Source organism: Pseudomonas cavernicola, assembly GCF_003596405.1.
Taxonomy (GTDB): Bacteria; Pseudomonadota; Gammaproteobacteria; order Pseudomonadales; family Pseudomonadaceae; genus Aquipseudomonas; species Aquipseudomonas cavernicola.
Genome location: NZ_QYUR01000002.1, coordinates 1,254,661 through 1,309,425 on the forward strand (window position 1 = coordinate 1,254,661; position 54,765 = coordinate 1,309,425).

A 54,765-nucleotide genomic window follows, 5' to 3' on the forward strand; every position below is an offset into this window, starting at 1 on the left:
CCAGGGCAACCCGGCGCTGGTGATCTGGTTCCAGGGTCTGACCAAGTACTTGATGCCAAAGAAAAAACCCGCAGAGAAAAAAGCCGCCTGACTCTCGCTCTGCCGCGTTGCCGCTGATTCAGCGCGGCTTGCCAAAAGCGCAGCAGGCCGAGGTGGAACAGGCTTTTGCGGCCGATCTGCTGAGCTTGGAGTTGCCTCAGCGATAGCGACTAAGCTGGATGCCAGCCAGCTCAAGCAGGCCGGACCGCCGCCGAAGTCGAGCCCTTGCGGGTCTCCAGCGCGGAGGCGGTAGAGTCATTCATGCTCTACGCCTACCGGCAGATGCCCAGCGAGCAATTGGCCGATTACCCCGTGCTCTATGAGCAGGCGCCGGTCAGCCTCTTGCTCCAGGCGACGGTACAGGCACTGCCGGAAGTTTTCGCCGCGCGGCGGGCGGCCTTGAAATAGCTAGCTGCATAAACACCCCACGGGGCCTCATTAGGCCCCGTGGGGTGTTTTGCTTGCGCAGAGTCGGTGTCAGTGCAGCGGGTGGTGGAACTGCAGAGCCAATTCACGCAGTGCCACTTCGGCTTCCAGTACCTTGCTTACCGCATCCTCGGCTTTGTCACGCGTCAGCCCCAGGCGCTCGAATAGCGCTTGTGGGATTACGCTTTGCGGTCCAGAGCCGATGCCACGGTTACGCAGCAAACTGACGGCCAGACAGACCAGATTCGGGTAAGCGGCATGCGCGCCCTGGTAGTCCGGGTCGTGCTGGAAGCGCAGCGCGCTGGCCAGTTCTTCCGGCATATCCCAGTAACGCATCAACCAGGCGCCGATCTGTTCCCGGCTAATCCCCAGCAGGTGCTGCTCTATATAGCTGTGGCTGAGGTGCGGATTGACCTCCAGGTGTCGGCAGATCAGCGAGAAGTGCGGCGGGAACACATGCGCCAGTACCAGATAGCCGAAGTTGTGCAGCAAGCCGGCAAGGTAGGTCAGACCGGCTTCCGGGCGTTGTGCGCGCGGTATGGCGCGGGTCAGGCCTTCGATCACCGCCGCGGTGTAGATCGCTTGCTGCCAGTACGGGGTGGCGTGTTGTGGCTGATCCTTCGGCAGGCTCAGGGTTTTACCCAGCGCCAGGCCGAGGGCGAGGTTGATCACCAGATCGAAGCCGAGCACGCGCACGATGGCATCTTCCACCGAGCGAATCTTGCCTGGCGCCGCGTAATAGGGCGAAGCGGCCCAGCTGACGACCTGTGCGGCCAGTGCCGGGTCGGTTTCCACTACGCCGGTGATGTCATCGACGGTGGCGTCCGGATCGACGCGCAGCTTGATGATCTTCTGCGCGGTTTCCGGCAGCGGTGGGATCTCGATGGTTTCCTCGAGACGCTGCTGAATCCGCCGCGCGGTGAAGGCCTGCACCGCCTGGGTGATTTCCGCGCGGTCGTCGTCCGGGCGATCGAGGTTGGGCCGAATGCTGCTCAGCGGCTCGCCGAAACGTGCTGCGCTGGCCTTGCTCAGCAGGCTTTTGAAGGCTTCGCGAGGGATCTCCAGGAGCACGCCGGGCTGGCCGGACTCGATCAGCAGCTGGGGCTCTTGCAGTAGGCGGTCGTCATACAGGCAGGGTGAACTGGTCAGCGGCGGCAGCGCCGGGAACACGCCGAGGTCGTGCTTGGCCAACATGCGCTCCTGACGCTCGGGTTTGACCGCGGCGAGTTTGCGCCCGGTCAGTTCCGCCAGCCGATCGAGGTCGAGCAGTTGGCTCTGCGGGTAGAGCACCAGCAGGGCGCCGATGGCATCGTCGAGCAGCACCGCCTGCACCCGTTGCGCGGGCGCTAGCCCAGACTGCTTGTTGCGCACCTGGTAGGGTATGCCGAGCTTTTCCAGCAGCTGAAGAATCACCGCCGGCGGTTGCGGCGAGGTGTCGGTGGCGAAGGCTACTTCAGTCATGAGCGGGATCCGGCGGAAGAATTTCTGCCCGAGTATAACCAGCGGGCGTGGTGACTGACGGGTCAGCCGACCGGCGCCTGTGCGCTGGGTCACACTTGACCGTATTGTTGGCCGTGCCGTAACCAGCGTTCCAGCAGTGGGCTGACATGCTGCGGCCAGCGCGCCAGTAGGGCTTGTGCGGCATCGCGAACGGCTGGCAACAAGTCCGCATCGCGCATCAGGTCGGCGACCTTGAACTGCAGTAAGCCGGTCTGTCGGGTGCCGAGCATTTCTCCGGGACCGCGTAGCTCCAGGTCTTTCTCGGCGATCAAGAAGCCATCGCAGGTCTCGCGCATGATGCCCAGGCGTTCACGGCCGAGTTGCGACAGTGGTGGATGGTAGAGCAGCACGCAGTGGCTGGCGGCGCTGCCACGGCCAACCCGCCCGCGCAGCTGATGCAGCTGGGCCAGGCCGAGGCGTTCGGGGTTTTCGATGATCATCAGGCTGGCATTCGGCACGTCGACGCCGACTTCGATCACCGTGGTCGCGACCAACAATTGCAACTGGCCCTTTTTGAACTGGGCCATCACGGCGGCCTTTTCCGCCGGCTTCATGCGCCCGTGAATCAGCCCGACATGCAGGCCGCCGAGGGCGGCAGAGAGATCCTCGAAGGTGGTCTCGGCGGCTTGGCAGGTCAACTCCTCGGATTCCTCGATCAGCGTGCAGACCCAATAGGCCTGGCGCCCCTCGTGGCAGGCCGAGCGGACTCGCTCGATCACTTCGAAGCGCCGGCTGTCGGCCACCAGCACGGTGTTGACCGGGGTGCGGCCGGGCGGCAGCTCGTCGAGGATCGAGGTGTCCAGGTCGGCATAGGCGCTCATCGCCAGGGTTCGCGGAATCGGCGTGGCGGTCATGATCAGTTGGTGCGGGCAGAGACGCCCCTCGACGCCCTTCTTGCGCAGGGCCAGGCGCTGCTGCACGCCGAAACGGTGCTGCTCGTCGATCACCACCAGGGCCAGGCGCTTGAACTGCACTTCATCCTGAAACAGTGCGTGGGTGCCGACCACCATCGGCGTGCCATTGGCGATCTGCTCCAGCGCGCTAGCGCGGGCCTTGCCCTTGAGCTTGCCGGCCAGCCAGGCTACGTCGAGACCGAGCGGCGTCAGCCAGCGCTGGAAGTTGATGAAGTGCTGCTCGGCGAGAATCTCGGTCGGCGCCATCAGCGCGACTTGATAGCCGGCCTCCAGCGCTTGCAGGGCGGCGAGGGCGGCGACCACCGTCTTGCCGGCGCCAACGTCGCCTTGCACCAGGCGCAGCATCGGTTCGGGCTGGCTTAGGTCGTAGGCGATTTCGGCGCCGACCCGTTGTTGCGCGCCGGTTGGCTGAAAGCCCAGGTTGGCGAGGAACTGCGTGGGCAGTCGGCGCGCCTTCGGCAGTTGCGGCGCTTCTTGTGCGCGCAGGCTTTCGCGCAGGCGCTGCAGCGACAGTTGGTGAGTCAATAACTCTTCGAAGGCCAGGCGATGCTGGGCCCAATGCCGGCCCTCGGCCAGTTCCTCCAGATTGGCGTCCGCCGGTGGCCGGTGCAGGTAACGGATTGCCTCGTCCAGCGGGCCGAGCTGGTAGTCGCGCGCCAGTTCGGCGGGTAGCCAGTCCGGCAGGCTATGCGGGCCGAGCCGCGCCAGGGCCTGTTCGCTGAGCTGACGCAGGCGCTGTTGCGTCAGCCCCTCGGTGGTCGGGTAGATCGGGGTCAGCGTCTGCTCCACCGGGATCGGTTCATGGCCATTCAGCGAGCGGTATTCCGGGTGATAAATCTCCAGTCCCGAGGCTCCCGGCCGGGCTTCGCCGTAGCAACGCAGCTGGGTGCCGCGCTTGAGGCCGTCTTTCTGCGCCTGGCTGAAGTGGTAGAAGCGCAGGCTCAAGGTGCCGCTGCCGTCTTGCAGGCGCACCAACAGGCTACGGCGCTTGCCCATCAGCACATCGGCGCCGGCCACGACGCCTTCGATCACCGCATCCTGACCAGGGCGCAGGGCGCCGATCGGGATGATGCGGGTGCGATCCTGGTAGCGTAGCGGCAGGTGGAACAGCACATCTTGCAGGGTTTCCAGGCCGACGCGGGCGAGCTTTTCCGCCAAGGCTGCTCCTACGCCCTTCAGAGCGGTAACGGAAACCGCTGCCAGTTCAGTCATAGCGGCTGTGCCTTAAGCTTCTTGGGCCAGCGGCCGTGCGACCGAGCACAGGCGGATCGAGTCGGCCAGCACCTCGATCGCCCGCGGCCGCGGGAAGCTCGCGCGCCAGGCAATGGCCACCGTGCGAAACGGCACTGGCGGGGTTAGCGGGCGCACTTCGAATACGCCGGGGGCGTAGTGATGGCTGTCCACTGCGGAGAACGGCAGGATCGAGATACCCATGCCGGAGGCGACCATGTGCCGAATGGTTTCCAGCGAGCTGGATTCCACCGTGGTGTGCTTGGCGTGCTCTTCGCCGCCCTTGCGCAGGGTCGGGCAGGCTTCCAGCACCTGATCGCGGAAACAATGACCCTCACCCAGCAGCAGCAGGCTCTTGTCGTTGAGCTGTTCGGCGTCGATGGTTTTCTTCGCCGCCCATGCGTGGCCGTTGGGTAGCAGCACATAGAACGGTTCGTCATACAGCACTTTGGTCAGCACGTCGGCTTCCTGGAAGGGCAGCGCGATGATGACCGCGTCCAGTTCGCCGTTGCGCAGTTTGTCGCGCAGCACGTGGGTGAAATTTTCTTCGATATACAGCGGCATCTGTGGCGCGACGCGGTGCAGCTGCGGGATCAGATGGGGAAACAGGTAAGGGCCGACGGTGTAGATGGCGCCGACCTTGAGCGGTGCGGCCAGTTGGTTCTTGCCGGCCTGCGCCAGTTCGCGGATGCCTTGCGCCTGCTCCAGGACTTTTTGCGCCTGGGTGACGATGCCTTCACCGACCGGGGTCAAGCGGACTGCGCTCTTACTGCGCTCGAAGATCAGCACGCCGAGTTCGTCTTCGAGTTTTTTCACCCCGACCGAAAGGGTCGGCTGGCTGACATGGCAACGCTCGGCCGCACGCCCGAAATGCTGCTCTTGAGCCAGGGTGACGATGTAGCGCAGTTCGGTGAGGGTCATAGTGTTTTTCCATTGAAGTGCGCCCAAGCATAGCGGCTGCACTCAATGGAACCAACCAGGCCTGTACTCTTGTGCCGGGCGCAGGTCGGCTTAGCGGCGATCCAGGGAGTAGACGAAGGGCGCCACGACCTCCACGCTGCCGCCGTTCAGCAGTTCCGCCGGCGGTTTTGGCAGGGGTTGGGCACGCCTGATCATCGCCAGGGTGGCGCGATCCAGCGAGGCGCTGCCAGAAGTGCCGGCCAGCGAAACGCTGAGGACCTTGCCTTCGTGATCGACACTGAAGCGGATTCGACTGGTGCCTTCGAAGCCACGCCGGCGGGCGTCGTCGGGATAACGCTTATAGCGGGCTAGATGGCTGAGCAGCTTGCTCTGCCAGGTCACCTTGGCTTCAGAGGGCGCACTCGTGCTGCTCGGCTGCGGGGCTGCTGGAGCAGCGGGGGCGGTTGGCGGCGAGGGGCGCTCCTGCGGCTTAGCCTGTTCGACCGGCTTTTCCTGTGGCTTGGGCGGTTCTACAGGTTTTTGCGGCGGCTTGGGTTTGGGTTTTGGCTTGGGTTTTTCAACCACCAGCTTGGGTTTCGGCGCTTCGATTACCTCGGGCTGCGGTTCCGGCTCCGGCTGCACGATTTGCGCAGGCGCGGGTGGTGGCGGAGCGACTTCCGGCAGCGGCGCCAACTCGAGCAGCATCGCCGGTGGCGGCAATTCGACCGCCACGGCTTCCGCGCGCCAATACAGCGCCCAGACACCCAGGCCGATATGCAGACCAAGGACCAGCAGCAGACTGATGGCCCAACTCGACAGTTTGTGGCGGGTCTGGGTCATTTCTGCCCGACCGCCTCAAGCCCGACCAGGCCGACTTTGAGATAACCGGCCGCGCGCAAGGCGTTCATCACGTCCATCAGGTCGGCGTAATCCACGCCCTTGTCGGCGCGGAAGAAGATGGTGGTGTCTTTCTTCGCCGCGGTTTGCTGATCCAGCGCCTGTGCGAGCTGCTCACGGTTGATCTGCTGATCGCCGAGGAACAGGCTCTGGTCTTCCTTGACCGTCAGGTATACCGGCTTGTCCGGCCGTGGCTGCGGTTCGGCGCTGGAAGCGGGCAAATCGACCTTGATGTCGACGGTGGCCAAAGGCGCCGCGACCATGAAGATGATCAACAGCACCAGCATGACGTCGATAAAAGGCGTTACGTTGATCTCATGCGCTTCGACGAGATCATCACCGCCATCATTCAAATGAAGTCCCATATACAGGCTCTGTTGAGGTTTAATGACAGCCGCGACGGAGCCTGCTGTTGCGCAGGGCAAGGCGCGAGGAGTGTGATTTGGTTGTTCCAAATGAACGACGAGTAACGCAGCCCTGCGCAACAGCAGGCCCGTCCCTTCAGGCGACAACGCGGTTCGTCATTAAATTTCAACAGAGCCTTACCCCACTTTCACCACGTGTGGCTGGCTGCGTTCAGCCGGCAGGTGGTCGAGATCGCGGCTGACCAGCAGCAGGACTTGCGCCGAGGCGTCCGCGACTTGGGCCTTGTAGCCGGCGATCGAGCGGGCAAAGACGTTGTAGATGACCACCGCCGGAATCGCCGCGACCAGGCCCAGCGCGGTGGCCAGTAGGGCTTCGGCGATGCCGGGAGCGACCACTGCGAGGTTGGTGGTTTGCGATTTGGCGATGCCGATAAAGCTGTTCATGATGCCCCAGACGGTGCCGAACAGGCCGACGAACGGTGCGGTCGAACCGATGGTGGCGAGCACCCCGGTGCCTTGGCTCATCTGCCGGCCGCAAGCAGCGACCAGACGTTCCAGGCGGAAGCTGACGCGCTCCTTGATGCCTTCCTTCTCGCGGGTGTTGGCCGACAGGCGCATTTCCTCGAGCGCATCCTGCACCAGCAGGTGCGACAGGCTGCCGGTCTTGCGGACCTGTTCGCCGGCCTCTTGCAGCGAGCGGGTCTGTTTCAGCGTGGTTAGTTCGGTACGCAGGCGACGTTTGGCGCCGAGCAGCTCAAAGCCCTTGGCAATCCAGATGGTCCAGGTGATCACCGAAGCCAGGGCCAGGCCGATCATCACGATCTTCACGATGATATCGGCGTTCTGGTACATGCCCCAGGGCGACAGATCACTCGCCAGAGCCTGTTCCGCCTCTTCGACGGCCTGCTCCGCCGCGAGTGTTTCGACTGCCCCTTCGAGCTTTTCCAGTGCGGCGGCGGCCTCCGGGCTGAGCTCCGGCTTCGCCGCGTTGGCAACTGCCATTGCCGCGCTGGCGGGCGTGTTGGCCTGGGCTGCGGGGCTGGCGGCGGGCTCTTCGGCAAAGGCCACGCTGGGCGCCAGCAACAGGCTGAACAGCAATGCGGCGAGGCTACGCCAGGCGCGTGGCAGGTTGGGAAGGCGGGTTGGCTGCGTGCTGGATGGGATAGGATTCATGCTGGCCGGACCTGAGAGAAAGAAAAAACGGCTTGTCCATGGATGCGCTTGCGGAGGCGTCCAAAATGGGGGCGCATTATTGCAAGTAATTCTTGTTAACAAAAGTGATACCGTCTCTTTCGTGTTTATCTTTCTCGGGCGAAGGCTTTGCCCGTGGCTCTTGCGGCGCTAGGCTGCGAGCTTTTCAGTGGAGCATCCATGATGGCTGATACGCCCTCTGTGTTGATTGCCGGTTGTGGCGATGTGGGCGGCCGTCTCGCCGAGCGACTGCTGGCGAGCGCTTGGACCGTCTATGGTCTGCGTCGCAATGTCGCTGCGTTGCCGGCGGGTGTCCTGCCGGTGGCGGGTGATTTGGAACACAGCGAGTCGCCCGTGGCCTGGCCGACCGGCGGTCTGGATTATCTGGTCTATAGCGCCGCGGCCACCCGGGCCGATGAGGCGGGCTATCGCGTGGCGTATGTCGAGGGTCTGCGACATGTACTGGGCTGGCTGACGCAGCACGGGCAAACGCCGAAGCGCTTGCTGTTTGTCTCCAGTAGCGGTGTGTATGGCCAGCAGCAGGGCGAATGGATCGATGAGAGCTCTCCGGCTGAAGCCATGAGTTTTTCCGGACAGGTGATGCGCGAAGCCGAACAGCTGGCGCTGCACAGCGGGATTGCGGCGAGCCTGGTGCGCTTGACCGGCCTCTATGGGCCGGGCCGCGAGTGGCTGCTGACGCAGGTGCGGCAAGGCTATCGGGTGGCGGTTGAGCCGCCGCTGTATGCCAACCGCATTCATGTCGACGATGCCGCCGGGCTGTTGGCCTTCCTGCTGCAGGCAGATGCCCGCGGTGTGGCGTTGCAGGAGTGTTACCTGGGGGTCGACGACGCTCCGGCAGCGTTGGCGGAAGTGGTGGCCTGGCTGCGTGAGTATCTGGGCGTCACTCAATGGTCTGCAGAGGCGACGGTACGGCGTGCTGGCAGCAAGCGCTGCAGCAATGCCCGTGCCCGCGCGCTGGGATGGGCGCCGCAGTACCCGAGCTATCGCGAAGGTTATGCCGCAGTGTTGGCCGGGCCGAGGCTCTGTTGACGCAGCAACGCGGCGTGCTCGCTTACGTCAACAGAGCCTGAGCATGGATGCCAATCGCCTGCTGGTGCAGCCCTGGTTGTCGGGCGTGGAGCTGTTCCAGGCGGACTTCTCCGGGCAGCCGTTTGGCCGTCACAGCCATGACGCGTTCGCGATCGGTGCGATTTTGCAGGGAGTCGGCGGTTACCAGTGTCAGGGCGCCCGGCATGCGTTGCCGGCCGGCACGCTATCGCTGATGAATCCGCAAGAGCCGCACACTGGGCATGCCGAGTCGCCACGGCTGGTCTACCACATGCTCTATGTCGAGGAGGCGCGGCTGCCGACGTTGCTCGGCCGCAAGCGCTTGCCGCGCGGCTTCCATCAACTCAATCCGGCGGATGACGGCGCTGTGGCGGCGGAACTGGCGCGGCTGGCGGTTGAATTCGAGCGGTCGGACGCATTGGCCTTGGAGAGCCAGTTGCTGACGCTGTTGGAGCTGGTGTTCGTCCGCCACGGAGGTATGCGCCCGCTGCCTACAGCGCCGCGCGATGGTGGTAGCACGGCGCGGCTGCGCGATTACTTGGAAGCGCATTACCGTGAGGCGGTCAACCTGGAGCACTTGGCGACCCTGAGCGAGCGCCACCCACGGCATCTGATCGAGGCCTTTCGCCGCGTCTATGGGGTGCCGCCGCATACCTACCTGCTGCAACGTCGGATCCGTGAGGCCAAGCGCCTGTTGCTGGGTGAGGTCGAGTTGGCCGAGTTGGCGCTGCAGCTGGGTTTCTATGATCAGGCGCATTTCTGCGGCACCTTCAAACGCTTTACCGGCGTGACGCCTGGACGTTTTCGCGCTGCCGCGCGCACCTGAGTTTTCTCCAAGACCGCTGCGCCGATGGCGCGACAGACTGGCCGCCGAGTTCATTGGAGGCGGTCATGGTTGCGCTTTTTCTGCTGGTTGCCAGCACTCACTTCGCGGCGTTGTTATCACCGGGGCCGGATTTTTTTCTGCTGCTGCGCACGGCCTTGCTGCGGGGGCGTCGGCAAGCAGACGGCTGTGCGGCAGGCATCGCCCTGGCCAATCTGTTCAGCATGCTGTTGGTATGGCTGACGCTGAGTCTGCTGCCGGCTGAAGGGGGCTGGGTTTGGCGATTGTTGCAGGGCTGCGGTGGCGCTTACTTCGTCGGGCTTGGCGTGCAGGCGTTTAGCGCGCATCGCCAGTTGGTGTTACCGGAGCACGGGTCGGAGGTGCTCGGTCGCTGGCGCGTCGGTTTGGCTCAAGGCCTGCTGGCCAGCAGCTTGAATCCCAAGTTGCCGATCTTCTATGCGGGGTTGTTCGGTGTGCTGCGTGAAGCGGCCATGCCAGGTTGGGAACTGGCGCTGTGCATGCTGTGGATGGGCGCGGTGGTGCTAGGTTGGGATCTAGCCTTAGTGCGTTTGCTCAGCCAACCGCGCTGGCGAAGCTGGTTGCAGCGGCGGGTAGGGCTGCTGGATCGGCTCTGCGGTGGGTTGTTGCTGATCCTGGGCGTTTACCTGCTGCTCGGCGCGCTATCGCGGTCTTAACGAGCATCTGTAGGCTGGGTAGAGCGCAGCGAAACCCAGCTCATACCCTGCTGGGTTTCGCTGCGCTCTACCCAGCCTACCGTGTCGACAAAGAAGCCGATAGTGGCGCTCGGGTTTGTGCTAATCACGCCCCAGCAACCAACGTGGTTTGCCGGGCGTGTAGTCCGGCATCTCGTCAGCCTGGGCGCGGTTGAGTGCTTCGAAGATTTCCAATTGCTCGCCATCGCGCTTGAAGATCCAGCTGTTGCCCTGCTCGCCGAGTTGCAACCAGAGGCTGTCGTACTCGCCGCTCATGGCTGCGCAGTCGCCGGCCAGGCACAGCGCGTAACGCTCCGCGCCGGGTAAGCCTTCGACTTTGCCGTCCGGGTGGAACAGCACCAAGCCGCCGGTGCCGGTGCCTTGTTTGATCTTCCAGGTGCCGCCAAGGTAGGCGGCGTAGAGGGTTTGTTCGAAGCTGCTGCCGGGCGGGGCACCCACCGCTACCTTGACTGTCGGGCGGTCAAAGCGTTGCTCGGGGCCCGACTCGCTTTCTTCCTGTAGCAGTTGATCGCCTTTCAAGCGCAACTGCTGGTGGTAATCGCCGTAGAAATCCACCCGCCAGCGAGCATCGGGTTCGGCGACCAATTGGCCTTCATCCAACTCGAAACCATTGGTGAAGCTCGCCAATTGGCGTGGGCCGTCGATACGCCATTCCAAATTGGGGCCGTAGGCCTCCAGGGCTTCGCGCAGGCTGCCACCTTGCGCCGCGGCATCGATCGCGGCCTGGTTGATCCAGATCCCACTAGGGTCGCGGTTGGCTTGACTGGTGCAGCCGCTCAGCCAGGTTGCCAGCAGTAACAGGGCGAGCGCATTGCGCATGGCAGATTCCTTTCCTGGGGCGGGAGAACGGGGCGGCTCAGGCTGTGTGAAAACTACTGCGCTCGGTTATACGGCGTTAAAAGCAGGCTCAAAATGCTCATTTACAACACGTAAACTGCGCTTTCTCGCCTGTTTTTGCCTTGCCTAACCTTCGCTCGCTACGTTTTCACACAGCCTGGACGGGCCCCCTTCAGTGGCTTACTCGATGACTAGAATAGCGTCCATTTCCACCTGGGCACCGCGCGGCAGAGCGGCTACGCCGATGGCGGCGCGCGCCGGGTAGGGCTGCTGGAAGTAGCGGCCCATGACCTCGTTGACCTTGGCGAAGTGCGACAGGTCGGTGAGGAAGATGTTCAGCTTGACGATGTCTTTGAACGAACCACCAGCGGCTTCAGCCACGGCTTTAAGGTTCTCGAACACCTGCACGGTCTGCGCTTCAAAGCCTTCCACCAGCTCCATGGTCTTCGGGTCGAGCGGGATCTGCCCGGACATGTAGACGGTGTTACCGGCCTTGATAGCCTGGGAGTAGGTGCCGATAGCGGCCGGGGCCTGCTCGGAAGTGATAACGCTCTTGCTCATGAAAAACTCCTTGCGGTTCTTTTGTTTTAGCTAGGGCGGCCAACGCCATGCGTCAGCTGCCGTGGGATCTGCTCTACGCACGCACGCGGGAGATGTGCACCACCCCTTTCAGGGCGCGCAGCTTTTTGATCACGCGGGCCAAGTGGACGCGGTCGTGCACGCTGACGACCAACTGAACCACGCTAATGCGCCCATCGCGCTCATCCATGCTGATTTTTTCGATGTTGCCGTCGGCGGCGTTGACGCTGCTGGCCAGCAGGGCGATCAAGCCGCGCTGGTGCTCCAGTTCGATGCGCAGCTCGACGTTGAACTCGCCGACCACATCCTTGGCCCAGGACAGTTGAATGCACTTTTCCGGGTTGTGGCGGATTTCGCTGATGTTCTTGCAGTTGTCCAGATGCACCACCATGCCTTTACCTGCGGACAGGTGACCGACGATCGGGTCGCCAGGGATCGGCGTGCAGCACTTGGCGTAGCTCAGCACCAGGCCTTCGGTCCCGCGAATCGCCAGTGGGCCTTCGGCGCTCGGCAGTTGTTCGCCCTCGCTGGCCAACAAACGGCGGGCGACCACATAGGCCATACGGTTACCCAGGCCAATGTCTTCCAGCAGGTCTTCGATAAGCTCCAGGCGATACTCGCCGAGCACTACTCGCACCTGCTCCGTTGGAAGCTTGTCCAGATGGCTGTTGAAGCCGGCCAGGACCTTGTTCAACAGCCGCTCGCCGAGGCTGATCGACTCCGAGCGGCGTTGCAGTTTCAGCGCATGGCGGATATGGGTGCGGGCCTTGCCGGTGACGACAAAATTGAGCCAGGCTGGGTTCGGCCGCGCACCCGGCGCGGTGACGATTTCCACCGTGGCGCCACTTTGCAACGGCTCTGACAAGGGCGCCAGACGCCGATTGATCCGGCAGGCGATGCACGAATTACCGACGTCGGTATGTACGGCATAGGCGAAGTCGACCGCGGTCGAGCCTTTCGGCATCTCCATGATCCGGCCCTTGGGCGTGAAGACGTAGACCTCATCGGGGAACAGGTCGATCTTCACGCTCTCGATGAATTCCAGGGAGTTGCCGGCACGTTGCTGCATTTCCAGCACGCCCTTGACCCACTGGCGGGCGCGGGCGTGAGTGCCTTTGGGCTGGTCTTCTTCACTGGATTTATACAGCCAATGGGCGGCGATGCCGTTGTTGGCCATCTCTTCCATATCGCGGGTGCGGATCTGGATCTCGATGGGCACGCCGTGCATGCCGAACAGGGTGGTGTGCAGCGACTGGTAGCCGTTGGCCTTGGGAATCGCGATGTAATCTTTGAAGCGTCCCGGCAGCGGCTTGTAGAGATTGTGTACGGCGCCGAGTACGCGGTAACAGGTATCGACCTTGTCGACGATGATGCGGAAGGCGTAGACGTCCATGATCTCGTTGAACGCCCGGCGCTTGCCGCGCATCTTCTGGTAGATGCCGTACAGGTGTTTCTCGCGGCCGATCACCTCGCCTTCCATGCCTTCGCGGGCCAGGCAATGGGTTAGCGACTCTTCGATCTTGTTGACGATTTCCTTGCGGTTACCGCGGGCGCGTTTGACCGCCTGGCGGATGCGCTCGGAACGCATCGGGTGCATGGCCTTGAAACCCAGCTCCTCGAATTCCACGCGCATGCTGTGCATGCCTAGCCGGTTAGCGATTGGCGCGTAGATTTCCAGGGTTTCCTTGGCGATGCGTCGGCGTTTTTCGCCAGCCAGCACTTCCAGGGTACGCATGTTGTGCAGGCGGTCGGCCAGTTTGACCAGGATCACGCGGATATCGCGGGCCATGGCCATGGCCATTTTCTGGAAGTTTTCCGCTTGCGCCTCGGCCTTGGTCTCGAAGTTCATCTGGGTCAGTTTGCTGACCCCGTCGACCAGTTCGGCGACGGTTTCGCCGAATTGCGCAGTCAGCGCTTCTTTGGCGATGCCGGTATCTTCGATCACGTCATGCAGCATCGCGGCCATCAGGCTCTGATGATCCATGTGCATGTCTGCGAGGATATTCGCCACAGCCAGGGGATGGGTGACGTAGGCTTCGCCGCTACGGCGGCGTTGGCCGTCGTGGGCTTGTTCGGCGTAGAAATAAGCGCGGCGTACCAGATTGACCTGCTCGGCGCCGAGGTAGGTCGAAAGCCGATCGGCGAGGGCGTCTATGCTCGGCAAGGTTTTACTCCTTGCCGGCTGGGTTCCCGCGCCGTGTGACTTCGACCAGGCATAGGCTTACAGGGCCTCGTTGGCCTCGTCCTCGAAAGAACCGAACAGCGGCTCGTCATCGACGATTTCTTCCTCGGCGATCACGTTGTAATCGATCAGGCCGGCAGCGATTTCGCGCAAGGCGACCACGGTCGGCTTGTCGTTTTCCCAAGCTACCTTGGGTTCTTTGCCACCGGTAGCCAGCTGGCGAGAGCGCTTGGTAGCGAGCATGACCAGCTCGAAGCGGTTATCGACGTTGTCCAGGCAATCTTCAACGGTAACGCGAGCCATGGTATTCCTCGTAGCGACGTATATAAGAGCGAAAAACTGTGCCCAGATGGGCGAGCGGACTGGATAGTCTAAAAAATAACCAGCCTTTAGGGAAGCGCAGATTTTTTCGGCGCTTCGTCCGGGCTAGGCGAGCAACTGGCTGAGCAGATCGCTGAAGCGTTGCTGTTGCTGCAGTTGTTGGAGCTGATTGGCGCGGAAAATCGCCTTCAGATCGTCCAGTGCAGTGGCGAAGTCATCGTTAATCACCAGATAGTCATACTCGACATAGTGGCTCATTTCGCTGACCGCTTCACGCATGCGCTGTTCGATGATCGCATCGCTGTCCTGGCCGCGGTTGTTCAGGCGCTGGCGCAGGGCTTCCTGGCTGGGCGGCAGGATGAAGATCGACTTGGCTTGCGGCATCAGCTTGCGTACTTGCTGCGCGCCCTGCCAGTCGATTTCCAGAATCAGGTCGAAACCTTCGGCGAGGGTCTTTTCCAACCAGCGCTGCGAGGTGCCGTAGAGGTTGCCGAAGACTTCCGCGTGCTCAAGAAACTCGTTGCGCTCGAGCATTTGTAGAAAGCTGTCACGACTGACGAAGTGATAGTTGAGCCCATCCGTTTCACCCGGACGCATGCCGCGGGTGGTGTGCGAAACGGAGACGCGAATCTGCGTCTGGGCGTCGATCAGGGCTTTGACCAGGCTGGTCTTGCCGGCCCCGGAGGGCGCGGAAATGATGTAGAGGGTGCCGGTGGTGGCGTGCATGTCGGGTTCGCCTTACTCGATGTTCTGTACTTGTTCGCGCATTTGTTCGATCAGCACCTTGAGGTTCACCGCCGCCTGCGTACTGCGCGTATCAAAGGCCTTGGAGCCAAGAGTGTTGGCCTCGCGATTGAGTTCCTGCATGAGAAAATCCAGGCGCCGGCCCGCTGCGCCACCGGCTTTCAGCACGCGCCGTACCTCGGTTACGTGGGTGCTCAGGCGATCCAGTTCTTCGGCGACGTCGCTTTTTTGCGCAAGCAGTACCAGTTCTTGCTCCAGGCGCTGCGGATCCAGTTCGGCTTGCATCTCGGCGCAGCGGTCGAGGATTTTTTGCCGCTGTGCGGCGAGCATCTGCGGGATCAGCTCGCGCAGGGCGCTGACTTCGTCGGTGATGTTGTCCAGGCGCTCATTGAGCAGCTTGGCCAATTCGGCGCCTTCGCGCTCGCGGCCATTTTTCAGCTCGCTCAGGGCGTGGGTGAACAGCTCCAGGGCTGCATTATTGAGGGCTTGTGGGTCGGTGGCGTCGGCAACTAGCACGCCTGGCCAGGCCAGGACTTCCAGTGGATTGAGTGGTGCCGGTTGTTTGATCAGGCTGGCCACGCTTTCTGCGGCGGCGACCAACTGAGCCGCGCGCTCGCGATCCACTTGCAGCGGTTTGCCGGCGGTTTCTTCGGCAAAGCGCAGGGTGCATTCCACTTTGCCGCGTGACAGGCCTTGGCGCAGGGCTTCGCGTACCGCGCCTTCAAGGTCGCGGAAGGATTCCGGCAGGCGCAGCTGCGGCTCCAGGTAGCGGTGGTTGACCGAGCGCAGTTCCCAGCTCAGCGTGCCGTTGGCACTGGCCCGTTCGATGCGGGCGAAGGCGGTCATGCTGTGCACCATGGGGTGACCTCGCGAGATTAATACGATACGAAAGGCGCAGGATTGTAGCGCAGTGCGCGGGCAGCTCCCAATTTGGCGTGTCGACCCGGCTGTGCGGCCCTATAATGCCGAGCAGATTTCCGTCCCGAATAGGTATTCCCAAATGAAACGTCCCAGTGGCCGTGCCGCCGACCAGCTGCGCCCGATCCGCATCACCCGTAACTACACCAAACACGCCGAGGGCTCGGTGCTGGTGGAGTTCGGTGACACCAAAGTGATCTGCACGGTCAGCGTCGAGTCGGGAGTACCGCGCTTTCTCAAGGGCCAAGGCCAAGGTTGGTTGACCGCCGAGTACGGCATGTTGCCGCGCGCTACCGGCGAACGTAATCAGCGTGAAGCCAGCCGTGGCAAGCAAGGCGGGCGGACCCTGGAAATCCAGCGCCTGATCGGCCGTTCGCTGCGCGCTGCACTGGATATGTCCAAGCTGGGTGAAAACACCCTGTATGTCGACTGCGACGTGATCCAGGCCGACGGTGGTACGCGTACTGCGTCGATCACCGGCGCCATGGTTGCGCTGGTCGATGCGCTGAAAGTCATCAAGAAACGCGGCGGCTTGAAAGGTGGCGATCCGCTGAAGCAGATGATTGCAGCGGTCTCTGTCGGTATGTATCAGGGCGAACCGGTGCTGGATCTGGATTACCTGGAAGACTCTGCCGCGGAAACCGACTTGAATGTGGTGATGACCAGTGAAGGTGGTTTCATCGAGGTGCAGGGCACTGCGGAAGGCGCACCTTTCCAGCCGGCCGAGCTGAATGCCATGCTGGCTCTGGCGCAGAAAGGCATGGCCGAGTTGTTCGAACTGCAGCGCGCGGCGTTGGCTGACTAATTTCCCGGCTATCCAAGGAGGAACAGCATGAACGAGAACCAGGCTCCAGTGCCGGCACCCAGCCAAGAAGTGCGTCAGTGGGCGATGTTCTGCCACTTCGCGGCTTTTCTCGGGTTGGTGTTTCCCTTCGGCAATCTACTGGGTCCGCTGATCGTCTGGCAGATCAAGAAGGATCTCGATCCTTTTGTCGATGCCCAGGGCAAGGAAGCGCTGAACTTCCAGATCACCGTGGCGCTTGCAGCGGTGGTGTGCATTCTGCTGATGTTGGTGGTGATCGGTTTCGCCTTGCTGGGGTTGCTCGGCATCGGTGCGCTGGTGCTGACCATCATCGCGGGGATCAAGGCCAACGAAGGTCAGGCCTATCGCTACCCATTCTGCTGGCGGTTGTTGAAGTAAGGCGAGCAGAAACTAAAAAGCCGGCGCAATGCCGGCATTTTTGTTTCTGCGTTTTGGCTTAGACGCTCAGCGTCCAGTCATAGTCAACGATCAGCGGAGCATGCTGGGAGAAGCGTGGCTGGCGTGGTAGGCGGGCGCCGCGGACAAAGCGGCGCAGGCCGGGTGTCAGCAGTTGATAGTCGAAGCGGTAGCCTAAGTTGAGCATCTCGGCCTGTTCGCTGTTCGGCCACCAACTGAATTGGTCGCCCTCGCGGTTCACTTCGCGTAGCGCATCGACGTAACCCATGGTGCCGACGACTTCGTCCATCCACGCCCGTTCCGGCGCGAGAAAGCCCGGCTCCTGCTGGCAGTCGCGCCAGTTCTTCACATCCAGTTTCTGGTGGGCAACGTAGAGTGAGCCGCAGTAGATGTACTCGCGGCGCTTGCGACGTTGCTTGTCCAGGTAGTGGGTGAAATCGTCCATAAACTTGAATTTCTGGTTCAAGTTCTCGTCACCGCTCTGTCCCGAAGGCAGCAGTAGGGTGGCGATACTCACTTTGTCGAAATCGGCCTGCAGGTAGCGCCCGTAGCGATCGGCTGTCTCGAAACCGAGTCCGCTGATCACCGCCTTGGGTTGCAACCGCGAATAGAGTGCCACACCACCTTGGTCGGGCACTTCAGCATCGCAGGCATAGAGGAAATAGCCATCCAGTTGGAGGGCTGGGTCGTCCAGTTCAAAGGCGGAGGCACGGGTGTCCTGCAGGCAGATGACGTCGGCATTCTGAGCCTGCAGCCAACTGAGCAAACCGCGCTCGACTGCAGCCTGAATACCATTCACGTTCACACTGATGATCCGCATAAATGGCCCCCAAAAACACGTGCGTGTATGATACCCGAGCTCACCCTTATTAGCTAAACCCATAGCTAAATCCGTGCCGTTCGGGGCTTTTTTATGCAGGCGTACCAGCGCGAGTTCATTCGTTTTGCCATCGAGCGCGGCGTGCTGCGCTTCGGTGAGTTCACCCTCAAGTCGGGTCGTACCAGTCCGTATTTCTTCAATGCTGGGTTATTTAACAGCGGTTTGGCGTTGGCCCAGTTGGGGCGCTTCTATGCCGCGGCGCTGGTGGAGAGCGGGATTGCCTTCGATGTGCTGTTTGGGCCCGCCTACAAAGGCATTCCGTTAGCCGCGACCACCGCGGTGGCCTTGGCCGAGCAGCATCAGCGCGACCTACCCTGGTGCTTCAATCGTAAGGAAGCCAAAGACCACGGCGAAGGCGGCACTTTGGTCGGTGCGCCTCTGGCTGGGCGGGTGTTGATCATCGACGATGTGATCACCGCCGGTACGGCGATCCGCGAAGTGATGCAAATTATTCATGCGCAAGGCGCGCAAGCGGCCGGCGTGTTGATCGCGCTGAATCGTCAGGAGCGCGGCCAGGGCGAACTGTCGGCGATCCAGGAGGTCGAGCGTGACTTCGGCATGCCGGTAGTGAGCATTGTTTCGCTCGAGCAGGTGCTGGAATACCTGGCCGGTGATGCTGAGCTGAAGCAGCATTTGCCGGCGGTACAAGCCTACCGCGCGCAGTACGGAATCTAATAACCCGTTCAATATCTGCTGCGCTCGCGACGATCTTGAACGGGCTCTAAGTTCAATCACGACAGGGTGTTTGTTTGCATGGTCAAACCGGGGGCAATTCGCTTTACGTTGTTGTTTAGCTTGCTGCTGCCGGCTTTGGCTGGGGCAACGGAGTTGTACCGTTACGTCAACGCCAAAGGCGTCACGGTGTTGGATCGCCTGGGCGTGCCGCCGGAGTACATCAGCAAAGGCTACGAGGTCCTCAACGATCAAGGTCGGGTGGTCAAGGTGATTCCGCCGGCCCCGAGCGCCGAGGAAATGCGGCGTCAACTCGCGGATAAGGCGCGCGCTAGCTCTGATGCCCAGTTACTGCGTTTGTATTCCACGGTGGATGATGTCGATCGGGCCAAGGCCCGCAAGCTTACCGAATTGGATGGCGTGATTAGCGCGGCGCAGGGCAACTTGCAGTTGCTGCGAACGCAGCAGGCGAACTTGCAGAGCCAGGCGGCCGATCAGGAGCGGGCTGGGCGCCAAGTCCCCGAGCATTTGGTGGCGCAGATCGACAACCTGAAAGCGGAACAAGCAGGGCTGCAGAAGGACATCCTGCGTTACCAGGAGGGTCGCAAGCAGGCCGAAGCCAGTTTTGCGGCGGATCAAGCACGTTTGCTCGAGCTGATCGGTACTCGTCGCTAAGAGCCTGTTCAAGACCAAGCGCAGCAGATACCCAACAGGTTCTAACGATCACTCCTCGGGTGCGCAGCGCTCATACGCGCGTACCTTTTCACGCAGCCAGTCGGGCAGCGCTCGGCTCGAGCGGCTGACGCTGTCGGCATGCACATAGATCACCTCGATGAGTGTCAGCAGCTCAGTCTGATGCCAGATGGCGAGGCTGAATGTCAGGCTGCTGCGACCGAGGCGGGTGGTGCGCACGCCAATCTCCAGGATATCGTCGAGGCGTGCTGGAGCCAGGTATTCGAGGGTGTTCTTGGCCGTGAAGAAGTCGCCACCGCCGCGGGTGAGATCGGCGGGATAGGCGACTTCAAGCGCGCGGAAATATTCGCTGATGGCGACGTCGGCGTAGGTCAGGTAGTGACCATTGAAGACGATGTCTTGCCGATCGACCTCCGCCCAGCGCACTCGAAGTGAGTGCTCGAAGCGGAAGTCAGAGCGCAGCACGGGCACCTCAGCGTGGCTTGCGATTGCAGATCAGGGTGCCGACGCCGCTGTCGGTAAAAATCTCCAGCAACACGGCATTCGGCACGCGACCGTCGATGATGTGCGCGCTGGTCACCCCGCCTTGCACGGCCTCGAGGGCGCAGCGGATCTTCGGCAGCATGCCGCCGTAGATGGTGCCGTCGGCGATCAGCGCATCGACCTGGGCGGTCGATAGGCCGGTCAGCACCTGGCCCTGCTTGTCCATCAAGCCGGCGATGTTGGTCAGCAGCATCAGTTTTTCGGCCTTCAGTGCTTCGGCGACTTTGCCGGCGACCAGGTCGGCGTTGATGTTGTAGGACTCGCCATTGGCGCCGACGCCGATCGGCGCGATGACCGGAATGAAGTCGCCCTTGACCAGCATGTTCAGCAGGTCGGTATTCACCCCGACGACTTCGCCGACATGGCCGATATCGATGATTTCCGGTTGGGTCATCTCCGGCGTCTGGCGGCTGACGGTGAGCTTCTTCGCGCGGATCAACTCGGCATCCTTGCCGGTCAGGCCGATGGCGCTGCCACCATGGCGGTTGATCAGGTTGACGATGTCTTTGTTGACCTGGCCGCCGAGCACCATTTCCACCACGTCCATGGTCTGGCTGTCGGTGACGCGCATGCCGTCGATAAAGTGGCTCTCGATGCTCAAGCGCTTGAGCAGGTCGCCGATCTGCGGGCCGCCGCCATGCACCACTACCGGGTTGATACCCACCGCTTTCATCAGCACGATGTCGCGAGCGAAGCCGGTTTTCAGCTCGTCGCTTTCCATGGCGTTGCCGCCGTACTTGATCACTAGGGTCTTGCCGACAAAGCGACGGATGTAGGGCAGTGCCTCGGACAGAACCTTGGCAACGTTGGTGGCGGCATCACGGTTGAGGGTCATGCGGAGCTCCAGTAAAGCAGAGTGGCCGGTCAATCAGACCGGCCAAGCAGTCAATCAGAAGGGTAGGTTGAGGGCGGGGGCAACGGTGTACAGCTGGGCGCGGAACACGCCCTGAATGCGCTCGAGCTCCTCGGCACTATCGGCTTCAAAGCGCAGTACCAGTACCGGCGTGGTGTTGGAGGCGCGTACCAGACCCCAGCCTTTGGGGTAGTCGACGCGCACGCCATCGAGGGTGGTGATGCTGCCTTCACCCCAATGCCCATCACGCTGCAGCGCGTGGATGATGCTGAATTTGCTCTCCTCGGTGACCGTGATGTTGATTTCCGGCGTGGAAAGATCGCTGGGGAAGGCAGAGAACACGTGTTCGGCGTCGCGCTTGTCCTGGCTGAGGATTTCCAGCAGGCGGGCGGCGCTGTAGATGCCGTCGTCGAAACCGAACCAGCGTTCCTTGAAGAAGATATGCCCGCTCATCTCGCCGGCTAGCAGGGCGCCGGTTTCCTTCATCTTTTTCTTGATCAGCGAGTGACCGGTTTTCCACATCACCGGGCGGCCACCGTAACCGCTGATCAGTGCGCCGAGACGACGGGTGCATTTGACGTCGAAGATGATGTCGGCGCCTGGGTTGCGCGATACCACGTCTTTGGCGAACAGCATCATCAGGCGGTCGGGATAGACAATAGTGCCGGTGTTGGTCACCACGCCGACGCGGTCGCCGTCACCGTCAAAGGCCAGGCCGAGGTCGGCGTTCTCTTCTTTGACCTTGGCGATCAGATCCACCAGGTTTTCCGGCTTGCCCGGGTCCGGGTGATGGTTGGGAAAGTTGCCGTCGACGTCGCAGAACAGCGGAATCACGGTGCAGCCCAGCGCTTCGATCAGCTGCGGGGCGATCACCCCGGCGGCGCCGTTGCCGCAGTCGACCACCACTTTCAGCGGTTTGGCCAGGGCGATGTCATCGCGGATCTGCTTGAAGTAGCGCTCAAGGATTTCGACCTGCTCGACACTGCCCATGCCGCTGACCAGGTCATTGTTTTCGATGCGCTGGCGCAGGGCTTGGATCTGTTCGTTAGCCAGGGTGTCTCCGGCCACCACGATCTTGAAACCGTTGTAATCCGGTGGGTTGTGGCTGCCGGTGAGCATCACGCCGGATTTGCCGGCCAAGACATTGGCGGCGTAATACAGTGCCGGGGTCGGCACCATGCCGATGTCGCTGACCTGGCAGCCGGATTCGACCAGCCCTTGGATCAACGATTGCACCAGCTCGGGGCCAGACAAGCGGCCGTCGCGGCCGACGGAAACATTCGGCTCGCCGCACGCAATGCTCTCGGAGCCAACGGCGCGGCCAACCCAATAGGCGGTTTCCGGGGTCAGGGTATCGCCGACCACACCGCGGATGTCATAGGCGCGGAAAATGCTGGCGGGCAAGTTGGGTGCGGTGTGCGGGGTGTTGCTCATGGCTGGGGCTTGCTCCAATCCCAGGAGATCCTGGTCTTCGTCGAGGATGTCGATATCGAAAATATCGGTGTCTTGAAACAGTGGGTCGATCAGCTCCGCCGGTTTGGCCGAGCGCTGGGCTGTGTGAGCTGCGCCGGTTGTGCTGGCTTGATCGTCACCATTGTTAGTTGCTCGTTCGCTTTGCCGGCGTGGCAGGCGAGCGAGGTTTTGCGCCAGTGCATTCAGTGCTGGCAGGCGCAAACTGAAAGCTTTGACGGCTTTTCCGGCGGAGAGTTCTTGTACCAGTTGACCTAGTTGCTCGGCATCGCTGCGCAGGCGGCGCTGCATGGCGTTGTGCAGCAGGAGTAGGCCGAGCAGCGCGCCGGCCAATGCCAGCAAGCCCGCCAAGAACAGCGGTAGCGGCGAGAAGGCGGATTGAGTCAGTGCCGGGCCGGCAACGAAGTCGAGCTTCCAGTTGGGATTGCCGCTGCTGAGTACCAGCGCAGAGCCAGGCTGATCTTGGCCAAGCTGTGCCAGGCGTTGTGCGGGGCTGTTGCCGAATTGTTGGCTCAGTTGCAGCTGGCCAACGCCTGCCGGCAAGGCTGGCAGTGCGGCCAGCAAGCGCTGCAGGTCGACCACCAGCAATAGGGTGCCTTGGAGCGGTTGGTTATCGGCCAGGCGCAACGGCGCAGCGCTGTAAACCAGCCAGCGCAGGCCGATTTTGTAAGCTTCCGGCGCTGGGGACTGGCCGTCTTCGGCCCGTCGCAGCAGATCCAGGGCGGCAAAGTTCATCGGCGCGGCGCGGCTGGCGTTCTGCGTGGCTTGACCGGGTAGGTTGAGGTGGGCGTCCACTACGCCGTCCCAGTAACTGAGGCTGCGCTCGGCGCTCCATAGCTGTTCGTTATCTTGGCTCTGCAACGCCTGGAGCAGTTGCGGATTGCGCGCGGCGGTTTGAGTGTCGGCACTCAGCTGGCGCAGTGCCTGCTGCAAGGCGGCGGCTTGGCTGCCACCCCAGGCCTCGCTGAGTTGCGTCTGTGCTTGCTGCTGGATGTTGTTGAATAGACCAAGCCAAAGCACTGCCGCGGCCGCGACCAGGCCGACCAGCGCAGTACCCAGGCCTGGGAGTAACGCCGACAGGCCGTGCTCCTGGCCGGCGCGGGTCGTGGCCGGCGCGCTGGGCAGGGTCGGCTTGTCGGCGTCCTCGGCAGTGCGCATGAAGAGTTTCACGGAGCTTCTCCTCGGCTATTCATCCTGAAATGCAGCCGGGCGTTTCAGTGGCTGCCGGAGTGGCCGAAGCCGCCGGCGCCGCGCTGGCTTTCATCGAATTGTTCGACCAGCTCGAAGTGTGCCTGTACCACCGGCACCAGGATCAGCTGCGCAATGCGCTCGCCGACGGCGATGGTGAAGGCCGTCTGCCCGCGGTTCCAGCAAGACACCATCAGTTCGCCCTGATAATCCGAGTCGATCAGACCGACCAGGTTGCCGAGCACGATGCCGTGTTTATGGCCGAGGCCCGAGCGTGGCAGGATCAATGCGGACAAACCGGGGTCGCCGATATAGATCGACAGGCCAGTGGGGATCAGCAGGGTTTGACCGGGTTCGAGTACGCTGTCTTGGGGCAGCATGGCACGCAGATCGAGGCCGGCAGAACCTGGGGTGGCGTACTGTGGCAGCGGGAAGTCGCGGCCAATGCGAGGGTCGAGAATCTTGGCTTGCAGTGCGTGCATGTCAGGCTCTGTTAGTGATCATGTGCGAGCCTTAGGCCCGGTTCAGGCGGTCGGCGATGAAGGCGATCAGTTGCCGGGCAATCTTGCCCTTGCTGGTCTGGGCGAGGCTATTTTGCTGCAGATCGCGATCGATGATGGTGATCGCGTTCTCTTCGCTGTTGAAGCCAATGCTCGGATTGGCGACATCGTTGGCGACGATCAGGTCGAGGTTTTTGTCTTTCAGCTTGCGCGCCGCATAGTCGAGTAGCTTCTCGGTCTCGGCGGCAAAGCCGACGCTGAACGGGCGATCGGCGCGCTGCGCGAGGGTCGCCAGAATGTCCGGGTTGCGGACCATCTGCAGGAGCAGGCCGTCGCCGCTGGTCGGGTCTTTCTTCAGCTTGTGCTGGGCCACCACTTCCGGGCGATAGTCGGCAACTGCGGCGGCGGCGATCAGCAGGTCGCAGGGCATCGCGGCCTCGCAGGCGGCCAGCATGTCGCGGGCGCTGACCACGTCGATACGGTTAACCCGCTCAGGCGTCGGCAGATGCACCGGACCGGTGATCAGGGTCACTTTGGCGCCCGCTTCGGCGGCGGCTTCGGCGAGGGCAAAGCCCATCTTCCCTGAGCTGTGGTTGGTGATATAGCGCACCGGGTCGATGTTTTCCTGGGTCGGTCCGGCGGTAATCAGCACGTGCCGGCCGGTCAGGCTGCTGCGCTTGAAACAGTCGGCGGCGCATTGTGCCAGCTCATCGGCTTCGAGCATGCGACCGAGGCCCACGTCGCCGCAGGCTTGGCTGCCGGAGGCGGGGCCGAACAGGTGCAGGCCGCGCTCGGTGAGCACTTTGCGGTTGGCTTGGGTCGCGGCATCGCGCCACATCGCCTGGTTCATCGCCGGGGCCAGAGCGACCGGGGCATCGGTGGCGAGCACCAAGGTGGTCAGCAGGTCATTGGCGATACCTTGCGCCAGGCGGGCCATCAGGTCGGCGGTGGCCGGGGCGATCAGGATCAGGTCGGCCCACTTGGCCAGCTCGATATGCCCCATGGCGGCTTCGGCGGCCGGGTCGAGCAGGTCAAGGTGTACCGGGTGGCCGGAAAGGGCTTGCAGGGTCAGCGGGGTAATGAACTCGCGCCCGCCCTGGGTCATCACCACGCGGACTTCCGCACCTTGGTCGCGCAGGCGGCGAACCAGTTCGGCGCTCTTGTACGCGGCAATGCCGCCACCCACGCCGAGGACGATGCGTTTCCGATACAGCCGCTGCATAGGCCCGCCTTATTAAAGAGTGGAAGTGCGCAGCGGCGACGACGCCTCCCCAGGCCAATCGCCGCGCAAAAAAGTTGCGCTAAGATAGCACAGCGCCCGCACCGGAACAGCGGGCCCCGCTCGACATGGAGGTGCTATGAGCATTCGCGATTGGCCTGCGGCAGAGCGCCCGCGGGAGAAACTTCTCGGCCAGGGGGCGGCGACCCTGACTGACGCCGAACTACTGGCTATTTTTCTGCGCACTGGGGTTACAGGCAAAAGCGCGGTGGATCTTGCGCGGCACTTGCTCGACTCCTTCGGCGGGCTGCGATCGCTGCTGGAGGCGGATCAAGTGAGTTTCAGTCAGCACCTCGGGCTGGGGCCGGCCAAATTCGCCCAGTTGCAGGCGGTGCTGGAGATGGCGCGCCGGCATTTGGCCGAGCGCCTGCGCCGCGATTCTGCCTTGGAGAGTCCGCAGGCGGTGCGCGATTACTTGAAAACGCTGTTGCGGCATGAGCCGCATGAGGTGTTCGGTTGCCTGTTTCTCGACTCCAAGCACCGAGTGCTGGCGTTTGAAGCGCTGTTTCAGGGTTCTATCGATAGCGCCAGCGTTTACCCGCGACAGGTGGTTAAACGCGCTCTAGCGCATAACGCCGCGGCTTTGATCCTTTGCCATAACCATCCCTCCGGCGTCGCCGAGCCCAGTCAGGCTGACCGGGTGCTGACCCAGCGACTCAAGGAGGCGCTGGCGCTGGTGGATGTGCGGGTGCTCGATCACTTTATCGTTGGCGACGGGGAGCCGCTGTCGATGGCGGAATACGGCTGGCTGTAGGGTGGATAGCGCTTTATCCATCCACCGCAGGGTGGTGCGACCGGTGGATGAAAGAAGCGTCATCCACCCTATGTCACGCTCACTGGCTTAGGCTGACTCGGGAGAAGTCCTGTCGACCGAACGGGCTGAGCTGGTAACCCTGCACGTCCTTGCGGGTCAGCGCGGCGGCGGTGGGGTGCGCCAGTGGTAGCCACAGCGCCTGCTGCTGGATCAGTTGTTGGGCTTCTTTATAGAGCCGAGTGCGCTCGGTCGGGTCGCTGGTGCCTTTACCGGCGCCGATCAGCTGATCGAGGGTTTTATCGCAGTAACGGGCGAAATTAGTGCCGGACTGCACGGCCGCGCAGGAAAACTGTGGGGTGAGGAAGTTGTCCGGGTCGCCATTATCGCCGGCCCAACCCATAAACAGCAGGTCATGCTCGCCAGCTTTGGCGCGGCGAATCAGCTCGCCCCATTCGATCACACGGATCTGCGCGCGAATGCCGACTTCCGCCAGGTCGGCCTGCAGCAACTGGGCGCCGAGGCTCGGGTTGGGGTTGAGCAGGCTGCTGGACGGGCGGGTCCAGATGGTGGTCGCGAAACCATCCTTGAAGCCGGCCTGGGCCAGCAGCGCGCGGGCCTGGGTCGGATCATAGGCGTAACCGGGCAGTTCGCTGGCATAGCTCCAGGTGTTGGGCGGGTATGGGCCGTTGGCGCTGGTGGCGCTGTCTTCGAACACGGCGCGCAGGTAGCTGGCTTTATCGAAGGCGAGGTTGATTGCCTGGCGCACGGCTGGCTGATCCAGCGGAGGGTGCTGGCTGTTGAGTGCGACGAAGGCGGTCATAAAGGCTGGGGTGGTGACGACCTTGAGGGCTGGCTCGTTGGCTGCGGCGCGCACATCCAGCGGCTTGGGCGATAGGGCGATCTGGCACTCGCCGCGGCGCAGCTTCTGCAGGCGCACATTGGCGTCCGGGGTGATGGCGAACACCAGCCCATCGACTGCGGGTTTGCCGGCAAAGTAGTCCGGGTTTGCCGCATAGCGCACCACGGCGTCCTTCTGGAAGCGCTTGAAGCTGAACGGGCCGCTACCAATCGGCTGGGCGTTGAGTTTCTCCTGCGTGCCGGCCTTGAGCAGTTGCGCCGCGTACTCGGCAGAATAGATCGAGGCGAAACCCATGCTCAGGGTGGCCAAGAAGGTGGCCTCAGGATGCGTCAAGGTAAAACGCAGGTGATGCGGATCGGGTGCCTCGATGGCTTTGATCAGGCTCGGCAGCTGCATGGATTGCGCGTGCGGGAAGCCGCTCTGCGCGACCTTGTGCCAAGGATTGCTCGGATCGAGCATGCGCTGGAAGCTGAATAGCACGTCGTCGGCATTCAGCTCGCGGCTGGGGCTGAAATAGTCGGTCTTGTGGAACTTCACACCCTGGCGCAGTTGAAAGTCGTAGGTCAGCCCGTCCGCTGAGACGTCCCAGCTTTGCGCCAGGCTCGGCAGCAATTTGCCGCTAGCCGCGTCGAATTCCACCAGGCGGTTCATCAGCACGTCAGCGGAGGCATTGGTTGTGGTCAGTGAGTTGTACTGCACGACGTCGAAGCCCTCCGGGCTGGCCTCGGTGCAGACGCTGAGGGTGGCGGCCTGTGCTAGTGAAGGGCTCAGCAGCGGGGCGAATAGCAGCGGCAAGGCGGCGAGGCGCATGGTGGTACTCCTTGTGCAGGTCGACGGCCCGTCCGCGGGCATTCGTGGAAAGACCCTACCCTAGACCATGGGGCGGAGTAGGACAATGCGGTTGGAGTGACGAGCGGTCGGTGAGCGCGCAGCCCATGGCGCTGCCGGTTGCAGCGCGGGCGCGGCCTGTCGGGGTTGTGGAAAAGCGCGGTTATCCTTGTTGCCTGGGGGGCTTTCTGGTATAAAGCAGCGCTCTTTTCTAGGGGCCCGGTTCCTTCGCTTGTAGGTGTGGCCGGTAAGACCCTGAAGAAACGTGGCGCCGAGCGCCAAATGACTTTGAGTTTAAGCGGCCAACCCATGCCGGGTTGGGCATGTGGTTTTAGAGGGCTGAGGTATGTCGAGAGTCTGTCAAGTTACCGGTAAGGGTCCGGTAACCGGGAATAACATTTCCCATGCAAACAACAAAACCCGTCGCCGTTTCCTGCCGAACCTGCAGCATCACCGCTTCTGGGTCGAGTCCGAGAAGCGCTTCGTGCGTCTGCGCGTAACTGCCAAAGGCATGCGTATCATCGACAAGCGCGGCATTGATGTTGTGCTGAGCGAAATCCGCAGCCGCGGCGAAAAAGTTTAAGGAGTTAATCATGCGTGAACTAATCCGTTTGGTGTCGAGCGCCGGTACTGGCCACTTCTACACCACCGACAAGAACAAGCGCACCACTCCGGACAAAATCGAAATCAAAAAATTCGATCCGGTTGTGCGTCAGCACGTGATCTACAAGGAAGCCAAGATCAAGTAATTGATCCGGCCCTTGCCGAAAAAGCCCGCCCTTTGGCGGGCTTTTTCTTGCCCGCGATTTAGTCCGGGCGGTGCGCGCAGTTGGGGGGGGCTTTGCTAGCGGCATAAAAAAGCCCGCTGAAGAGCGGGCGAAAAGGTCACGCATGAAGATGGGGCGGGATCAGCTCGGCGCTTGCTCGAAGAGCACGTAGACCTTGCGGCAGGCTTCCAGTACTTCCCAGGTGCCGGAGAAACCGGCCGGAATGACGAAGCGGTCGCCCGCCCGTAAAGTCTTGGCGTTGCCCTCTGCGTCCCGCAGCACGGAGACGCCTTGGAGGATTTCGCAATATTCGTGCTCGCTGTAATTCACCGTCCACTGGCCGACCGCGCCTTCCCAGATGCCGGCGTTGAATTGGCTGCAAGGGCTGGCGTAGTGGTTGCGCACGCTTTGCTCGGGGTCGCCTTTGAGAATCTTTTCCGGCGCCGGGCGGTAATGCTCGGGCGTAGTGGTGGCGTGAGCGAAGTCGACGATTTGTTCGATGTTCATGGGCTTTTCCAGATTCAGAGGGCTTAGCTAGCCTTGCGGATCGAGCTGGCGAGTTTGTCGATCAGTGTGTCGATCTGCGCTTTCTCGATGATCAGTGGCGGCGACATGGCCACGATGTCGCCGGTCACACGCACTAGCAGATCGTCCTGGAAGCACTGCTCGAACACCTGATAACCGCGCTTGCCGACGCCTTCGGCATTCGGCGCCAGCTGCACGCCGCCGACCAGGCCAATGGCGCGGATGTCGATCACGTTTGGCAGGTCCTGCAGGCTGAGCAGCGCGTCCTGCCAGTAGCCTTCCAGTTCGATGGCTTGCTGGAACAGATTGTCGCGCTGATAGATATCCAGGGTTGCCAGGGCAGCGGCGCAGGCCACCGGATGACCGGAGTAGGTGTAGCCGTGGAAGAATTCGATGGCGCTCTCCGGGCCGCTCATGAAGGCCTCGTAGAGGTTTTCATGGACGAACACCGCACCCATCGGGATCGCGCCATTGGTCAGGCCCTTGGCGGTCGTGAGAATGTCTGGAGTGACACCCCAGCGCTGTGCAGCGAAGGCTTCGCCGACACGGCCGAAACCGGTGATGACTTCGTCGAAGATCAACAGAATGCCGTGTTTGCGGGTGATTTCGCGCAGTCGCTTGAGGTAGCCAACCGGCGGCAATACCACGCCGGCGGAGCCGGACATCGGCTCGACAATCACCGCAGCGATGTTTTCCGCTCCGTGCAGGGCTACCAGGCGTTCCAATTCATCGGCTTTTTCCACGCCGTGTTCCGGCAGGCCACGGCTGAAGGCGTTGCGCTGCATGTCCAGGGTATGCGGCAGGTGATCGACGCCCGGCAGCAACGCAGCCGAGAAGGCTTTGCGGTTGTTGACCATGCCGCCGACCGAGAGGCCGCCGAAACCAACGCCGTGATAGCCCAATTCGCGGCCGATCAAACGGGTGCGGGTGCCTTGGCCAATCGCGCGCTGGTAGGCCAGGGCGATCTTCAAGGCGGTGTCCGCCGACTCCGAGCCAGAGTTGGTGAAGAAGATTTTATTCAGGCCCGTTGGCGCGATGGCTGCCAGGCGCTCAGCCAGCTCAAAGGGCAGCGGGTGGCCCATCTGGAAGGTCGGCGCGAAATCCAGCTTGGCGATCTGCTTGCTCACCGCCTCAGTGATTTCCCGGCGGCCGTGGCCGGCGTTGCAGCACCAAAGCCCAGCGGTACCATCCAGAATCTGACGCCCGTCGCTGGCGGTGAAATACATGCCTTCGGCACTTTCCAGCAAGCGCGGCTTGGCTTTGAACTGGCGGTTGGCGGTGAAGGGCATCCAGAAATCGTCAAGAGTGTTGGTTTTTCTGCTCAGTTGCGGCTTGTAGTCAGTCGTCATTGGGTGATCCGGGCGAGCGAGGGGAGGTCTATATAGCGTTGCGTTGCAGTCTATGTTTAATAAAACGAACATGACAAGGCCGTTTACTGCCAATATGTAAAAAATATTGGAAAGGTAAGGCCCGGTAGTTTAGTGTTGCCGCCATGATGGGCTAGTGCTTGGCCTTGCAGAATTTTTGACAGTGCGCGCGTTGAGCACGCCGCACTCTTCTACTAATAAGAGGATGCTCGAATGACTACCTTGACCCGCGCCGACTGGGAACAACGCGCCCAGAACCTGAAGATCGAAGGTCGTGCCTTTATTCATGGCGAATACACCGCCGCCGTCTCCGGTGCCACCTTCGACTGCATCAGCCCGGTCGATGGCCGTCTGCTGGGCCAGGTCGCCAGCTGTGATGCCGCCGATGCCGAGTTGGCGGTGCAAGATGCCCGCGCGACGTTCAACTCCGGCGTCTGGTCGCGCCTGGCGCCGGTCGCGCGCAAGGAAGTGATGATCCGCTTCGCCGCGCTGCTGGAGAAACATGCCGAAGAGCTGGCCCTGCTGGAAACCTTGGACATGGGTAAGCCGATCAGCGACTCGCTGAGCATCGACGTGCCCGGTGCGGCCCGCTCGCTGTCGTGGAGCGGCGAAGCGATCGACAAGATTTATGACGAAGTGGCGGCTACCCCGCACAACGAGCTGGGTCTGGTGACCCGTGAGCCGATTGGCGTGGTCGCCGCCATCGTGCCGTGGAACTTCCCGTTGCTGATGAGCTGCTGGAAGCTCGGCCCGGCGCTCTCCACCGGCAACTCGGTGATCCTCAAGCCGTCCGAGAAGTCGCCGCTGACTGCCATTCGCATCGCCCAACTGGCCATCGAGGCCGGTATTCCGGCCGGTGTGTTCAACGTCCTGCCGGGTTACGGCCACACCGTCGGCAAGGCGCTTGCGCTGCACATGGATGTTGACACCCTGGTGTTCACCGGCTCGACCAAGATCGCTAAGCAGCTGATGGTCTACGCTGGCGAGTCGAACATGAAACGCGTCTGGCTGGAAGCTGGCGGCAAGAGCCCGAACATCGTCTTTGCCGATGCGCCGGATCTGCAAGCCGCTGCCGAATCCGCCGCCGGGGCTATCGCCTTCAACCAGGGCGAGGTCTGCACCGCTGGTTCGCGGCTGTTGGTCGAGCGTTCGATCCACGACCAGTTTTTGCCGCTGGTGATCGAGGCGCTGAAGGGCTGGAAGCCGGGTAACCCGCTGGACCCGGAGACCAACGTGGGCGCGCTGGTGGATACCCAACAGATGAACAACGTGCTGTCTTATATCGAAGCAGGGCACGCCGATGGCGCCAAGTTGGTCGCCGGTGGCAAGCGCACCCTGCAAGAAACTGGTGGCACCTATGTTGAGCCGACCATTTTCGACGGCGTGAGCAACGCGATGAAGATCGCCCGCGAAGAGATCTTTGGCCCGGTTCTGGCGGTGATCACCTTCGACAGCGTCGAAGAGGCCGTCAATATCGCCAACGACTCGCCATATGGTCTGGCGGCTGCGGTGTGGACGTCTAACCTGTCGAAGGCGCATCTGACCGCCAAGGCGTTACGCGCCGGTAGCGTGTGGATCAACCAATACGACGGTGGCGACATGACCGCACCGTTCGGTGGTTTCAAACAGTCGGGTAACGGCCGCGATAAATCGCTGCACGCGTTCGACAAGTACACCGAATTGAAAGCCACCTGGATCAAGCTGTAAGCGTTGGCTGGGTCAGCCGGTATAGGCGCTGACCCCGTTCAAGTCTGTTAGGTCCGCCCTTCGGGGCCGGCTCGTTCGAGCCAAACCTGCGGCCGGGTTTCCTTAGGGAGCCTGGCCGTTTTGCTTTCTCTGTGGCGAACATCAGGGAGAAGAACAGTGGTAATGCGCTGGGGGACTTACTTCGCCGTCTGCGCGGCGGTGATCAGTATCGGCCTGGCCCTCGGGGTGACCATGCCGCTGGTGTCGTTGCGCCTGGAAGGCTGGGGGTATGACTCGTTCGCCATTGGCGTGATGGCCGCGACACCAGCCATCGGCGTACTGCTCGGCGCCTCGCTGGCCGGGCGATGGGCGGCCCGTTTCGGCACCACCGGTTTGATGCAGCTGTGCCTGTTGGCTGGCGCGGTGTCGGTGGGTTTGCTGGCGCTGGTGCCGAGCTATCCGGTCTGGCTGCTGCTGCGCTTGCTGATAGGGGTGGCGTTGACCGTGGTGTTTATCCTCGGCGAAAGCTGGATCAATCAGTTGGCGGTGGATAAATGGCGTGGCCGGCTGGTGGCGCTGTACGGCACCGGTTATGCGCTCAGTCAGTTGTCCGGGCCCTTGCTGCTGAGCCTGTTGGGGGCGGCGACCGACCTGGGTTTCTGGGTCGGCACGGGCTTGCTGATCGGCGGTTCACTGCTGCTACTCGGTCGCACCGGTGCGCCGACGGTGGATGCGCATAGCGCGTCCGGACGTGGCTTGACGGGGTTCTGTCGCAAACTGCCGTCGATTGCCTGGGCGGTGAGTCTGTTCGCCGCGTTCGAGGCGATGATGCTGACCTTGCTGCCGATCTATGGGTTGCGCCAGGGTTTTACTCAGGAGGTCGCGCTGCTGATGGCCAGCGTTGTGGTGGTCGGCGATGCGGTGTTGCAGTTGCCGATCGGCTGGCTGGCCGACCGCATGTCGCGGCGTACGCTGTTCCGCGCCTGTGGCGTGACCCTGCTGTTGTCCAGCCTGGGCGTTCCGCTGCTGCTGCATACCCCGCTGATCTGGCCGCTGTGGGTGCTGTTCGGCGCCAGCGCCGGTGGTCTGTTCACCCTCTCGCTGATTCTGATTGGCGAACGTTACCGTGACGATGAACTGGTACGCGCCAACGCCCATATCGCGCAGCTCTGGGGCATCGGTTGCCTGATCGGGCCACTGGCGACCGGGGCTGCCAGCCAGTGGGTGAGCGGCCATGCGTTGCCGATGATGATGGCTCTGGGGGCGGCCGGTTTTGTCTGGCTGGCTTGGCAGCGGCCGGACTTCGGCGACGCGGGCGCGGCGCTGGAGGCTGACTGAGCGAAATGGGCGCCTCGGCGCTAATGCCGATCAGTTAAGTGTTGGATAATTGTGCGGCATTGTGCAAAACCGGTTGGTGCTGAGCCAAAGGCGATGCCCAACACCTGGCCGGCAAGGTCGGGCTTTCAGGTTCGAGACCGTGAAGAGGGAGTCGCAGGCGACTCCTTGTTGGGCATCACCGCGTTCAGCGCCAACCTACAACGGGTTGGCGCTGCCCAGGGCATCCTTCAGGCGGTACCAGAGCATGCCGAGGGCCAGCAGTGGTGAGCGCAGGTGCTTGCCGCCGGGGAAGGTCATGTGCGGCACCTTGGCAAACAGATCGAAGCCACGGCTCTCCTGCCCGGCGATGGCTTCGGCGAGTAGCTTGCCGGCCAGGTGGGTGGCGTTCACCCCATGGCCGGAATAGGCCTGGGCGTAGAACACATTGGGCTGGTCCTTAAGGCGACCAATCTGCGGCAGGCGATTAGCGCCGATGCCGATCATGCCACCCCACTGGTAAGCGATTTTCACATTGGCCAAATGCGGGAAGACTTCCAGCATCTTCGGTCGCATATAGGCGGCGATGTCCTGCGGATCACGCCCGGAGTAGTGGCAGGCGCCGCCGAACAGCAGGCGGCGGTCGGCGGAAAGGCGGTAGTAGTCGAGCGCCACCCGTTGATCGCAGAGCGCCATGTTCTGCGGAATCAGGGTTCTGGCCTGCGCTTCGCTCAGAGGCTCAGTGGCGATGATGTAGCTGCCGGCGGGCAGGACCTTGCCGCCGAGGGTCGGGTTCAGGTCGTTGAGGTAGGCGTTGCAGCCGAGCACCAGGTTTTTCGCGCGGACTTTGCCGTTGGCGGTATGCACGCAGACCTCGGGGCCGTAGTCGATACGGTTGACGGCCGACTGCTCGAACAGCTGCACGCCGAGTGACTGCGCCGCCGCGGCCTCGCCCAGGGCCAGGTTGAGCGGGTGCAAATGGCCCGAGCCCATGTCGATCAGACCGCCGACGTAGCGGTTGGAGCCGACCACCTGGTGCATCTCATCCGCCTGCAACAGGCGCAACTCGTGGCGGTAGCCGAGGCTTTTCAGCTCGTCCAGGTCTTCGGCAAAGCCAGCCAGATCGCGTGGCTTGTTGGCCAGGTCGCAGTAACCCCAGGTCAGGTCGCAATCGATTGCGTAGTGCTCGACCCGCCGCCGGACGATCTCCACCGCTTCCAGGCCAAGCAATTGCAGTTCGCGCACGCCGTCGTTGCCGATCACTCCGGCGAACTGTTCGAGGCCATGGCCGACGCCGCGAATCAGCTGGCCGCCGTTACGCCCGCTGGCACCCCAGCCGATCTTGTGCGCCTCCAGCAGCACCACCGAGAAACCGCGTTCGGCCAACTCGATAGCCGTGTTCAGGCCGGAAAAGCCACCGCCGACAATGCACACATCGGCGCTCACCTCGCCGGCCAAGGCTGGGTAGCTGAGGCTGCGGTTAACGCTGGCGGCGTAATAGGACGGGGCGTGCTGATGGCTCTGTGCCGAAGGCTGAACGCGGGCGTTCATGTGCGAAATCCTGATTATTATGTTTGGTAAATTTTACGCACCTTTTTGCTTATAAAGAAAGGCGTGACCTTGCGCCGACGCCAAGGGGGGCAGGAAAAAACCTTGTGCGGCTGGGAAAAAAGTGTCGTCGAAAGCCTTGTGTCGGCTGAGGCGGGTGCGCCGTGGGGGGTCTTTGTTACCATGCGCGCCGCGCGCTGCCGCGCGGGCTATTTCACCTGTATCGATTCCCCAGGAGCCCCAGCCCATGAGCTGCAACAGTCGGAAAATCGAGTATTTGCGCCAGCGGATTCCCTCGTTCGAGTGCGTGCCCGGCTGTCACGACTGCTGTGGGCCAGTGACCACCTCGTCGGAGGAGATGTCCCGGCTGCCGGTGAAAAGCGACGCAGAGCATGAGGCCGCGTTGGCCGAGCTGAATTGCGTGCACCTGGGGCCCAATGGTTGCCAGGTCTATGACGAGCGTCCGCTGATCTGCCGCCTGTTCGGCACCACCCCGCGTCTGCCGTGCCCGAATGGCCGGCGCCCGGAAGAGATGATCGAGCTGCGGATCGAACAGCAGATTCATCACCTGATTGCGACCACGCGGCAAGTGCTGGTGTGATTCGCCAGGCGGCGCAATACGGCCTGGGGCCTATTGACGCCCTACGGCCTATTGGCGTCTTACGTCCTACTCGGGGACGGGTAGATGCAGGCTCTCCTTCACCTCTTCCATGACGATGTAACTCTTCGACTCGCGCACATGCGGCAACTTGAGGAGGATGTCGCCGAGCAGTTTGCGGTAGGAGGCCATCTCCGATATCCGCGCCTTCACCAGGTAGTCGAAGTCGCCCGAGACCAAGTGGCACTCCAGCACGTGCGGCAGTTTGAGTACGGCGCGGCGGAAGTCATCGAAGGTGTCGCCGGACTTGTAGTCCAGGCTGATCTCGACGAACACCAGCAAATTGGCCTTCAAATGCTGCGGGTTCAGCCGTGCCGTGTAACCCATGATGATCCCTTCGCGCTCCAGCCGCCGCACCCGCTCGGTGCAGGGCGTGGTGGAGAGGCCGACCCGTTCGCCCAGCTCGGTAAACGACAGGCGGCCGTCCTCCTGCAGGATTCGTAAAATATTCCGGTCGATCTTATCCAGCTCGCGACGGGTCTGATGCTGCGTTCTCATGGGGAATCCGCCTCTGCAATAAGCGTTTGTGCCAAGAATTCTCGCCAAATATAGCCTTCAATATAGTGAAATGCACTGGCTATAGCTTTCTATACTGCGCGCATTAACGCTCAAGATAACAAACGTCGGCGTAAAGTCGCGGTGAGGAGACAGACATGCGAGTAATGGTGCTTGGCAGCGGTGTGATCGGTACCACCAGCGCCTATTATCTGGCCCGTGCCGGCTTCGAGGTGGTGGTGGTCGACCGCCAGAATGCGCCTGCGATGGAAACCAGCTTCGCCAACGCTGGCCAGGTCTCGCCCGGCTACGCCTCGCCTTGGGCTGCCCCTGGGGTGCCGCTGAAGGCGATGAAGTGGCTGCTGCAAAAGCACGCGCCGCTGGCGATCAAAGCCACCGCCGATGTCGATCAATATCTGTGGATGCTGCAGATGTTGCGCAACTGCACGGCCAGCCGTTATGCGGTGAACAAGGAGCGCATGGTGCGCTTGTCCGAGTACAGCCGCGACTGCCTCGACGAACTGCGCGCGGAAACCGGCATCGCCTATGAAGGCCGCAGCCTCGGTACCACGCAATTGTTCCGCACCCAAGCCCAACTGGATAACGCGGCGAAAGACATTGCCGTGCTGGAACAGTCCGGTGTGCCCTATGAGTTGCTCGACCGTGAGGGTATCGCCCGCGTTGAGCCGGCCCTGGCCAGCGTCACCAATATTCTGGCTGGCGCCCTGCGCCTGCCGAATGACCAGACCGGCGACTGCCAGATGTTCACCACCCGCCTGGCCGAGATGGCCGTGCAGCTGGGTGTGGAGTTCCGTTTCGGCCAGAACATCGAGCGCCTGGACTTCGCCGGCGACCGGATCAATGGGGTGTGGATCGACGGCACGCTGGAAACCGCCGATCGCTACGTCTTGGCGCTCGGCAGCTACTCGCCGCAACTGCTCAAGCCGCTCGGCATCAAGGCACCGGTCTATCCACTGAAGGGTTACTCGCTGACCGTGCCGATCACCAATCCGGCGATGGCGCCGACCTCGACCATCCTCGATGAGACCTACAAGGTCGCCATCACTCGCTTCGACAACCGCATCCGCGTTGGCGGCATGGCGGAAATCGCCGGCTTCGATTTGTTGCTGAACCCGCCTCGGCGCGAGACGCTGGAGATGATCGTCGGCGACCTCTACCCGCAAGGTGGCGATCTGAGCCAGGCGGACTTCTGGACCGGACTGCGCCCAACCACGCCGGACGGTACGCCGATTGTGGGCGCCACGCCGATACGCAATTTGTTCCTCAATACCGGCCACGGCACCTTGGGCTGGACCATGGCCTGTGGCTCTGGTCGCCTGCTGGCCGATTTGATGGCGAAGAAACGCCCGCAAATCAGCGCCGAAGGCCTCGATATCACTCGTTACGACAATTCTCAGGAGACTGACAAACATGTCCGTCCGGCGTCTGCACACTGAAGCGCGTTACAGCGAAATCGTCATCCACAACGGTACCGTCTACCTGGCCGGTCAGCTGGATGAGGGCCTGAGTGCCGGTATCGAGCAACAGACCCGCGAGACCCTGGCCAGCATCGATCGCATGCTCGATGAGGCCGGTACCGACAAGACGCGGATTCTGTCGGTGACGATTTACTTGAAGGATATCGACGCCGACTACGCAGGCATGAACGCAGCATGGGATGCCTGGGTGCCGAAGGGCGCCGCGCCGGCCCGCGCCACAGTCGAAGCCAAGCTGTATGCGCCGGAAGTTCTGGTGGAAATGTCTGTCGTCGCCGCACTGCCTTAGAGCCTGTTCATGATCTGCTGCGCGTCGGTCATGCTGCGTTGAGATCGTGAACTGGCTCTTGAAACCCTGTTTACCCGGCTTCACACCGGGTTTTTTTATTCCTTAGCAGAAGTCTGTCGCCATGCGTCCAGCCCGCGCCCTGATTGATCTCGATGCCCTGCGTCACAATTACCAATTGGCCCGCACCGTCAGCGGCGCCAAAGCCCTCGCCGTGGTTAAGGCGGATGCCTACGGACATGGCGCGGTGCGCTGTGCCAAAGCACTGGAGGCCGAAGTCGATGGTTTCGCCGTGGCCTGCATCGAAGAGGCGCTGGAGCTGCGTTCTGCCGCGATTGGCAAACCGATCCTGCTGCTCGAGGGCTTCTTCGAAGCCGAAGAGCTGGCGCTGATCGACCAGCACGACTTGTGGTGCGTGGTGCATTCGACCTGGCAGATTGAGGCGATTGAGCGGACGCATTTCGGTCGGCCGCTGACGGTCTGGCTGAAACTGGACTCCGGAATGCATCGGGTTGGCCTGCATCCGGCGGATTATCAGGCGGCCTATCAGCGCCTGCTGGCCTGCGACAAGGTCGGCAAGATCGTGCTGATGAGCCACTTTGCCCGCGCCGACGAGCTGGATTGCGAGCGCAGTGTCGAGCAAGTCGCGGTGTTCGAGAAGGCTCGTGCGGGGCTGGCGGCCGAAGTCAGCTTGCGTAACTCGCCAGCCGTTCTCGGTTGGCCAAACATCTCAAGTGATTGGGTGCGCCCCGGCATCATGCTCTACGGGGCTACGCCGTTCGAGCAGGAGCAGGCTCTGGCGGCGCGCTTGCGGCCGGTGATGACCCTGGAATCGAAAGTCATCTCTGTGCGTGAGCTTCCGGTCGGCGAGCCGATTGGCTATGGCGCGCGCTTCATCACCGAGCGGCCGACCCGCGTCGGCGTGGTCGCCATCGGCTATGCCGATGGCTATCCGCGACATGCACCAACCGGCACACCGGTGCTGATCGATGGCCAGCCGAGCCGATTGATTGGCCGGGTGTCGATGGACATGCTCACGGTCGATCTGACCGACCTGCCCCACGCCGGACTCGGCAGCCGCGTCGAACTCTGGGGTAAAAACGTGTTGGCCAGTGATGTTGCTGCCCTGGCCGGGACCATTCCCTACCAGTTATTTTGCAATTTGCGCCGGGTGCCATTGGTCTATTCCGGGGCTTAGCGGCAAGACTGAACAGGATTGCAGTCAAGGTGTTGTAAATACTGAACGCTGTTGCGATGATACGGCTTCGTTTTCGTATCTTCCCAAGGGGGACTCCATCATTGGACGTCGGCGTTCGACTGCAATCCATTCGCAAGCTTAAAGGCCTATCGCAACGTGAGCTCGCCAAGCGCGCGGGCGTCACGAATAGCACCATTTCGATGATCGAGAAGAACAGCGTCAGCCCCTCGATCAGTTCGTTGAAAAAGGTGTTGGCGGGCATTCCCATGTCGTTGGTGGAGTTCTTCTCCCTCGAAGTGGAGCAAGACAACCACACCCAGGTGGTCTACAAAGCGAGTGAGCTGATCGACCTCTCCAGTGGTGCAGTAAGCATGAAACTGGTCGGTAAAGCGCACCCCAGTCGGGCGATTGCCTTCCTCGATGAGACCTACCCACCGGGCTCCGATACCGGCGACGAGATGCTCACCCATGAGGGTGAAGAGTCCGGCGTGTTGGTGGACGGGCGTCTGGAACTGACCGTCGGCAGCGAGATTTATATCCTCGAAAGCGGCGACAGTTACTACTTTGAAAGCAGTAAGCCGCACCGTTTCCGTAATCCGTTCGATGCCCCGGCGCGACTGATCAGCGCCACCACACCGGCTAATTTCTAGTTTTTCAACGACTCTAGGCAACGCCTACGGACACAAACCCCTGCGACAAGTTGGGTTGTTTCGGCCTGGCGGGCTAACCGTTATACTGGCGCCCGCTCGCGAAACCGTGGCCGCGGGCGTACTAGCCACGATGAGGGTGTAAGCGTGAACCTAATTAAGAAAATGCTAGCGGCCCATGCTGCCGTGTTGGCCCTGTGGGCGGTGAGCGCTCAGGCTGCGACTAACGACGACATCGCCGCGCGCCTGAAGCCGGTCGGTGAAGTGTGCGTGCAAGGCGAAGAGTGCAAAGGCATTGAAGCCGTTGCCGCAGCTGCCGGTGGCGGGGCGAAAACCCCGGATGACATCATTACCAAGCATTGTGGCGCTTGCCACACTGCGGGCGTGCTGGGCGCACCGAAAATTGGCGATGGCGCCGCCTGGAAGGCCCGTGCTGGTGAGCGTGGTGGCCTGGATGCGCTGCTTAAGAGCGCGATCGCCGGCCTTAACGCCATGCCACCGATGGGCACCTGCGCCGATTGCACCGATGCTGACCTGAAAGGTGCGATCGAGAAGATGTCTGGCTTGAAGTAAGCCGCATCCACTGCAGAAAAAGCCGCCTTCGGGCGGCTTTTTCGTTTGCCTGCGGCTCGCGGCTGAACCTTGCGCCGCGCCACAGCGAGCTAGGCGCTCAGTCGAGAAAGCGCACCGTGCCGTTTTCCAGGGACTGGATGCGCGCCAGCGACTCGACCCAGTAACCTTGCTCGTCGAGTTCCTGGCGACCTTTCTGAAATGACTTCTCGATCACTACACCGATGCCGACGATGGTTGCACCGGCCTGCTTGATCAGGTCGATCAGGCCATGGGCCGCGCGACCGTTAGCCAGGAAGTCGTCGATCAGCAACACTCGATCGTTGGCCAGCAGGTGCTTGGCGGAAACGGCGATGGTGCTTTCGCTCTGCTTGGTGAAGGAGAACACCTTGGAGATCAGCAGGTTGTCGGTCAGCGTCAGGGACTGATACTTGCGGGCGAAGATCACCGGCACGCCAAGCTCCAGCCCGGCCATCACCGCTGGGGCGATACCCGAGGCTTCGATGGTGACGATTTTAGTGATGCCCTGATCGCGGAAAAGCTTGGCGAAGGCCTGGCCAATCTGCTGCATCAACAGCGGGTCGATCTGGTGGTTAAGGAAGGCATCGACCTTGAGCACCTGATCGGACAGCACGATGCCTTCTTCGATGATCTTCTTTTTTAGCGCTTCCACGTGAGCACTCCAATTTCAGTCTGTGTCTGGAGGCTAGCGCGCGGCGTTAGTCTCCGTTGGGCTCATTTCGGCGAATAACCGCCGTTTTAACCTATTTCTTCATCATCGCCCGGATGTCTGCCAAGGCCGCGTTACCGCGTACGGCTTTGACTTCTACCGGGGTGTCTTCCAGGCCTTCCCACTGCAAATCTTCCGCAGGCAGCTCATCGAGGAAGCGGCTTGGCGCGCAGTCGATGATCTCGCCGTATTGTTTGCGTTTGGCGGCAAAGGTGAAGGCCAGGGTTTGTCGGGCGCGGGTGATGCCGACGTAGGCCAGGCGGCGCTCTTCCTCGATGGTGTCGGCTTCGATGCTGGAGCGGTGGGGGAGGATTTCCTCTTCCATGCCGATGATGAACACGTAGGGAAACTCCAGGCCCTTGGAGGCATGCAAGGTCAGCATCTGCACGCCCTCGGCGCCGTCTTCCTCTTCCTGCTGGCGTTCGAGCATGTCGCGCAGGACCAGCTTGCCGATGGCCTCCTCGATGGTCATGTCACCGTCTTCGTCGCGCTCCAGGGTGTTTTTCAGCGCTTCGATGAGGAACCAGACATTGCCCATCCGCGCCTCGGCTACCTTGTCGCTGGAGGCGTTCTGCCGCAGCCAATTCTCGTAGTCGATGTCCATCACCATGCTTCGTAGCGCGGCGATCGGATCGTTTTGCGCGCACTGCTGGCGCACCCCGTCCATCCAGCGCTTGAAGCGCTGCAGGCGCTCGGTGAAACGGCTGTCGAGGTGCTCGCCAAGGCCCATCTCATCGGCGGCGTTGTACATCGAGGTCTTGCGTTCGGTGGCGTAGTTGCCGAGTTTTTCCAGGGTGGTCGAGCCGATCTCGCGGCGCGGTACGTTGATCACCCGCAGAAAGGCGTTGTCGTCATCCGGGTTTACCAGCAGGCGGAAATAGGCCATCAAGTCCTTCACTTCCTGTCGGCCGAAGAAGCTGGTGCCGCCGGACAGGCGATAGGGAATCTGATGGTGCTGCAACTTCAGCTCCATCAGCTTGGCCTGATAGTTACCGCGGTAGAGGATCGCAAAATCGCTGTAGGGGCGGTCGGTGCGCAGGTGCAGGCTGAGGATTTCCATGGCCACGCGCTCGCACTCGGCGTCTTCGTTGCGGCAGCGGATCACGCGGATTTCGTCGCCGTGGCCCATCTCGCTCCACAGCTGTTTCTCGAAGGCGTGCGGGTTGTTGGCGATCAGCACGTTGGCGCACTTGAGGATGCGGCTGGTCGAGCGGTAGTTCTGCTCGAGCATTACCACCTTCAGCGAGGGGTAGTCCTCCTTCAGCAGCATCAGATTTTCCGGGCGCGCGCCGCGCCAGGCGTAGATCGACTGGTCATCGTCGCCGACTACGGTGAACTGGTTGCGCTGGCCGACCAGCATCTTCACCAGCAGGTATTGGCTGGCGTTGGTGTCCTGATATTCGTCGACCAGCAGGTAGCGCACCTTGTTCTGCCACTTCTCGAGGATGTCGGCATGCTCCTGAAACAGCTTTACCGGCAGCAGGATCAGGTCATCGAAATCCACTGCGTTGTAGGCCCGCAGGGTGCGCTGGTAGTGCAGGTAGACGATGGCAGCGGTCTGTTCCTTGGGGTTGCGGGCATTTTCCAGGGCTTGCGGCGGCAGAATCAGATCGTTCTTCCAGGCGCCGATCATGTTCTTGATCTCGTCGACACCGTCGTCGCCGGCGTACTCCTTCTGCATGATGTCGGTCATCAAGGCTTTCACGTCGGTCTCGTCGAAAATCGAGAAACCGGGCTTGAAGCCCAGGCGTGAGTGCTCCTTGCGGATGATGTTCAGGCCCAGGTTGTGGAAGGTCGAAACCGTCAGGCCGCGGCCTTCGGCGCCTTTGAGCAGGGTACCGACGCGCTCTTTCATCTCGCGCGCGGCCTTGTTGGTGAAGGTCATCGCAACGATGTGTTGGGCGCGGATACCGCACTGCTGCACCAGATGGGCGATCTTGCGGGTGATTACGCTGGTCTTGCCGGAGCCGGCGCCAGCGAGCACCAAAAGTGGGCCGCCGACGTAGTTCACGGCTTCTTGCTGCCGGGGATTGAGTCGGGACATTGTCGGCTATCGAAGGGAATGGGCGCGCATTTTAGCAGGCCTGACCGGTTATGCCGTAACCGTCTGGAACACTGTGATGCGGCGCGTACTGGCAACGCGCCAGCCTTGGTTATTTCGCTCAATGCAGTACGCTGGTGCCGCTTATCGCTGTCAGCCGACCTTGACACTAGCCCGCAGGATGCACGAGAACAGCTCACAGGATGTGCGCGAAAAGACGCCGATAACGGCGCGCAATGGCGAAATAGCTGCCAAAGATCTTTTGCCCTGGGGAGGTTGTTTGTCCGCGCTTGTCGAACCCTTACGTATAGTCCTACTGGCCGAGGTGCCTGAATGGGCGGTTTTACTGCGTGAGCATCTGGCCGCGTTGGGCAACCTTTCCCCGCTGATTACCGCGCCGTCCTGGGAGGCCGCCAGTGGCCTGTTCGATGAGGACGGCAACGGTTTGCTGTTAACCACGCAGGCTTTGCAGCCGGCCCCCGGGCGTTGCGCGCTGCCGACAGTGCTGCTGCTGGAACAAGAGCCGGCCGAACCGCCGATCGGGGTTAGCGATTGGCTGGTGCGCGATAGCCTCAGCACCGATGTGTTGCGCCGCTGCCTGCGTTATGTACGTGAGCAGGGCACTCTGAAAGATACCTTGCAGCGTTTGGCCGAGCAGGACCCGCTGACCGGCATCGCCAACCGCCAGGGTTTCCAGGCATTACTTGCGGCGCGTCTGGCCGAGTTCCAGGGGCGTGGTCTGGCCCTCGGCCATCTCGATCTGGACAACTTCCGCCACGCCAACGATGCCCTCGGCCACCAAGCCGGCGATCGCTTGATTCTGCAGGTGGTCGCGCGGCTGAAGACGCAGCTGGAGGCCGGCGATCAGCTGGCGCGCCTGGGCAGTGACGAGTTCGCCCTGTTGCTGGATATCCGCCGTGACCCGGCGCGCGGCGAGCGGATTGCCGAGCGCGTCATCGAGGCGCTGTCCGAACCCTATTGGGTGGATGGCGAGAGCCTGCTGATCGGCTGCAGCCTGGGGCTGGCCCATGCTCGCGCCGAGGTGGGGGCCGATCCGTTGATGTGGTACGCGCATATTGCCATGCAGCAGGCCAAGAGTGCCCAGGGCTGCACCCTCCATGTCTATGACGAGCGGATCAACCGTAATGCGCGCAGCCTCGCCGACCTTGAGGCCGAGCTGCGTCGCGCCCTGCGCCGGGACGAGTTGGAGCTGCACTATCAACCGCGGCTGTGCCTGCACAGCGGGCAGATTCTCGGCCTGGAAGCGCTGGTGCGCTGGCGGCATGGCAAGCGTGGGCTACTAGCGCCGAATGAGTTCGTACCGTTGGCCGAAGAGAGCGGGCTGATCGTGCCGCTCGGCTATTGGGTGATTTCCCGTGCTCTGCGCGACATGCAGTGGCTGCGTGGACGCGGCCTGCCGGCGTTGCACATGGCGGTCAATCTATCGTTCCGCCAGTTTCAGGACAGCCAGTTGCTGCCGACCTTGAACCGATTGATCAGCGAGCGCGGGGTGGACGCTCAATGGCTCGAATTCGAGCTGACCGAGACCGCCGTGATGCGCCGCAGTGACCACGTGCAGCTGACCATGCAGGCGCTCGGGCGGCTCGGCGTGCGCTTCTCACTGGACGATTTCGGCACCGGGTTTTCCTCCTTCGTGCACCTCAACAGCTTGCCGATCACCCTGCTGAAGATCGACAAAAGTTTCGTCGGCGGCATGGATGAACGCCCGGAGAATCGCCAACTGGTTCGGGCGATGATCAACCTGGCGCATAACCTCGAACTGGAGGTGGTGGCCGAAGGGGTGGAAAACGCCGAGCAGCTGGCTCTGTTACGCCAGTTCGGTTGTGATCAAGTGCAGGGCTATCTGATCAGCAAACCCTTGCCGCTGGCCGAGTTGGCGCGTTTCCTGGTGTTTGGCAGCCGTCAGGCGCTGCTGGCCAAGTTGCCTTCGTAGGTGGGTTAGCCGCATCGCGGCGTAACCCACCCTACGTTAGGCACGGGCGTTCGAGCGGTAGCAGGCGGGAGGTTTTCCATTCGAAGCCCAAGGTCAGCCCCAGCGCCGCACAGGCCAGACCCAGGGCCAGCCCCCACCAGACCCCCGCGGCGCCCCAGCCGAGCTGGAAGGTCAGCCACCAGGCCGCCGGTGCGCCTACCAGCCAGTAGCAGGCCAGGCCGACCAGGAAAGTGGTCTTGGCATCTTTCAAACCCCGGATCGCCCCCATGGCAATGGTCTGGATGCCGTCGAACAGCTCAAACCAGGCGGCGATGGCCAGCAGGCTGACGGCCAGCGCGATCACCTCGGTGTAGGCCGGATCGTTGTGGTCGAGGAACAGTCCAACCACCTGGCCAGGCGCCAGCCAGAACAGCAGGGCGAAGCCGAGCATGCAAGCGGCACCCACGGCGATGCCGAGGCGTCCGGCACGCCGCGCATCCGCCAGGCGCCCGGCACCGAAATGTTGGCCGATGCGGAAGGTCACGGCGTAGGAAATGCCCACCGGCACCATAAATGCCACGTACACCGACTGCAGGGCGATCTGGTGCGCCGCCAACTGCGTGCTGCCCAGTGCGCCCATGCACAGCGCGGCGAAAGCGAACAAGCCAGATTCCACCGCGTAGGTCCCGCCAATCGGCAGGCCCAGGCGCAGCAGCTCGCCCAGCGCCGCCCGTGACGGGCGCAGCAGGCCACGCAGCAGCGGGTAGGCGGCATACGCCGGATTGCGGATCACATGCAGTGCGAGCAACAGCGCCATGGCATTCATCACCAGCGCGGTGACCAGGCCAATCCCGGCCAGGCCCAGGCGCGGCAGGCCGAACAGGCCGTGGATCAGCACATAGTTGAGGAGGAAGTTGGCCAGTGCCCCGCCGATGCTGATCGCCATCACCGGGCCGGCGCGGCCGATGGCGCTGGTGAAGCCGCGTAGCGCCATAAAGCTCATATAGCCGGGGAGGGCGAGTACCAGGGTGGAGAGAAAGCTGGTTGCCGCGACCACGCTGTCCGGCGCCTGGCCGAATTGCAACAGCAGTGGCCCGAGGTTCCACAGCAGCAGCCCGGCACCGAGCGCCAACCCCCAGCCGAGCCAGAGACCGCTCTGGGTCAGGCGCGCGGCGCCGGCGGCATCCCCGGCGCCATGGCGGATAGCGACGAGGTTGCCGACAGCGGCGATCACGCCGACGCAGAAGATCGAGACAAAGGAATAGCTGGCCGCGCCCAAACCACCCCCGGCCAGTGCTTCGGGGCCGAGCAGGCCCATCATTACGGTGTCTGTGAAGACCATCAAGACATGCGCCAGCTGCGCGGCAATCAGCGGTCCGGCAAGGCGCAAGATGGCCCAGAGTTCGTCACGGGTGGTGTGCGACATGATGAGTCAGGCTCAATAGGGTGACTTGTCGGGCTTTCCAGCGCCGACGGAGAGCCAGGCTGTGCGAAAACTACTGCACTCGATTATCCAGCGTTAAAAACCGGCTAAAAATGTTTATCTGCGACGCGTAAACTGCGCTTTTTCGCCTGTTTTGCCTTGTCTAACCTTCGCTCGCTACGTTTTCACACAGTCTGGAATGTCGCTATTCTCGGGAGTCGCCAAGCTTGGCACAAAGGGATAAAAACGATGCTAAACATGATTAAAACTCATAGGTAAGTGGCTATGTCGCAGCGTCTCCCCGGACTGTATGCCCTGCGTGCCTTCGAAGCTGCCGCTCGGCATGCCTCCTTCACTCGGGCGGCGGAGGAGCTAGCTATTACCCAGAGCGCGGTGAGCCGGCATATCCGCACCCTCGAGGAGCATTTCGCCTGTCGGCTGTTCCAGCGTCAGGGCCGCAACCTGCAATTGACCGAGGCGGCACGGCTGCTATTGCCGGGCGTACGCGAAGGCTTTGCGGCGTTGGAGCGAGCCTGCAATACCTTGCGCGCGGAGGACGACACGCTGCGGCTCAAGGCGCCCTCCACCCTGACCATGCGCTGGTTGCTGGCGCGGCTCAGCCGCTTCCGGCATTTGCAGGCTGACAATGAGGTGCAACTGACCAGCGCCTGGATGGATGTGGACAAAGTGGATTTTCTCAACGAGCCCTTTGACTGCGCCGTGCTGCTCGGCGACGGACACTTCCCGCCGGAATGGGAGAGCACGCTGTTGTTCCGCGAGTGGCTGATCCCGGTGGGCCCTCCGACCCTGGTCAAGGAGGGGCCGTGGGATGCCGCGCGCTTGGCCCGTGAAGAACTGCTGCACCCAACCCCGGATCGCCGCGATTGGCGGCAATGGTTGGAGCGGATGGGCTTGAGTACGCAGGTGTCGCTCAAGGGTGGGCAAGTGTTCGATACCCTGGAGCTGGGCATGGTCGCCGCTGCACGCGGTTACGGGGTGTCCATCGGTGATTTGGTCATGGTCGCCGAGGATGTCGAGCAAGGGCGGCTGGCCCTGCCGTGGCCGAGCGCGGTGGCCAGCGGTTGCAGCTATTACCTGGTCTGGCCCAAGGCGCGGCGCGGCCAGGAGCGCTTGCGCCGGCTCAGCGAATTTTTGCAGGCGGAGGTGCAGGCGATGGTTTTGCCGGATGTGGAGCGGCTGGAGTAAATTCGCGCAGATTCATAACGGCAGCAACGTCGCGCCGCTTCAGGACAAATTCGTCCGGTATTGCAGGGCCTCGGCCAGATGCGCGCGGCCGATAGCGTCGAGCTGTTCCAGATCGGCCAGGGTGCGGGCGACCTTGAGCACGCGATGAGCCGAGCGCAGGGACAGGCCCAGGCGTTCACAAGCGCTTTCCAGCCAAGTTTGGTCGCTGCTGACCAGCGCGCAATGTTGGCGCAGGCCGGGCAAATCGAGAAAGGCATTGGCGCAACCCTGGCGCTGTAGCTGCCGCTCACGTGCCTGGGCGACCAGGGCGGCGGCACTCGCGCTGTCGTCGCCGGCCGCGCTCGGTACATGCAGCGCAGTGGTTTCCCGCGCGACGGTCAGGTGCAGATCTATACGGTCGAGCAGCGGCCCGGAGAGCTTGGCGCGGTAGCGTTGGATCTGCTCGGAGCTGCAACGGCAACGGCCGCTCGGGTCGCCCAAATACCCGCACGGGCAGGGATTCATCGCCGCGACCAGTTGAAAGCGGGCGGGGAACCGCACCTTGTCCCGCGCCCGGGCAATGACGATCTGGCCGCTTTCCAGCGGTTCTCTTAAAACTTCCAGTACCTTGCGATCGAACTCCGGCAGCTCATCGAGAAATAACACCCCTTGGTGCGCCAGGGTGATTTCTCCCGGCTGCGGCCGACTGCCGCCACCGACGAGAGCCGGCCCTGAGGCGCTGTGGTGCGGGTTACGAAACGGCCGCTGTGGCCAGGCACTCAACGGCGCATGGCTGACCACCGACTGGATGGCGGCGACCTCCAGGGCTTCCTGCTCGCTCAGTGGTGGTAGCAACCCGGGTAAACGGCTGGCCAGCAGGGTTTTACCGGTGCCAGGCGGGCCGCTAAACAACAAGTTGTGCGAGCCTGCGGCGGCCACCAGCAGGGCGCGTTTGGCCGCGACCTGGCCCTGCACTTCAGCAAGGTCGGGGTAGGGCGCGGTTTGCCGCAGCAGGCCCAGAGCCTGGTAGGGCGCAATCGGGGTTTGGCCGTTGAAGTGCGCCGCCAGCTCCAGCAGGTGGTCGGCGGCGATCACCAGAAGGCCCGAGGCCAGGCAGGCTTCTTCTGCATTGGCGCGCGGCACCACCAAGGCGCGCCCGGCGGCACGGGCGGCGAGCGCGGCGGGCAGCACGCCCTGCACCGACCGCAAGGCGCCGGATAGCGCGAGTTCACCGAGACATTCGACTTCGAGCAGCGCGGCGCCTGGCAGCTGGCCGCTGGCGGCGAGAATGCCGAGTGCGATGGCCAGATCGAAGCGTCGGCCTACCGATTACAAGGACGGCATGGACATCTCCTTGAGCCCAATAAAATCAGGTGTTTCGACATATTCTGAGATGTCCATGGTCGGCGGAGCCTGCACATGGACAATTCTGCCCATTATGTCCATGCCGTAGTTCACGCGCTGAGAGTTCAACGCCCCGAATCTACATTCGGTGCCTCTTTCGGTATGCCAGGGTGGTCGCTCGCAGCTTAGGGTAACGAGCTCGGCGAGCCCTATTTAACGTCGACCTCAACCTTGGAGGGCGTCATTTTCAGCGCCGTGGAGTTCCATGCTGCAGCGAACTGGCGCGCATCGCGCATGAGGGTCATTTGATCATTCCGCTCACCGTAGCCAATAACATTGCCTTCAGCTACCTGGACCCAATATTCACGCGTGTCGCTGCCATCTATATCTAGGGGCGACGAAGCGAGGCGGTAATACAAGATTTTAGTGTCTTCCGGGCCGCTTTCAGCGCTTATTGGCTTGCCGATAAGGCCTGTTAGTTGTGTAAAGCTCATCCCCTTCTCTATTAGGGGGAAGTTAGTGTTGTACTAGCCGCGCAACCTGAAAGCATAAAACCAACCAATGCAAAACAACCCAATATTTTCATCACTCGATTCCAGCTCTTTTTAGTTGTACTTCTGGCGATATGAAGAAATCAAAATCCACTTAGCCTTTCTACTTCAGCCCATCCGACTGGGTCGGTAACACGGTACAGGACGAGGTTGACCTCAAGCAATACACCTCCAGCCAGTGAGTCGCGGCCAGTTGGCTAGGATAATTGAGCAACAAACAAGCCTATCCCTTTCTGGAGGTGGATTAGCTGTTTTTGCAGAAGCCGGATGGCAGCTTCTGGCCCGACTTTCGCCGGTCACGACCGGCAGAGATCGGCCAAAAGCAGACACTGGCCAGACACACAGTACTGTAGTAGCGTTGTGCCCATGCCTTCGTCGAATACCACGACAAACGACCGGCCTCATTCGTGACGTATAACACCCTTGTACCTCCACCGAACCGCTGTAATGTGCAGCCTCGACAGGGATAGACGAGAGAGTGAGGAATGTTATCCACCACGCCCGCAAAAGCGTTATCGCACCATTTGGTGTCTATTTATAGTTATACCCTTAATTACCCGGAGCCAAATGAAAGCATTTTATCTACTCTTGCCTCTGCTGTTAGCTGGCTGCGTATATTCATACCCAGAGGAAGCACATGATATTGGGGGAAAGCTTATCGATGAGCTGGTGGTATCGGGCCTCTGTGAAGAAAAAAAGGAATGTGCATACCTAAAGGTCGCAGGAAAGCCAGGCGACGCAATTATTAACATTTACGAAGCAAATAAAATCGACAATAATACCCTCTCAAAACTCATTAGTATTTGCTTAAATCAATATGGTCAATACGGAAAGAAAGTAGATATACAAATAAATGCATACAGAGAAACACATGAGCAAGCCAGATCTCTTTTTTCTCAGGCTAAGCCCTATATTCAAGTCAGACTAAGAGCAGATTAATGAGAGTTATCATCGAGCGCTCGACAACGAGTATAACTATGCGCTCAAGCCGTTCGCTTCGCTCACTGGGACCGCGTTCCGCGGCCCCTTAGCTTAATCGTTAGCGGTGTATATGAATTTCAAAGTATCCGAAAAATACAAACGCAGTGGCAAACGAAAAACTGTACTTGCTGCATTACTGGTGGCCGGACTCATTGCAGGATCTGCCTGGATGTTTATTGCCAGCGAAAGCCTTTACCATAAAATAATTTCGGCAATTACCGCCTTCCTACTCATAAAATATTTACCACACGCATACAAAAGCATAAGAACACATGACGCGTCTTACCCAGTGGTAGAAATAATTGAATCCGAAAACAAAATCGACATATCGCACAAAGGCGCCGTTGTAAGCATGCCGTTATCAGATATAGAAAGCCTAAGAATTCAGAATATTAAAGGAAGTGTTAAATCAATATTGCTCACTACCAAATCCTTCAGCAACTTACGTTTTGAAGGGTACGAAAATTTAGCTGAAATGGCTGAGCTACTTAAAAAGCACACCCCGGCGGGGAAAACAAAAATTGCAACGTGGTATCACCGCTAACAAACGGTATATGGACTCTCCCCGCAAGTAGTGAGCAAAGCTCTTCCAACCCTGTCGTCAGTGCGGTTGCATATTTAGTACAACGACATTGCGATATTCTCGTTATCCGTGGGCTCTTATGGAAAAGATCAAAAGCTTAATCGTGGAAAGACCTTATCTTGCTATCGGGGTTGCAGTTGCCCTTGGTATCGCTCTGTCTTATTTCTTCGGATTTTTTCAACGTGCTCTTCTTCCTATCGCTGAGTGGGCGCGCCTTAGCTTCATCGTTCCATCTTCAAGCCCAGTTCTTGCGGAAAATATCGTTAACTTCCTCTACCACCTAATTTCCTTTGGCTTGGCCTCGGTCTGCGTGCTGCTATTTCTGGCGAGGTTCCTTGGGGTTCGCGGCCTTTTCTACCTTGGCGTTGTGCTGACCGCCTCTCAGGTAATCTGCTTACGGTGGGTGTTTGAGGGGGTTGTATTTGGTTTCGATCCGACGCTCCTGCCAGTGCTGCCACTTATTCCAATCTCGGTTTTAGCTATGTGCACTTCTTTCGCGCTGGCATCGTTTCTCGTATTGCGGAAGCCCGCGCTATAAGCAGCAAACTCGAGAGGTGGGAATGCAGCATCAGAATCAACGATCAATGGCGAAGAAATTGAGCATGAGATCGAGCCGTTAGCGGCTCGTGGTTGACGCGGGGATATACGCCACGATCGCCTATGGGGTAAGGGGTCAAACACTCCCTAAAACGTCCAGAATTTACGTTTTTACGCAGCCTGGACCCTTTGCAGTCATTCACAAAAGTCGGTGGACAAGAAAAGCGTTGTCCACCCTACGATGTCTGACCCTCCGCGTAGGGTGGCCCAAGCGCTGTCGTTAGACAGCGCAGTCAGTCTGCAATTTAAATTGGCTCCATGTTTCCAGGGTGATCTTCCAGAATGATTGAATACTTTCAGGGCAGCTGCCTTTGCGGTGCCGTTAAATACGAAATCCGATCTCGCCCCAAAGCGCTGAGCCACTGCCATTGCAGCCACTGTCGTAAAGGCCATGGGGCCGCATTCGCCAGCTATGGCAGTGTGTTGCGTAATGACCTGCACTTGGTTCAGGGCGCGGATGACATCAAGTCCTACTCTTCCTCCGCATCAGTGCTTCGCCAGTTCTGCGCCCACTGTGGCTCGTCGCTGTTTTGGTCGAGAAGCCAAGGTGAATACTCCGACTGGATCTCGATAGCGCTCGGCACCCTGGACACTCCATTCACGTCGGAAAAGCAGAAGCACATCCAGGTGATATCCAAGGCACCATGGTATGAAATTCGGGATCCTTGGCCACAGTCCGGCTGACCGTGTAGGGTCGAGTTCTGCCGGTGGCGAGGGGCAGAAAGCGACCAGGAACGGGCATGAAACTTCGAAGCTGAAACGCTTCAGCCTATCGGGGGAACTTTCAGATCCGGCCAGGTTGCGAGCCAGTTTTTTGAGCGAAGGCGGTTCAGATAGACCTGCCGTTTATCTGCCTGGAACTTCGCCGTAGGTCGGACGACAAGGTCAAAGAGATCGTCTAGGCCGAGTGGTGCCGCGACCTCGACCACACCCTCTACTCCAAGCCGTACAGCAACGGCGGTGGCCGTTTCCGGCCAATGGGTCATGGCATCGACCGCCGAGGAGTAGGGGGAATCATCATTGCGCAGGTGCATGCGCGCCTGGTTCTTTACGGACCAATCTATCGTTTGGTCCTTGCGCCGCAAGGCGGCTTCGATGTGGGTGTCCAGGTCCGGAGAGGTCCGCTCGCTGTCGAACCAGATGACATCGACATCCGGAGGCAGCGGTGAGGTGCTTCGCTGATGTAGGTGATCCCATATCGCGCTGCGCACGAAGCCCGCTGCAACCCAGCAATCGGGAAGCTCTAGCTCTTGCACCAGACGGAGTATCCGCCAACGTACCGGATCGGCAGCGATGATGGTCTGCACCTGCGAGAGCTGGATCATGGGCGCTGGCCTAGATGTTAAAAGTCGGAACGAGAGACTAACAATCCAGCTGCGTTAATGTCTGCTTTTGCCCCAGGCTGTGTGAAAACGTATTGAGTGCCAAGCGCTGATCAATAAATGATCAAACTTGGTGCTCTTCCGCGGATTCTATGCAGGCTAGCTCGGATAACTTCTGCAGATTTCGCGTAGCAACGCGAACCTCAGAATCGATCGGGAGTTTTCACACAGCCTGGCCCGTTAGCTGCCGGTCGTGAAGGACCGCTTTCGGCCCAAAAGCGGTCACTCGCACCCAAGTCTTCCAAATTCCATCTATCCGATTCGTTTCAAGGCGTGTGTTAGCCTGATCAGCTAAAGAACTGGCCCAGTCCAGATCAATCACCTACGGGGAGCTGTTTGATGCATTTCTTGGCACATGTAGCGGCGGAAATTAACAAAAAATCGAAAACATATGAAGTTGGCAACCTACAGAATCTTCGAAAAAAAATAAACAACCAATCGAGGCTTTCATCCCGTCAACTATTCGATCAAAGAACTGTATTTGAAGAGTGGGGATGGCATTATGGAGGCAGGAAGGAACTTCAGTTTAACATCGGTATTGAGGGGGACTTCCTTAGATACGGTGTCGCGTTTTCCCTTGAGTGCAGCCAGTCGCTTCCGAGTATAGAGGTGCTCATCCCCAAAATAGCGCTATTCAATGAGTACCTGAACGAATACTGCGAGAATTTTTCAGACTTACGAATGTGGCACTACGAAGGCGATGGCCGAAGCACTGAGTACATGCCCTCATCTATTCCTCAAGAACGAGTAAGAGAAGGTGTTTTTATATTTCTTGGAGGAAAGTTGGAGAAAAGCAAGATTGATTATGACCGGGTCTTGGAAACCCTTGATCGGCTGCTCCCAATCTATTTGTTTACAGAGGGTGGCCACCCCGATGTAGCTATCAAGGAGAAGCTTTTCGATTTTAGATTTAGCGCTGGCTGCACAAAAAAGCCATCGACAACCTCAGGACTGTTAATTCAAAGAGAATTGGATATTCGACTGAAACATAACGATTATCAGAGCAATCTCTATAGCGAACTTTCAAATGTATACGGAAAGGAAAACGTCGGCACCGAAATATATGCAAACAGGCTGAGCATAGACTTGGTAGTCAAACAAGGAGAGAACTATTGGTTTTATGAAATAAAAACGGCATCCACTGCGAGAGCTTGCATTCGACAGGCACTGGGTCAAATACTGGAGTATTCATACTGGCCTGGCCATCAGCGTGCCGCGAAATTAATTATCGTAGGCTCAGCCGTGGCAACGGCAGAAGAAATTAGATACATCGAGTATTTGCGCGACACATTTGGTCTACCACTCGAATACCAAGCGATCGATCATTAATCGTCAAAATCAATGAAAATGCTCTAATTTTTCAATCGAGAATGAACGCTTTGGATCGATAGTTGCCCTTCATGAACGGCAACTATCGGCCAGAAGCAGCCGGTGACGAAGTGATGTACAAATTAGCAGCTATGCTTAGCTCTAATATCGAAACTAATACAACAGATGGGCAAACATGGCTACCCGCCGGTTAACCGGGTGAGGTCTATAAAGAAATTTTCGAGCTAGCCGAGAGCTTCGAAAAATACCAAGCAGCCTGAAGCCCGTGGTGGCGTTCGCTTTTAATGGCAACGCCACCGCTGATGACTACAATCAAGAGAGGCAACCTTTTATGAATACAGAACTTGTCATAAATCTCTGGGCCATATTCGACGGTTCGACAGGTTTCGTCTATGGGTTGGCCGGAAAGGCGTATAATGTACCTGGGACTGAGCGACAAAAGCTTGATCTTCTAAAAGCCTTATCTGCTACAGATCATGTCACCGCTAAGCGATACAAAGTACCTGAGCGGTTTTCTGTCAGTTTTACAGACGGAAGTTCAGAGTCAGGTATTACTTATCTAAATTCGGTTTACACACCCTATGCACAGCTTTTTGAAGATGTCTTTAAGAGCATCGAGCAAGAGCTACCTCCCATCTTTAATTTATCCAGTGAGGACTGCGGGCTAATCCATCAAGCTATCCCCCAAGACCCTCTCTGCGTAACGACTGTCCTCTACGAGGA

Annotated in this window: 56 protein-coding genes and 1 pseudogene (2 of these 57 cut by a window edge); 28 read left to right on the plus strand and 29 right to left on the minus strand. The window is 60.9% G+C overall.

Features of this window, described 5'->3' with window-relative positions; all coding sequences use genetic code 11:
• Both D3879_RS06155 and D3879_RS26480 read left to right on the plus strand, forming a co-directional pair.
• Positions 1–91: the 3' portion of a helicase gene (locus D3879_RS06155; protein ID WP_119954904.1), read on the plus strand. The gene continues 302 nt to the left of window position 1, outside the view; only the last 91 of its 393 coding nucleotides appear in the window; its start codon lies beyond the left edge, outside the window; it ends in the stop codon at positions 89–91.
• Between the two features lie 209 nt (positions 92–300).
• Positions 301–447, plus strand: a complete 147-nt coding sequence (locus D3879_RS26480) for a hypothetical protein (protein ID WP_158592067.1) — start codon at positions 301–303, stop codon at positions 445–447.
• Between the two features lie 69 nt (positions 448–516).
• Here the strand turns inward: D3879_RS26480 and D3879_RS06160 are convergent, their stop codons facing one another.
• The 6 genes from D3879_RS06160 to exbB form a co-directional block, all read right to left on the minus strand.
• Complete coding sequence (locus tag D3879_RS06160; protein WP_119953184.1) at positions 517–1,926, minus strand: aminoacyl-tRNA deacylase and HDOD domain-containing protein; 1,410 nt, start codon at positions 1,924–1,926, stop codon at positions 517–519.
• A gap of 89 nt (positions 1,927–2,015) precedes the next feature.
• Entirely contained in the window at positions 2,016–4,091 is a 2,076-nt protein-coding gene (recG, locus tag D3879_RS06165; protein ID WP_119953185.1) for an ATP-dependent DNA helicase RecG, read from the minus strand.
• A gap of 12 nt (positions 4,092–4,103) precedes the next feature.
• Positions 4,104–5,030, minus strand: coding sequence for a hydrogen peroxide-inducible genes activator (locus tag D3879_RS06170; RefSeq protein ID WP_119953186.1), 927 nt, complete (start codon positions 5,028–5,030; stop codon positions 4,104–4,106).
• 90 nt (positions 5,031–5,120) lie between these two features.
• Entirely contained in the window at positions 5,121–5,849 is a 729-nt protein-coding gene (locus D3879_RS06175; RefSeq protein WP_119953187.1) for an energy transducer TonB, read from the minus strand.
• A complete protein-coding gene (exbD, locus tag D3879_RS06180) occupies positions 5,846–6,271 on the minus strand; it encodes a TonB system transport protein ExbD (protein ID WP_119953188.1) in 426 nt (141 codons plus the stop codon). The genes D3879_RS06175 and exbD overlap by 4 nt, the downstream gene beginning before the upstream one ends.
• Before the next feature lie 177 nt (positions 6,272–6,448).
• A complete protein-coding gene (gene exbB, locus D3879_RS06185) occupies positions 6,449–7,444 on the minus strand; it encodes a tonB-system energizer ExbB (protein WP_119953189.1) in 996 nt (331 codons plus the stop codon).
• Between the two features lie 201 nt (positions 7,445–7,645).
• Here exbB and D3879_RS06190 point away from each other — a divergent pair, with 201 nt between their 5' ends.
• The 3 genes from D3879_RS06190 (at position 7,646) to D3879_RS06200 (ending at position 10,048) form a co-directional block, all read left to right on the plus strand.
• A complete protein-coding gene (locus tag D3879_RS06190) occupies positions 7,646–8,512 on the plus strand; it encodes an SDR family oxidoreductase (protein ID WP_119954905.1) in 867 nt (288 codons plus the stop codon).
• 43 nt (positions 8,513–8,555) lie between these two features.
• Positions 8,556–9,356: an AraC family transcriptional regulator gene (locus tag D3879_RS06195; protein ID WP_119953190.1), complete on the plus strand. Its 801-nt coding sequence runs from the start codon at positions 8,556–8,558 to the stop codon at positions 9,354–9,356.
• Positions 9,357–9,421: 65 nt separating this feature from the next.
• A complete protein-coding gene (locus D3879_RS06200; RefSeq protein ID WP_119953191.1) occupies positions 9,422–10,048 on the plus strand; it encodes a LysE family translocator in 627 nt (208 codons plus the stop codon).
• A 120-nt stretch (positions 10,049–10,168) separates the two neighbouring features.
• On the opposite strand, the gene D3879_RS06205 is transcribed toward D3879_RS06200, so the two are convergent.
• The 6 genes from D3879_RS06205 to D3879_RS06230 form a co-directional block, all read right to left on the minus strand.
• Positions 10,169–10,906, minus strand: coding sequence for a hypothetical protein (locus D3879_RS06205; protein ID WP_119953192.1), 738 nt, complete (start codon positions 10,904–10,906; stop codon positions 10,169–10,171).
• A 198-nt stretch (positions 10,907–11,104) separates the two neighbouring features.
• A complete protein-coding gene (locus D3879_RS06210; protein WP_119953193.1) occupies positions 11,105–11,485 on the minus strand; it encodes a RidA family protein in 381 nt (126 codons plus the stop codon).
• 73 nt (positions 11,486–11,558) lie between these two features.
• Positions 11,559–13,667, minus strand: a complete 2,109-nt coding sequence (spoT, locus tag D3879_RS06215) for a bifunctional GTP diphosphokinase/guanosine-3',5'-bis pyrophosphate 3'-pyrophosphohydrolase (protein WP_119953194.1) — start codon at positions 13,665–13,667, stop codon at positions 11,559–11,561.
• A 57-nt stretch (positions 13,668–13,724) separates the two neighbouring features.
• The gene (gene rpoZ / locus D3879_RS06220; protein ID WP_119953195.1) at positions 13,725–13,988 is read right to left on the minus strand and encodes a DNA-directed RNA polymerase subunit omega; all 264 of its coding nucleotides are present in this window, start codon (positions 13,986–13,988) and stop codon (positions 13,725–13,727) included.
• A 123-nt stretch (positions 13,989–14,111) separates the two neighbouring features.
• A complete protein-coding gene (gene gmk / locus D3879_RS06225) occupies positions 14,112–14,732 on the minus strand; it encodes a guanylate kinase (protein ID WP_119953196.1) in 621 nt (206 codons plus the stop codon).
• 12 nt (positions 14,733–14,744) lie between these two features.
• A complete protein-coding gene (locus D3879_RS06230; protein WP_119953197.1) occupies positions 14,745–15,608 on the minus strand; it encodes a YicC/YloC family endoribonuclease in 864 nt (287 codons plus the stop codon).
• A gap of 142 nt (positions 15,609–15,750) precedes the next feature.
• On the opposite strand from D3879_RS06230, the gene rph reads away from it, so the two are divergent.
• Positions 15,751–16,473, plus strand: coding sequence for a ribonuclease PH (gene rph / locus D3879_RS06235; protein WP_119953198.1), 723 nt, complete (start codon positions 15,751–15,753; stop codon positions 16,471–16,473).
• 27 nt (positions 16,474–16,500) lie between these two features.
• Positions 16,501–16,869, plus strand: coding sequence for a DUF4870 domain-containing protein (locus tag D3879_RS06240; protein WP_119953199.1), 369 nt, complete (start codon positions 16,501–16,503; stop codon positions 16,867–16,869).
• A gap of 58 nt (positions 16,870–16,927) precedes the next feature.
• Here the strand turns inward: D3879_RS06240 and D3879_RS06245 are convergent, their stop codons facing one another.
• The gene (locus D3879_RS06245; protein ID WP_119953200.1) at positions 16,928–17,707 is read right to left on the minus strand and encodes an exodeoxyribonuclease III; all 780 of its coding nucleotides are present in this window, start codon (positions 17,705–17,707) and stop codon (positions 16,928–16,930) included.
• Between the two features lie 93 nt (positions 17,708–17,800).
• Between D3879_RS06245 and pyrE the strand changes: the two genes are divergently transcribed.
• Positions 17,801–18,442 (plus strand): orotate phosphoribosyltransferase, encoded by a 642-nt coding sequence (gene pyrE, locus D3879_RS06250; RefSeq protein ID WP_119953201.1) that lies wholly within the window; start codon positions 17,801–17,803, stop codon positions 18,440–18,442.
• A gap of 78 nt (positions 18,443–18,520) precedes the next feature.
• Positions 18,521–19,114, plus strand: a complete 594-nt coding sequence (locus D3879_RS06255; RefSeq protein ID WP_119953202.1) for a DUF4124 domain-containing protein — start codon at positions 18,521–18,523, stop codon at positions 19,112–19,114.
• Positions 19,115–19,162: 48 nt separating this feature from the next.
• Here the strand turns inward: D3879_RS06255 and D3879_RS06260 are convergent, their stop codons facing one another.
• The 5 genes from D3879_RS06260 to coaBC all read right to left on the minus strand — a co-directional run bounded on the left by D3879_RS06260 (position 19,163) and on the right by coaBC (position 24,908).
• Positions 19,163–19,597 carry an acyl-CoA thioesterase gene (locus D3879_RS06260; protein WP_420800903.1) on the minus strand — a complete coding sequence of 145 codons (435 nt, stop codon included), beginning with the start codon at positions 19,595–19,597 and terminating at the stop codon, positions 19,163–19,165.
• Positions 19,598–19,604: 7 nt separating this feature from the next.
• Positions 19,605–20,510: an acetylglutamate kinase gene (argB, locus tag D3879_RS06265; protein ID WP_119953204.1), complete on the minus strand. Its 906-nt coding sequence runs from the start codon at positions 20,508–20,510 to the stop codon at positions 19,605–19,607.
• A 54-nt stretch (positions 20,511–20,564) separates the two neighbouring features.
• Positions 20,565–21,962 carry a phosphomannomutase/phosphoglucomutase gene (gene algC, locus D3879_RS26790; protein WP_218567832.1) on the minus strand — a complete coding sequence of 466 codons (1,398 nt, stop codon included), beginning with the start codon at positions 21,960–21,962 and terminating at the stop codon, positions 20,565–20,567.
• A gap of 1,250 nt (positions 21,963–23,212) precedes the next feature.
• Positions 23,213–23,668: a dUTP diphosphatase gene (gene dut / locus D3879_RS06275; protein WP_119953205.1), complete on the minus strand. Its 456-nt coding sequence runs from the start codon at positions 23,666–23,668 to the stop codon at positions 23,213–23,215.
• 31 nt (positions 23,669–23,699) lie between these two features.
• Entirely contained in the window at positions 23,700–24,908 is a 1,209-nt protein-coding gene (coaBC, locus tag D3879_RS06280) for a bifunctional phosphopantothenoylcysteine decarboxylase/phosphopantothenate--cysteine ligase CoaBC (RefSeq protein WP_119953206.1), read from the minus strand.
• Between the two features lie 136 nt (positions 24,909–25,044).
• On the opposite strand from coaBC, the gene radC reads away from it, so the two are divergent.
• Entirely contained in the window at positions 25,045–25,719 is a 675-nt protein-coding gene (gene radC / locus D3879_RS06285; RefSeq protein ID WP_119953207.1) for a RadC family protein, read from the plus strand.
• A gap of 79 nt (positions 25,720–25,798) precedes the next feature.
• On the opposite strand, the gene D3879_RS06290 is transcribed toward radC, so the two are convergent.
• The gene (locus D3879_RS06290) at positions 25,799–27,388 is read right to left on the minus strand and encodes an ABC transporter substrate-binding protein (RefSeq protein WP_119953208.1); all 1,590 of its coding nucleotides are present in this window, start codon (positions 27,386–27,388) and stop codon (positions 25,799–25,801) included.
• Between the two features lie 364 nt (positions 27,389–27,752).
• Between D3879_RS06290 and rpmB the strand changes: the two genes are divergently transcribed.
• Positions 27,753–27,989 carry a 50S ribosomal protein L28 gene (rpmB, locus tag D3879_RS06295; RefSeq protein WP_119953209.1) on the plus strand — a complete coding sequence of 79 codons (237 nt, stop codon included), beginning with the start codon at positions 27,753–27,755 and terminating at the stop codon, positions 27,987–27,989.
• Between the two features lie 10 nt (positions 27,990–27,999).
• On the plus strand, positions 28,000–28,155 hold the full coding sequence (gene rpmG / locus D3879_RS06300; protein WP_108095062.1) for a 50S ribosomal protein L33: 156 nt from the start codon (positions 28,000–28,002) through the stop codon (positions 28,153–28,155).
• Between the two features lie 159 nt (positions 28,156–28,314).
• On the opposite strand, the gene D3879_RS06305 is transcribed toward rpmG, so the two are convergent.
• Both D3879_RS06305 and aptA read right to left on the minus strand, forming a co-directional pair.
• On the minus strand, positions 28,315–28,680 hold the full coding sequence (locus tag D3879_RS06305; RefSeq protein ID WP_119953210.1) for a cupin domain-containing protein: 366 nt from the start codon (positions 28,678–28,680) through the stop codon (positions 28,315–28,317).
• 23 nt (positions 28,681–28,703) lie between these two features.
• On the minus strand, positions 28,704–30,047 hold the full coding sequence (aptA, locus tag D3879_RS06310) for an omega-aminotransferase AptA (RefSeq protein ID WP_119953211.1): 1,344 nt from the start codon (positions 30,045–30,047) through the stop codon (positions 28,704–28,706).
• Positions 30,048–30,278: 231 nt separating this feature from the next.
• Between aptA and D3879_RS06315 the strand changes: the two genes are divergently transcribed.
• Positions 30,279–31,772: an aldehyde dehydrogenase gene (locus D3879_RS06315; RefSeq protein ID WP_119953212.1), complete on the plus strand. Its 1,494-nt coding sequence runs from the start codon at positions 30,279–30,281 to the stop codon at positions 31,770–31,772.
• A gap of 162 nt (positions 31,773–31,934) precedes the next feature.
• Positions 31,935–33,089, plus strand: a complete 1,155-nt coding sequence (locus D3879_RS06320; RefSeq protein WP_119953213.1) for an MFS transporter — start codon at positions 31,935–31,937, stop codon at positions 33,087–33,089.
• A gap of 195 nt (positions 33,090–33,284) precedes the next feature.
• On the opposite strand, the gene D3879_RS06325 is transcribed toward D3879_RS06320, so the two are convergent.
• On the minus strand, positions 33,285–34,616 hold the full coding sequence (locus tag D3879_RS06325; RefSeq protein ID WP_119953214.1) for an NAD(P)/FAD-dependent oxidoreductase: 1,332 nt from the start codon (positions 34,614–34,616) through the stop codon (positions 33,285–33,287).
• Positions 34,617–34,860: 244 nt separating this feature from the next.
• On the opposite strand from D3879_RS06325, the gene D3879_RS06330 reads away from it, so the two are divergent.
• Positions 34,861–35,214: a YkgJ family cysteine cluster protein gene (locus D3879_RS06330; protein WP_119953215.1), complete on the plus strand. Its 354-nt coding sequence runs from the start codon at positions 34,861–34,863 to the stop codon at positions 35,212–35,214.
• A gap of 66 nt (positions 35,215–35,280) precedes the next feature.
• Here the strand turns inward: D3879_RS06330 and D3879_RS06335 are convergent, their stop codons facing one another.
• A complete protein-coding gene (locus tag D3879_RS06335) occupies positions 35,281–35,769 on the minus strand; it encodes an Lrp/AsnC ligand binding domain-containing protein (RefSeq protein WP_119953216.1) in 489 nt (162 codons plus the stop codon).
• Positions 35,770–35,924: 155 nt separating this feature from the next.
• Here D3879_RS06335 and dadA point away from each other — a divergent pair, with 155 nt between their 5' ends.
• The 5 genes from dadA to D3879_RS06360 all read left to right on the plus strand — a co-directional run bounded on the left by dadA (position 35,925) and on the right by D3879_RS06360 (position 39,966).
• Positions 35,925–37,223, plus strand: coding sequence for a D-amino acid dehydrogenase (gene dadA, locus D3879_RS06340; RefSeq protein ID WP_119953217.1), 1,299 nt, complete (start codon positions 35,925–35,927; stop codon positions 37,221–37,223).
• Complete coding sequence (locus tag D3879_RS06345) at positions 37,198–37,551, plus strand: RidA family protein (RefSeq protein ID WP_119953218.1); 354 nt, start codon at positions 37,198–37,200, stop codon at positions 37,549–37,551. Before dadA ends, D3879_RS06345 begins: the two co-directional genes overlap by 26 nt.
• A 121-nt stretch (positions 37,552–37,672) precedes the next feature.
• Entirely contained in the window at positions 37,673–38,746 is a 1,074-nt protein-coding gene (alr, locus tag D3879_RS06350; RefSeq protein ID WP_119953219.1) for an alanine racemase, read from the plus strand.
• Between the two features lie 101 nt (positions 38,747–38,847).
• The gene (locus D3879_RS06355) at positions 38,848–39,396 is read left to right on the plus strand and encodes a cupin domain-containing protein (RefSeq protein WP_119953220.1); all 549 of its coding nucleotides are present in this window, start codon (positions 38,848–38,850) and stop codon (positions 39,394–39,396) included.
• A 144-nt stretch (positions 39,397–39,540) separates the two neighbouring features.
• Entirely contained in the window at positions 39,541–39,966 is a 426-nt protein-coding gene (locus tag D3879_RS06360; RefSeq protein ID WP_119953221.1) for a c-type cytochrome, read from the plus strand.
• Positions 39,967–40,063: 97 nt separating this feature from the next.
• Here D3879_RS06360 and D3879_RS06365 read toward each other — a convergent pair whose 3' ends face one another.
• Both D3879_RS06365 and rep read right to left on the minus strand, forming a co-directional pair.
• On the minus strand, positions 40,064–40,636 hold the full coding sequence (locus tag D3879_RS06365; RefSeq protein ID WP_119953222.1) for a xanthine phosphoribosyltransferase: 573 nt from the start codon (positions 40,634–40,636) through the stop codon (positions 40,064–40,066).
• 91 nt (positions 40,637–40,727) lie between these two features.
• Positions 40,728–42,737, minus strand: a complete 2,010-nt coding sequence (gene rep, locus D3879_RS06370; RefSeq protein ID WP_119953223.1) for a DNA helicase Rep — start codon at positions 42,735–42,737, stop codon at positions 40,728–40,730.
• 277 nt (positions 42,738–43,014) lie between these two features.
• Between rep and D3879_RS06375 the strand changes: the two genes are divergently transcribed.
• Positions 43,015–44,688 (plus strand): putative bifunctional diguanylate cyclase/phosphodiesterase, encoded by a 1,674-nt coding sequence (locus tag D3879_RS06375; RefSeq protein ID WP_119953224.1) that lies wholly within the window; start codon positions 43,015–43,017, stop codon positions 44,686–44,688.
• 31 nt (positions 44,689–44,719) lie between these two features.
• Here D3879_RS06375 and D3879_RS06380 read toward each other — a convergent pair whose 3' ends face one another.
• Positions 44,720–46,093: a NorM family multidrug efflux MATE transporter gene (locus D3879_RS06380; RefSeq protein WP_119953225.1), complete on the minus strand. Its 1,374-nt coding sequence runs from the start codon at positions 46,091–46,093 to the stop codon at positions 44,720–44,722.
• A 282-nt stretch (positions 46,094–46,375) separates the two neighbouring features.
• On the opposite strand from D3879_RS06380, the gene D3879_RS06385 reads away from it, so the two are divergent.
• The gene (locus D3879_RS06385) at positions 46,376–47,296 is read left to right on the plus strand and encodes a LysR substrate-binding domain-containing protein (RefSeq protein WP_119953226.1); all 921 of its coding nucleotides are present in this window, start codon (positions 46,376–46,378) and stop codon (positions 47,294–47,296) included.
• Positions 47,297–47,335: 39 nt separating this feature from the next.
• On the opposite strand, the pseudogene D3879_RS06390 reads toward D3879_RS06385, so the two are convergent.
• Both D3879_RS06390 and D3879_RS06395 read right to left on the minus strand, forming a co-directional pair.
• Positions 47,336–48,598 (minus strand): annotated as a pseudogene (locus D3879_RS06390) (YifB family Mg chelatase-like AAA ATPase); the annotation flags it as partial.
• A gap of 230 nt (positions 48,599–48,828) precedes the next feature.
• Entirely contained in the window at positions 48,829–49,113 is a 285-nt protein-coding gene (locus D3879_RS06395) for a hypothetical protein (protein WP_119953228.1), read from the minus strand.
• Positions 49,114–49,737: 624 nt separating this feature from the next.
• On the opposite strand from D3879_RS06395, the gene D3879_RS26240 reads away from it, so the two are divergent.
• The 4 genes from D3879_RS26240 to D3879_RS06405 all read left to right on the plus strand — a co-directional run bounded on the left by D3879_RS26240 (position 49,738) and on the right by D3879_RS06405 (position 52,015).
• Complete coding sequence (locus D3879_RS26240; RefSeq protein WP_147411098.1) at positions 49,738–50,109, plus strand: hypothetical protein; 372 nt, start codon at positions 49,738–49,740, stop codon at positions 50,107–50,109.
• 112 nt (positions 50,110–50,221) lie between these two features.
• A complete protein-coding gene (locus tag D3879_RS26245) occupies positions 50,222–50,695 on the plus strand; it encodes a hypothetical protein (protein ID WP_147411100.1) in 474 nt (157 codons plus the stop codon).
• Positions 50,696–50,813: 118 nt separating this feature from the next.
• Positions 50,814–51,272, plus strand: coding sequence for a hypothetical protein (locus tag D3879_RS06400; RefSeq protein ID WP_119953229.1), 459 nt, complete (start codon positions 50,814–50,816; stop codon positions 51,270–51,272).
• Between the two features lie 341 nt (positions 51,273–51,613).
• Complete coding sequence (locus tag D3879_RS06405) at positions 51,614–52,015, plus strand: GFA family protein (RefSeq protein ID WP_119953230.1); 402 nt, start codon at positions 51,614–51,616, stop codon at positions 52,013–52,015.
• An 80-nt stretch (positions 52,016–52,095) separates the two neighbouring features.
• Here D3879_RS06405 and D3879_RS06410 read toward each other — a convergent pair whose 3' ends face one another.
• Entirely contained in the window at positions 52,096–52,656 is a 561-nt protein-coding gene (locus tag D3879_RS06410) for a nucleotidyltransferase family protein (protein ID WP_119953231.1), read from the minus strand.
• A 396-nt stretch (positions 52,657–53,052) separates the two neighbouring features.
• Between D3879_RS06410 and D3879_RS06415 the strand changes: the two genes are divergently transcribed.
• Together D3879_RS06415 and D3879_RS06420 are read left to right on the plus strand one after the other, a co-directional pair.
• Positions 53,053–54,042: a hypothetical protein gene (locus tag D3879_RS06415; RefSeq protein WP_119953232.1), complete on the plus strand. Its 990-nt coding sequence runs from the start codon at positions 53,053–53,055 to the stop codon at positions 54,040–54,042.
• 331 nt (positions 54,043–54,373) lie between these two features.
• On the plus strand, positions 54,374–54,765 hold the 5' portion of the coding sequence (locus D3879_RS06420; RefSeq protein WP_147411102.1) for a hypothetical protein. The gene runs 118 nt beyond the window's last position; the window shows 392 of its 510 coding nt (coding positions 1–392); it begins with the start codon at positions 54,374–54,376; its stop codon lies beyond the right edge, outside the window.

Excerpts from the sequence above, each read along its gene's own strand:
- D3879_RS26480 (WP_158592067.1), top strand. The coding sequence starts at position 301 with ATGCTCTACGCCTACCGGCAGATGCCCAGCGAGCAATTGGCCGATTAC.
- D3879_RS06160 (WP_119953184.1), bottom strand. The coding sequence starts at position 1,926 with ATGACTGAAGTAGCCTTCGCCACCGACACCTCGCCGCAACCGCCGGCG.
- recG (WP_119953185.1), bottom strand. The coding sequence starts at position 4,091 with ATGACTGAACTGGCAGCGGTTTCCGTTACCGCTCTGAAGGGCGTAGGA.
- D3879_RS06170 (WP_119953186.1), bottom strand. The coding sequence starts at position 5,030 with ATGACCCTCACCGAACTGCGCTACATCGTCACCCTGGCTCAAGAGCAG.
- D3879_RS06175 (WP_119953187.1), bottom strand. The coding sequence starts at position 5,849 with ATGACCCAGACCCGCCACAAACTGTCGAGTTGGGCCATCAGTCTGCTG.
- exbD (WP_119953188.1), bottom strand. The coding sequence starts at position 6,271 with ATGGGACTTCATTTGAATGATGGCGGTGATGATCTCGTCGAAGCGCAT.
- exbB (WP_119953189.1), bottom strand. The coding sequence starts at position 7,444 with ATGAATCCTATCCCATCCAGCACGCAGCCAACCCGCCTTCCCAACCTG.
- D3879_RS06190 (WP_119954905.1), top strand. The coding sequence starts at position 7,646 with ATGGCTGATACGCCCTCTGTGTTGATTGCCGGTTGTGGCGATGTGGGC.
- D3879_RS06195 (WP_119953190.1), top strand. The coding sequence starts at position 8,556 with ATGGATGCCAATCGCCTGCTGGTGCAGCCCTGGTTGTCGGGCGTGGAG.
- D3879_RS06200 (WP_119953191.1), top strand. The coding sequence starts at position 9,422 with ATGGTTGCGCTTTTTCTGCTGGTTGCCAGCACTCACTTCGCGGCGTTG.
- D3879_RS06205 (WP_119953192.1), bottom strand. The coding sequence starts at position 10,906 with ATGCGCAATGCGCTCGCCCTGTTACTGCTGGCAACCTGGCTGAGCGGC.
- D3879_RS06210 (WP_119953193.1), bottom strand. The coding sequence starts at position 11,485 with ATGAGCAAGAGCGTTATCACTTCCGAGCAGGCCCCGGCCGCTATCGGC.
- rpoZ (WP_119953195.1), bottom strand. The coding sequence starts at position 13,988 with ATGGCTCGCGTTACCGTTGAAGATTGCCTGGACAACGTCGATAACCGC.
- gmk (WP_119953196.1), bottom strand. The coding sequence starts at position 14,732 with ATGCACGCCACCACCGGCACCCTCTACATCATTTCCGCGCCCTCCGGG.
- D3879_RS06230 (WP_119953197.1), bottom strand. The coding sequence starts at position 15,608 with ATGGTGCACAGCATGACCGCCTTCGCCCGCATCGAACGGGCCAGTGCC.
- rph (WP_119953198.1), top strand. The coding sequence starts at position 15,751 with ATGAAACGTCCCAGTGGCCGTGCCGCCGACCAGCTGCGCCCGATCCGC.
- D3879_RS06240 (WP_119953199.1), top strand. The coding sequence starts at position 16,501 with ATGAACGAGAACCAGGCTCCAGTGCCGGCACCCAGCCAAGAAGTGCGT.
- D3879_RS06245 (WP_119953200.1), bottom strand. The coding sequence starts at position 17,707 with ATGCGGATCATCAGTGTGAACGTGAATGGTATTCAGGCTGCAGTCGAG.
- pyrE (WP_119953201.1), top strand. The coding sequence starts at position 17,801 with ATGCAGGCGTACCAGCGCGAGTTCATTCGTTTTGCCATCGAGCGCGGC.
- D3879_RS06255 (WP_119953202.1), top strand. The coding sequence starts at position 18,521 with ATGGTCAAACCGGGGGCAATTCGCTTTACGTTGTTGTTTAGCTTGCTG.
- argB (WP_119953204.1), bottom strand. The coding sequence starts at position 20,510 with ATGACCCTCAACCGTGATGCCGCCACCAACGTTGCCAAGGTTCTGTCC.
- algC (WP_218567832.1), bottom strand. The coding sequence starts at position 21,962 with ATGAGCAACACCCCGCACACCGCACCCAACTTGCCCGCCAGCATTTTC.
- dut (WP_119953205.1), bottom strand. The coding sequence starts at position 23,668 with ATGCACGCACTGCAAGCCAAGATTCTCGACCCTCGCATTGGCCGCGAC.
- coaBC (WP_119953206.1), bottom strand. The coding sequence starts at position 24,908 with ATGCAGCGGCTGTATCGGAAACGCATCGTCCTCGGCGTGGGTGGCGGC.
- radC (WP_119953207.1), top strand. The coding sequence starts at position 25,045 with ATGAGCATTCGCGATTGGCCTGCGGCAGAGCGCCCGCGGGAGAAACTT.
- D3879_RS06290 (WP_119953208.1), bottom strand. The coding sequence starts at position 27,388 with ATGCGCCTCGCCGCCTTGCCGCTGCTATTCGCCCCGCTGCTGAGCCCT.
- rpmB (WP_119953209.1), top strand. The coding sequence starts at position 27,753 with ATGTCGAGAGTCTGTCAAGTTACCGGTAAGGGTCCGGTAACCGGGAAT.
- rpmG (WP_108095062.1), top strand. The coding sequence starts at position 28,000 with ATGCGTGAACTAATCCGTTTGGTGTCGAGCGCCGGTACTGGCCACTTC.
- D3879_RS06305 (WP_119953210.1), bottom strand. The coding sequence starts at position 28,680 with ATGAACATCGAACAAATCGTCGACTTCGCTCACGCCACCACTACGCCC.
- aptA (WP_119953211.1), bottom strand. The coding sequence starts at position 30,047 with ATGACGACTGACTACAAGCCGCAACTGAGCAGAAAAACCAACACTCTT.
- D3879_RS06315 (WP_119953212.1), top strand. The coding sequence starts at position 30,279 with ATGACTACCTTGACCCGCGCCGACTGGGAACAACGCGCCCAGAACCTG.
- D3879_RS06320 (WP_119953213.1), top strand. The coding sequence starts at position 31,935 with ATGCGCTGGGGGACTTACTTCGCCGTCTGCGCGGCGGTGATCAGTATC.
- D3879_RS06325 (WP_119953214.1), bottom strand. The coding sequence starts at position 34,616 with ATGAACGCCCGCGTTCAGCCTTCGGCACAGAGCCATCAGCACGCCCCG.
- D3879_RS06330 (WP_119953215.1), top strand. The coding sequence starts at position 34,861 with ATGAGCTGCAACAGTCGGAAAATCGAGTATTTGCGCCAGCGGATTCCC.
- D3879_RS06335 (WP_119953216.1), bottom strand. The coding sequence starts at position 35,769 with ATGAGAACGCAGCATCAGACCCGTCGCGAGCTGGATAAGATCGACCGG.
- dadA (WP_119953217.1), top strand. The coding sequence starts at position 35,925 with ATGCGAGTAATGGTGCTTGGCAGCGGTGTGATCGGTACCACCAGCGCC.
- D3879_RS06345 (WP_119953218.1), top strand. The coding sequence starts at position 37,198 with ATGTCCGTCCGGCGTCTGCACACTGAAGCGCGTTACAGCGAAATCGTC.
- alr (WP_119953219.1), top strand. The coding sequence starts at position 37,673 with ATGCGTCCAGCCCGCGCCCTGATTGATCTCGATGCCCTGCGTCACAAT.
- rep (WP_119953223.1), bottom strand. The coding sequence starts at position 42,737 with ATGTCCCGACTCAATCCCCGGCAGCAAGAAGCCGTGAACTACGTCGGC.
- D3879_RS06380 (WP_119953225.1), bottom strand. The coding sequence starts at position 46,093 with ATGTCGCACACCACCCGTGACGAACTCTGGGCCATCTTGCGCCTTGCC.
- D3879_RS06385 (WP_119953226.1), top strand. The coding sequence starts at position 46,376 with ATGTCGCAGCGTCTCCCCGGACTGTATGCCCTGCGTGCCTTCGAAGCT.
- D3879_RS06395 (WP_119953228.1), bottom strand. The coding sequence starts at position 49,113 with ATGAGCTTTACACAACTAACAGGCCTTATCGGCAAGCCAATAAGCGCT.
- D3879_RS26240 (WP_147411098.1), top strand. The coding sequence starts at position 49,738 with ATGAAAGCATTTTATCTACTCTTGCCTCTGCTGTTAGCTGGCTGCGTA.
- D3879_RS26245 (WP_147411100.1), top strand. The coding sequence starts at position 50,222 with ATGAATTTCAAAGTATCCGAAAAATACAAACGCAGTGGCAAACGAAAA.
- D3879_RS06400 (WP_119953229.1), top strand. The coding sequence starts at position 50,814 with ATGGAAAAGATCAAAAGCTTAATCGTGGAAAGACCTTATCTTGCTATC.
- D3879_RS06405 (WP_119953230.1), top strand. The coding sequence starts at position 51,614 with ATGATTGAATACTTTCAGGGCAGCTGCCTTTGCGGTGCCGTTAAATAC.
- D3879_RS06410 (WP_119953231.1), bottom strand. The coding sequence starts at position 52,656 with ATGATCCAGCTCTCGCAGGTGCAGACCATCATCGCTGCCGATCCGGTA.
- D3879_RS06415 (WP_119953232.1), top strand. The coding sequence starts at position 53,053 with ATGCATTTCTTGGCACATGTAGCGGCGGAAATTAACAAAAAATCGAAA.